General features: G+C 75.7%; 49 protein-coding genes (1 of these 49 running past the window's edge). 30 read left to right on the forward strand and 19 right to left on the reverse strand.

Annotated features, from left to right (window positions below):
* Positions 1-101: 101 nt before the first annotated feature.
* Positions 102-1,598: an adenylosuccinate lyase gene (purB, locus tag AC3WT4_RS18125; RefSeq protein WP_492316158.1), complete on the reverse strand. Its 1,497-nt coding sequence runs from the start codon at positions 1,596-1,598 to the stop codon at positions 102-104.
* A gap of 161 nt (positions 1,599-1,759) precedes the next feature.
* On the opposite strand from purB, the gene AC3WT4_RS18130 reads away from it, so the two are divergent.
* Positions 1,760-2,065, forward strand: a complete 306-nt coding sequence (locus AC3WT4_RS18130) for a hypothetical protein (RefSeq protein ID WP_074804894.1) — start codon at positions 1,760-1,762, stop codon at positions 2,063-2,065.
* 53 nt (positions 2,066-2,118) lie between these two features.
* Positions 2,119-3,786 carry a PGAP1-like alpha/beta domain-containing protein gene (locus tag AC3WT4_RS18135; protein WP_492316135.1) on the forward strand — a complete coding sequence of 556 codons (1,668 nt, stop codon included), beginning with the start codon at positions 2,119-2,121 and terminating at the stop codon, positions 3,784-3,786.
* 70 nt (positions 3,787-3,856) lie between these two features.
* Here AC3WT4_RS18135 and AC3WT4_RS18140 read toward each other — a convergent pair whose 3' ends face one another.
* On the reverse strand, positions 3,857-4,246 hold the full coding sequence (locus AC3WT4_RS18140) for a phage holin family protein (protein ID WP_074804898.1): 390 nt from the start codon (positions 4,244-4,246) through the stop codon (positions 3,857-3,859).
* 93 nt (positions 4,247-4,339) lie between these two features.
* Between AC3WT4_RS18140 and hisC the strand changes: the two genes are divergently transcribed.
* The 18 genes from hisC (at position 4,340) to AC3WT4_RS18230 (ending at position 26,705) form a co-directional block, all read left to right on the forward strand.
* Entirely contained in the window at positions 4,340-5,419 is a 1,080-nt protein-coding gene (gene hisC / locus AC3WT4_RS18145) for a histidinol-phosphate transaminase (RefSeq protein WP_108051628.1), read from the forward strand.
* A 119-nt stretch (positions 5,420-5,538) separates the two neighbouring features.
* A complete protein-coding gene (locus AC3WT4_RS18150) occupies positions 5,539-5,829 on the forward strand; it encodes a lactococcin 972 family bacteriocin (protein WP_108051626.1) in 291 nt (96 codons plus the stop codon).
* Between the two features lie 60 nt (positions 5,830-5,889).
* Positions 5,890-7,935 (forward strand): hypothetical protein, encoded by a 2,046-nt coding sequence (locus tag AC3WT4_RS18155; protein WP_146177796.1) that lies wholly within the window; start codon positions 5,890-5,892, stop codon positions 7,933-7,935.
* Positions 7,936-7,951: 16 nt separating this feature from the next.
* Positions 7,952-8,641: an ABC transporter ATP-binding protein gene (locus AC3WT4_RS18160; RefSeq protein ID WP_074805744.1), complete on the forward strand. Its 690-nt coding sequence runs from the start codon at positions 7,952-7,954 to the stop codon at positions 8,639-8,641.
* A gap of 57 nt (positions 8,642-8,698) precedes the next feature.
* Complete coding sequence (locus AC3WT4_RS18165; protein WP_021482356.1) at positions 8,699-8,965, forward strand: DUF805 domain-containing protein; 267 nt, start codon at positions 8,699-8,701, stop codon at positions 8,963-8,965.
* 249 nt (positions 8,966-9,214) lie between these two features.
* Complete coding sequence (gene pdhA / locus AC3WT4_RS18170; RefSeq protein ID WP_222592387.1) at positions 9,215-10,393, forward strand: pyruvate dehydrogenase (acetyl-transferring) E1 component subunit alpha; 1,179 nt, start codon at positions 9,215-9,217, stop codon at positions 10,391-10,393.
* On the forward strand, positions 10,390-11,382 hold the full coding sequence (locus AC3WT4_RS18175; protein WP_108051620.1) for an alpha-ketoacid dehydrogenase subunit beta: 993 nt from the start codon (positions 10,390-10,392) through the stop codon (positions 11,380-11,382). Before pdhA ends, AC3WT4_RS18175 begins: the two co-directional genes overlap by 4 nt.
* A 56-nt stretch (positions 11,383-11,438) precedes the next feature.
* The gene (locus tag AC3WT4_RS18180; protein WP_492316136.1) at positions 11,439-12,923 is read left to right on the forward strand and encodes a dihydrolipoamide acetyltransferase family protein; all 1,485 of its coding nucleotides are present in this window, start codon (positions 11,439-11,441) and stop codon (positions 12,921-12,923) included.
* Positions 12,924-13,175: 252 nt separating this feature from the next.
* A complete protein-coding gene (locus AC3WT4_RS18185) occupies positions 13,176-13,559 on the forward strand; it encodes a hypothetical protein (protein ID WP_108050637.1) in 384 nt (127 codons plus the stop codon).
* An 85-nt stretch (positions 13,560-13,644) separates the two neighbouring features.
* A complete protein-coding gene (locus tag AC3WT4_RS18190) occupies positions 13,645-14,346 on the forward strand; it encodes a DUF6766 family protein (RefSeq protein WP_108050635.1) in 702 nt (233 codons plus the stop codon).
* A 145-nt stretch (positions 14,347-14,491) separates the two neighbouring features.
* Positions 14,492-15,952 (forward strand): MFS transporter, encoded by a 1,461-nt coding sequence (locus tag AC3WT4_RS18195; protein WP_108050633.1) that lies wholly within the window; start codon positions 14,492-14,494, stop codon positions 15,950-15,952.
* Between the two features lie 2 nt (positions 15,953-15,954).
* A complete protein-coding gene (locus AC3WT4_RS18200; RefSeq protein WP_257417742.1) occupies positions 15,955-18,135 on the forward strand; it encodes a molybdopterin oxidoreductase family protein in 2,181 nt (726 codons plus the stop codon).
* Positions 18,132-19,865, forward strand: a complete 1,734-nt coding sequence (locus tag AC3WT4_RS18205) for an FAD-dependent oxidoreductase (protein ID WP_074804922.1) — start codon at positions 18,132-18,134, stop codon at positions 19,863-19,865. Before AC3WT4_RS18200 ends, AC3WT4_RS18205 begins: the two co-directional genes overlap by 4 nt.
* Before the next feature lie 349 nt (positions 19,866-20,214).
* Positions 20,215-22,878: a nitrite reductase large subunit NirB gene (gene nirB, locus AC3WT4_RS18210; protein WP_492316159.1), complete on the forward strand. Its 2,664-nt coding sequence runs from the start codon at positions 20,215-20,217 to the stop codon at positions 22,876-22,878.
* A 5-nt stretch (positions 22,879-22,883) separates the two neighbouring features.
* Positions 22,884-23,309, forward strand: a complete 426-nt coding sequence (gene nirD, locus AC3WT4_RS18215) for a nitrite reductase small subunit NirD (RefSeq protein ID WP_492316137.1) — start codon at positions 22,884-22,886, stop codon at positions 23,307-23,309.
* Positions 23,306-24,697: a uroporphyrinogen-III C-methyltransferase gene (cobA, locus tag AC3WT4_RS18220; RefSeq protein ID WP_492316138.1), complete on the forward strand. Its 1,392-nt coding sequence runs from the start codon at positions 23,306-23,308 to the stop codon at positions 24,695-24,697. Before nirD ends, cobA begins: the two co-directional genes overlap by 4 nt.
* 125 nt (positions 24,698-24,822) lie before the next feature.
* The gene (locus AC3WT4_RS18225) at positions 24,823-25,914 is read left to right on the forward strand and encodes a uroporphyrinogen-III synthase (protein ID WP_034653096.1); all 1,092 of its coding nucleotides are present in this window, start codon (positions 24,823-24,825) and stop codon (positions 25,912-25,914) included.
* Positions 25,911-26,705: a sirohydrochlorin chelatase gene (locus tag AC3WT4_RS18230; RefSeq protein ID WP_492316139.1), complete on the forward strand. Its 795-nt coding sequence runs from the start codon at positions 25,911-25,913 to the stop codon at positions 26,703-26,705. Before AC3WT4_RS18225 ends, AC3WT4_RS18230 begins: the two co-directional genes overlap by 4 nt.
* On the opposite strand, the gene AC3WT4_RS18235 is transcribed toward AC3WT4_RS18230, so the two are convergent.
* The gene (locus AC3WT4_RS18235; protein WP_492316140.1) at positions 26,695-28,215 is read right to left on the reverse strand and encodes an MFS transporter; all 1,521 of its coding nucleotides are present in this window, start codon (positions 28,213-28,215) and stop codon (positions 26,695-26,697) included. The genes AC3WT4_RS18230 and AC3WT4_RS18235 overlap by 11 nt on opposite strands.
* Positions 28,212-29,243 carry an alcohol dehydrogenase catalytic domain-containing protein gene (locus tag AC3WT4_RS18240; RefSeq protein WP_492316141.1) on the reverse strand — a complete coding sequence of 344 codons (1,032 nt, stop codon included), beginning with the start codon at positions 29,241-29,243 and terminating at the stop codon, positions 28,212-28,214. Before AC3WT4_RS18240 ends, AC3WT4_RS18235 begins: the two co-directional genes overlap by 4 nt.
* A gap of 262 nt (positions 29,244-29,505) precedes the next feature.
* Between AC3WT4_RS18240 and soxR the strand changes: the two genes are divergently transcribed.
* Complete coding sequence (gene soxR, locus AC3WT4_RS18245) at positions 29,506-29,976, forward strand: redox-sensitive transcriptional activator SoxR (RefSeq protein WP_074804932.1); 471 nt, start codon at positions 29,506-29,508, stop codon at positions 29,974-29,976.
* A 77-nt stretch (positions 29,977-30,053) separates the two neighbouring features.
* On the opposite strand, the gene AC3WT4_RS18250 is transcribed toward soxR, so the two are convergent.
* From AC3WT4_RS18250 to AC3WT4_RS18285, 8 genes are all read right to left on the reverse strand, one after another.
* A complete protein-coding gene (locus AC3WT4_RS18250) occupies positions 30,054-30,776 on the reverse strand; it encodes a GNAT family N-acetyltransferase (protein ID WP_108050619.1) in 723 nt (240 codons plus the stop codon).
* A 110-nt stretch (positions 30,777-30,886) separates the two neighbouring features.
* A complete protein-coding gene (locus AC3WT4_RS18255) occupies positions 30,887-31,522 on the reverse strand; it encodes a nitroreductase family protein (protein WP_074804941.1) in 636 nt (211 codons plus the stop codon).
* A 169-nt stretch (positions 31,523-31,691) separates the two neighbouring features.
* Positions 31,692-32,738 carry a hypothetical protein gene (locus AC3WT4_RS18260; RefSeq protein WP_492316142.1) on the reverse strand — a complete coding sequence of 349 codons (1,047 nt, stop codon included), beginning with the start codon at positions 32,736-32,738 and terminating at the stop codon, positions 31,692-31,694.
* Positions 32,735-33,820: a vWA domain-containing protein gene (locus tag AC3WT4_RS18265; RefSeq protein ID WP_074804947.1), complete on the reverse strand. Its 1,086-nt coding sequence runs from the start codon at positions 33,818-33,820 to the stop codon at positions 32,735-32,737. Before AC3WT4_RS18265 ends, AC3WT4_RS18260 begins: the two co-directional genes overlap by 4 nt.
* A 7-nt stretch (positions 33,821-33,827) precedes the next feature.
* Positions 33,828-34,922, reverse strand: a complete 1,095-nt coding sequence (locus AC3WT4_RS18270; RefSeq protein WP_400111392.1) for a vWA domain-containing protein — start codon at positions 34,920-34,922, stop codon at positions 33,828-33,830.
* Positions 34,916-35,419 (reverse strand): hypothetical protein, encoded by a 504-nt coding sequence (locus AC3WT4_RS18275; RefSeq protein ID WP_074804953.1) that lies wholly within the window; start codon positions 35,417-35,419, stop codon positions 34,916-34,918. The genes AC3WT4_RS18270 and AC3WT4_RS18275 overlap by 7 nt, the downstream gene beginning before the upstream one ends.
* Positions 35,406-36,293: a DUF58 domain-containing protein gene (locus AC3WT4_RS18280; RefSeq protein ID WP_074804955.1), complete on the reverse strand. Its 888-nt coding sequence runs from the start codon at positions 36,291-36,293 to the stop codon at positions 35,406-35,408. Before AC3WT4_RS18280 ends, AC3WT4_RS18275 begins: the two co-directional genes overlap by 14 nt.
* 32 nt (positions 36,294-36,325) lie before the next feature.
* A complete protein-coding gene (locus AC3WT4_RS18285; RefSeq protein ID WP_074804959.1) occupies positions 36,326-37,324 on the reverse strand; it encodes an AAA family ATPase in 999 nt (332 codons plus the stop codon).
* A gap of 204 nt (positions 37,325-37,528) precedes the next feature.
* On the opposite strand from AC3WT4_RS18285, the gene AC3WT4_RS18290 reads away from it, so the two are divergent.
* The 4 genes from AC3WT4_RS18290 (at position 37,529) to AC3WT4_RS18305 (ending at position 43,838) form a co-directional block, all read left to right on the forward strand.
* Complete coding sequence (locus AC3WT4_RS18290; RefSeq protein ID WP_108050611.1) at positions 37,529-38,038, forward strand: PPOX class F420-dependent oxidoreductase; 510 nt, start codon at positions 37,529-37,531, stop codon at positions 38,036-38,038.
* A gap of 41 nt (positions 38,039-38,079) precedes the next feature.
* Positions 38,080-40,188 carry a bifunctional copper resistance protein CopD/cytochrome c oxidase assembly protein gene (locus AC3WT4_RS18295; RefSeq protein ID WP_492316143.1) on the forward strand — a complete coding sequence of 703 codons (2,109 nt, stop codon included), beginning with the start codon at positions 38,080-38,082 and terminating at the stop codon, positions 40,186-40,188.
* A gap of 226 nt (positions 40,189-40,414) precedes the next feature.
* On the forward strand, positions 40,415-41,407 hold the full coding sequence (locus AC3WT4_RS18300; protein WP_492316144.1) for a type IV toxin-antitoxin system AbiEi family antitoxin domain-containing protein: 993 nt from the start codon (positions 40,415-40,417) through the stop codon (positions 41,405-41,407).
* A gap of 52 nt (positions 41,408-41,459) precedes the next feature.
* A complete protein-coding gene (locus AC3WT4_RS18305; protein WP_492316145.1) occupies positions 41,460-43,838 on the forward strand; it encodes a S9 family peptidase in 2,379 nt (792 codons plus the stop codon).
* Between the two features lie 94 nt (positions 43,839-43,932).
* Here the strand turns inward: AC3WT4_RS18305 and AC3WT4_RS18310 are convergent, their stop codons facing one another.
* Positions 43,933-44,139 (reverse strand): hypothetical protein, encoded by a 207-nt coding sequence (locus AC3WT4_RS18310; RefSeq protein WP_074804975.1) that lies wholly within the window; start codon positions 44,137-44,139, stop codon positions 43,933-43,935.
* A 130-nt stretch (positions 44,140-44,269) separates the two neighbouring features.
* The gene (locus AC3WT4_RS18315) at positions 44,270-45,007 is read right to left on the reverse strand and encodes an alpha/beta fold hydrolase (RefSeq protein ID WP_492316146.1); all 738 of its coding nucleotides are present in this window, start codon (positions 45,005-45,007) and stop codon (positions 44,270-44,272) included.
* 50 nt (positions 45,008-45,057) lie between these two features.
* On the opposite strand from AC3WT4_RS18315, the gene AC3WT4_RS18320 reads away from it, so the two are divergent.
* Entirely contained in the window at positions 45,058-45,906 is an 849-nt protein-coding gene (locus tag AC3WT4_RS18320; RefSeq protein ID WP_492316147.1) for a helix-turn-helix transcriptional regulator, read from the forward strand.
* A 10-nt stretch (positions 45,907-45,916) separates the two neighbouring features.
* On the opposite strand, the gene AC3WT4_RS18325 is transcribed toward AC3WT4_RS18320, so the two are convergent.
* A complete protein-coding gene (locus AC3WT4_RS18325; protein WP_492316148.1) occupies positions 45,917-46,282 on the reverse strand; it encodes a VOC family protein in 366 nt (121 codons plus the stop codon).
* A 43-nt stretch (positions 46,283-46,325) separates the two neighbouring features.
* Positions 46,326-47,027, reverse strand: coding sequence for a TetR family transcriptional regulator (locus AC3WT4_RS18330; RefSeq protein WP_114553725.1), 702 nt, complete (start codon positions 47,025-47,027; stop codon positions 46,326-46,328).
* A 129-nt stretch (positions 47,028-47,156) separates the two neighbouring features.
* Between AC3WT4_RS18330 and AC3WT4_RS18335 the strand changes: the two genes are divergently transcribed.
* The 4 genes from AC3WT4_RS18335 (at position 47,157) to AC3WT4_RS18350 (ending at position 54,147) form a co-directional block, all read left to right on the forward strand.
* The gene (locus tag AC3WT4_RS18335; RefSeq protein ID WP_492316149.1) at positions 47,157-50,168 is read left to right on the forward strand and encodes an MMPL family transporter; all 3,012 of its coding nucleotides are present in this window, start codon (positions 47,157-47,159) and stop codon (positions 50,166-50,168) included.
* Positions 50,165-52,606 (forward strand): YhgE/Pip family protein, encoded by a 2,442-nt coding sequence (locus AC3WT4_RS18340; RefSeq protein WP_492316150.1) that lies wholly within the window; start codon positions 50,165-50,167, stop codon positions 52,604-52,606. The genes AC3WT4_RS18335 and AC3WT4_RS18340 overlap by 4 nt, the downstream gene beginning before the upstream one ends.
* A gap of 104 nt (positions 52,607-52,710) precedes the next feature.
* Positions 52,711-53,781 (forward strand): chymotrypsin family serine protease, encoded by a 1,071-nt coding sequence (locus tag AC3WT4_RS18345; RefSeq protein WP_492316151.1) that lies wholly within the window; start codon positions 52,711-52,713, stop codon positions 53,779-53,781.
* 105 nt (positions 53,782-53,886) lie between these two features.
* Entirely contained in the window at positions 53,887-54,147 is a 261-nt protein-coding gene (locus AC3WT4_RS18350; protein ID WP_228485195.1) for a hypothetical protein, read from the forward strand.
* A gap of 202 nt (positions 54,148-54,349) precedes the next feature.
* Here the strand turns inward: AC3WT4_RS18350 and AC3WT4_RS18355 are convergent, their stop codons facing one another.
* The 3 genes in view from AC3WT4_RS18355 to AC3WT4_RS18365 are tightly spaced (at most 46 nt apart) and all read right to left on the reverse strand, a layout consistent with a single transcriptional unit that may run on beyond the window.
* Complete coding sequence (locus tag AC3WT4_RS18355; RefSeq protein ID WP_492316152.1) at positions 54,350-54,661, reverse strand: YHS domain-containing protein; 312 nt, start codon at positions 54,659-54,661, stop codon at positions 54,350-54,352.
* A gap of 32 nt (positions 54,662-54,693) precedes the next feature.
* Positions 54,694-57,012 (reverse strand): heavy metal translocating P-type ATPase, encoded by a 2,319-nt coding sequence (locus AC3WT4_RS18360; protein WP_492316153.1) that lies wholly within the window; start codon positions 57,010-57,012, stop codon positions 54,694-54,696.
* Positions 57,013-57,058: 46 nt separating this feature from the next.
* Positions 57,059-57,671, reverse strand: the 3' portion of a protein-coding gene (locus tag AC3WT4_RS18365) for a DUF8832 domain-containing protein (RefSeq protein WP_492316154.1). The gene runs 347 nt beyond the window's last position; only the last 613 of its 960 coding nucleotides appear in the window; the start codon falls outside the window, past its right edge — the gene reads right to left on this strand; the stop codon is at positions 57,059-57,061.

Raw genomic sequence — 57,671 nt, forward strand, 5'->3', positions numbered from 1 at the left:
CCCCCCCCCCCCCCCCCCCCCCCCCCCCCCCCCCCCCCCCCCCCCCCCCCCCCCCCCCCCCCCCCCCCCCCCCCCCCGACCCCGTGCTCGGCGTCGGTCTGTCAGTCCAGGTAAGTCGTCACCAGGCGGGAGGCCAGGCCCGTGTACGTCGCGGGGGTGAGGTCGGAGAGGCGCTGCGCGACGTCGGCGGGCAGGCCGAGGCCGGCGACGAACTCGCGCAGGCGCGCCGCGTCGACGCGCTGGCCGCGCGTGAGGTCCTTGAGGCGCTCGTACGGGTTCTCCATGCCGGGGACGCCCGCGACCGACGCCGCACGCATGGCCGACTGGATGGGCTCGCCGAGCACCTCCCAGTTCTCGTCGAGGTCCGCCGCCATGAGGTCGGCGTTCGCGGCGAGGGCCTTCAGGCCGCGGCGCACGTTGTCGATCGCGAGGAGCGAGTGGCCGAACGCGGGGCCGACGTTGCGCTGCGTCGTCGAGTCCGTGAGGTCGCGCTGGAGGCGCGACGTCACGAGCGTCGCGCCGAGCGTGTCGAGCAGCGCGGACGAGATCTCGAGGTTCGCCTCGGCGTTCTCGAACCGGATCGGGTTGACCTTGTGCGGCATCGTCGACGACCCGGTCGCGCCGGGCACGGGGATCTGCGTGAAGAACCCGAGCGAGATGTAGGTCCACACGTCGGTCGCGAGGTTGTGGAGGATCCGGTTGAACCGCGCGACGTCCGCGTACAGCTCGGCCTGCCAGTCGTGCGACTCGATCTGCGTCGTCAGCGGGTTCCACGTGAGCCCGAGGCCCTCGACGAAGTGCTTCGAGACCGACGGCCAGTCGACGCCCGGGACGGCGACGGTGTGCGCGCCGTAGGTGCCCGTCGCGCCGTTGAGCTTGCCCAGGTACTCGGCCGCGCCGACGCGGCGGAGCTGGCGGCGCAGCCGGTGCGCGAGGACGGCGAGCTCCTTGCCCAGCGTCGTCGGCGTCGCGGGCTGGCCGTGCGTGCGCGAGAGCATCGGCACGTCGGCGTGCTCGCGCGCCATGTCCGCGAGCTGGTCGGCGAGCGCCGTCGCGGCGGGCAGCCACACCTGCTCGACGGCGCCGCGCACCATGAGCGCGTACGACAGGTTGTTGACGTCCTCGCTCGTGCACGCGAAGTGCACGAGCTCGCCGACGCCGGGCAGCACCGTGTCGGGGCCCAGGGTGTCGGGGGCCGCGGCGAGGCGGCGCTTGACGAAGTACTCGACCGCCTTGACGTCGTGCACCGTCTCGCGCTCGATCTCCGCGAGCTCCGCGATCTCGTCGCCCCCGAACGTCGCGGGGATGCGGCGCAGGTAGGCGACCTCGGCCTCGGAGAGCGGGGGCGCACCGGGCACGACCGGGCGGACGGCGTTCTCGTCGACCGCCTGCACGCCGTTGCAGAGCGTGATGAGCCACTCGACCTCGACGTGGATGCGCTCGCGGTTGAGCGCGGCCTCGCTGAGGTGGTCGACGAGCGGGGCGACCGCGGCGCGGTAGCGGCCGTCGAGCGGGCCGAGCGCGATCGGCGGGGTCACCTCGGCGAGGCTCACGCGGGCAGGGGCGGCTGCGGCAGGGTTCTCGGGCACGCCCCTGATTCTCCCACGCGCGCCCGACGGCGGTCGGTGGCGCCCGCAGTCCGGGCAGCAGGGCCGTCGCGGGGACCGTGGCCGTCCCCAGCGTCCGGCCGCGAGGGTTCGGTCCACAGCGTGCGACCGGTCCCCGCCGCCGGTCGGCAGGGGTCCGTACGGTCGCCGCCATGCCGACCCCGCCTCCAGCCCCGTGCCTCGCCGCGCCCTTCGGGATCACCCGCGCCCGCGACCAGGTCCTCACGGCGACCGACGACGCCGCGCGCGCCCGCGCCGCCCTGGAGACCCCTGACCTCCCGTGGGCCGGGCAGGCACGGCACGCGTACGACGACGCGACGGCGGAGGGTCGGTCGGCCCTGCTCCGGCTCGACGAGACGCTCGCGAGCTGCCTCGCAGGGCTGGACGCCCTCACCGTGCTCGCAGAGACGGACGTCGCGAGCCTCCGGACGGAGCTCGCCGCGGTGGGCGGCGCGTGAGCGGGACGTGGCCCGCACCGTCCGTCGTGATCCGGGGCGGGACGGAGCCGACCGTGATCGAGACGGCGGCGGTCGTCGCGCAGGCCGTGGCGCTCACGGCGCGCGCGGACCTCCTGGCGGGAGCGGCGGTGGGGCTGCGGGACGCGCGGCACGGGGTGGAGGTCACGACGGCGACGCCCACGGCGTTCGCCGGTCGGCTCACCCCGCCCCACCTTCTCGGGACAGCCCCAGGCGGGAACCTGCCGCCGCCGCTCTGGTCGGCGGAGGTCCGTGCCGCGCGCGCGGCCGTCCTCGACGAGCTCGACGCGGCGGCCCTGCTCGCCGAGCAGCGGGAACAGGGCCTCCGCCGGCTCGCCGCGCGTCTGCACCAGGCGGTCCGGGTGTACGACGACGCGGACGCCGCGGCCGCCGCGGCGTGGTCCGACACCGCGCTGGTCGCGGCGGGACGGCACTACGGGCTGGCGGGGGCGGGCGCCGCCGGGCTGGGGATGATCGTCGCGCAGGGCCTCGCCGGGCTCGCGCAGTCCCTGCTGCACGGAGGGCCCTCTCTCGGTCGGCTCGTCACGACGGGCGAGGCGCTGCACCCCGCGACCGTCCGCGCGCTGGGCCGCACGATCGGCCTGCTCGACCCGGACCGCCCCTGGTACGCCGTGCCGACGGTCGGCAACGCGGCGGCCGTGCTGCGCGCGTCCGTCCAGCCGTTGCGCAAGCGGTTCCTGCCCGACCCGGAGGTGCGCAGGGTCGACGCGGCACCCTACGACCTGCCGACGCCCACGGACACGCGGTCCGCGCTCGGCGCCGTGGCGGCGCTCGGGAGCACGGACTCGGTGCTCAGCGTCCAGCGCATCGTCAAGGACGACGGCACCCCCACGTGGGTCGTCGCGATCCCGGGAACCCAGCCCGGCAACCTGCGGACGGTGTGGAACATGACGTCCAACTACGACCTCATGTCCGACGACGAGTCCCAGCGCGCGCGGGCGGACAGCGTGCGGGCGGTGCTCGACGCGATGGGCCGGTCGGGCATCGAGCCGAAGGACGACGTCGTGCTCGTCGGGCACAGCCAGGGCGGCATGGTCGCGGCGACGATCGCGGCGGCGACGGTCGGGACCTACCAGGTGCGCCACGTGGTGACCGCCGGGTCGCCGGTCGGCGGGCACGGCCTCCCGCCCGGCGTGCGCGCCACGCACCTCGAGACCAGCGGGGAAGGGGTCTCCGGCCTCGACGGGAAACCGAACCCGGCGACGCCCGAGCGTGTGACGGTGACCGGTACGGTCTTCGCGCCCGGCGGCGGGCCGCCGCTCGACGTGCCGCACTCCGTCGGGTACCACCAGGACGTGCTCGACGCCGCGGTCGAGGTGGGCGACCGCGGCCTGGAGGAGCACCTCGCCGACGTGGAGCACTGGCTCGACGGGGAGGCGGAGGACCCGCAGGTCTACGAGGCGCGCCTCGTCCCGGACCCGGAGAGCACGTTCTGCATCGGCGAGCTCGCGGTGCCGAGGCCGCCGTGGCCCCCGTGGCCGGCACCGGACGGCGTCGTGACGGCCCCAGGCCCGTCCCTCGGCACGCCGACCCCGTCCCTCGGCACGCCGGGTACGTCCGGGGCGGCCGGAGGTTCCGGCGGGACGGCGGGGTCCGCCACCACCGCCGGGTCCGGGACGACGGGCGGGCCGGGCACGCCCGGGGGCGCCGGTACGGGCGGTGGCGACGATGATGCGCGGTGACGGCCCGGCGCCGTCCTCGGGTGGACCGGTCGGGAGGGCGCGTGGCGGCGTGCGCCGTGGGGCGCTCGGGTCAGCGGTCCTTGGCCTTGGGCACGACGGCCGAGACGAGGAAGTTGATCACGGCGATGATCAGGGCCGCGAGCAGCGCCCACCAGAACCCGCCGATGATGCGGATGCCCCAGTCCGTCTGCTCGGTGATCCACGCGGTGAGCATGAGCATGAGCGCGTTGACGACGAGCGAGAACAGTCCCAGCGTGAGGATGTAGAGCGGGATCGAGAGGACCTGCACGATCGGCTTGATCACCGCGTTCACGAGCGAGTAGAGCAGCGCCACGACGAGGATGATCACGACCTTGCCGCCGGCCGTGTCGGAGCCGACGATCTGGAAGTGCTCGTCCATGAACAGGCTCGTGAGCCAGATCGCGAGACCGGTGATGAGGACGCGGACGACGAAGCTCATACCCGGCATCCTGCCATCCGGGCGGTCGTCCGGCACGGGCGGCGGCCCGTGGCGCACCACGGGTGCGGCGCACGAGTGGCATGATCGAGGACCGTGGCCCACGAACCCCGCGTCCCCCTGCGTCCTGCCGTCGCCGCCCTGCCGGCCTACGTCCCGGGGGCGCGCGTCGCCCCGGGTGCGGCGGCGTTCAAGCTCTCCTCGAACGAGAACCCGTACCCGCCGCTGCCGTCGGTCGTGGCGGCGATCGCCGACGCCGCGGCGGACGCGAACCGCTACCCGGACATGTACGCGACCGAGCTCACGGAGACGCTCGCGGCGGACCTCGGGGTGGGTGCCGACGAGGTCGTCGTGGGCAACGGCTCGGTCGCGGTGCTCGCGCACGTCCTCCAGGCGGTCGTCGAGCCGGGCGACGAGGTCGTGTACCCGTGGCGCTCGTTCGAGGCGTACCCGATCGCGGTCGCGGTCGCGGGCGGCACGTCGGTGCAGGTCCCGCTGCAGTCCGGGGAGCACCGCGGGCGCCTCGACCTGCCCGCGATGGCCGCGGCGGTCACCGAGCGCACGCGCGTGGTCATGGTGTGCACGCCCAACAACCCGACCGGTCCGGCGGTGCACCGCGACGAGCTCGAGACGTTCCTCGCGGCCGTGCCGTCCGACGTCCTCGTGGTGCTCGACGAGGCGTACCTCGAGTTCGTGCGCGACCCCGAGGCCCCCGACGGTCTGGCGGTGTACGCGCAGCACCCGAACGTCGTGCTGCTGCGCACGTTCTCCAAGGCGTACGGCCTCGCCGGTCTGCGCGTCGGGTACGCCGTCGCGCGTCCGCGCCTCGCCGCCGGCGTCCGTGCCGTGTCGACGCCGTTCGGCGTCTCGCACGTCGCGCAGCGGGCGGCCATCGCGTCGCTCGGGGCGCGGGACGAGCTCCTGCAGCGGGTCGAGCACCTCGTGGCGGACCGCACGCGGCTCGTGGAGGGTCTGCGGGACCAGGGCTGGTCCCTGCCGGAGTCGCAGGCGAACTTCGTGTGGTTCGACCTGGGGGAGCGCACGGCGCAGCGCGCCGAGGAGGCCCGTGCCGCCGGCGCGATCGTGCGCCCGTTCGTGGGCGAGGGTCTGCGCGTGAGCGTGGGGGAGCCGGAGGCGACCGACCTCTTCCTGCGCGTCAGCGCGACCTGGCTGTAGCCCTTCCCCGACAGCACCCTGCGTTCCGGCAACGGAACTTTCTCGGATCGACCGAAACCCTTGTTCTCACGCTTCCAGATTGCTACTTTTACGTAGCAATCACATCCGAAGGGGGAGATATGAGGTTGGGTCGAGTACTGACGACGGCGCTGGTCGCCGGGGTCCTGACTCTCACGCCGGCGGCGGCGTTCGCCGGCTCGCAGCTCGTGGGCGGCGGGATCTGGAACTACGGGACCAGTGCGGGGGCGATCTACTCGCACTACCTGCACAACACCCAGTGCCACGGCGCGTCCGTGCACAACGGGAAGCTCTACCGGGTGACCAACATCAAGCCCGGGGTCTGGGCGAAGGTCCACGCCAAGGACTGGCCCATGCGCGTGGACCACGCCTACTGGCACAAGTGCGCGTAGCACGGACGCAGGGCAGGGGCGGCGCCGTGCCGCCCCTGCCCGGTCCGGCGCGGAGCCTCCATGCCGAACAGAAGCCTCAGCCTGGCCTACGCCCTCGCGGTGGTCGTCAGCCTCTTCCTCGCCTTCTTCACGGTGCAGGCCTACAGCGAGTTCGCGGTCCGCGGCTTCGACGCCCAGCTCCGCGTCGACTCCCTCGGCACCACCGTGTCGAGCGCCGAGGCCTACGGGACGATCGCGACCTTCGCGACCTCCCGCGACTGCACCGTCGCGAAGGTGACCTTCGACCTCACCGACGTCTCGACGCGGCACCTCTTCGTCCTCGGTGACGGCTCGGCCGACCCGGGCGGGCGGTGGCTCGACCGCGGGGTCGCCGACTTCAGCCGGGGCGTCACGACGCAGGTGCACCCGGGGTCGGAGCTCGGGGCGACGAGCCCGGTGGGCTCCTACGGGCTCTCGTGCGGCACGGCCGAGGCCCAGTCGCTGGCCGCCGCGCTCCGGGAGGCCGGGGTGACGGCGTCGGCCGACTCGTACCCGACGCTGATCTCGTGGCACCGCTACCTCGCGGGCACGCCGATCCCGGCGGGCTACGCCATCGCGGCGGTCGCCGTCGTGCTGCTCGCGGGGTGCGGTGCGCTCCTCAACGCCCGGGCGTACGCGGTCCAGCGGCTCCAGGGCGCGCCGTTCTCCAGCATCCTGAGGCGCGACCTCGCGCCGATCGGCCGGCGCCTCGTCGTCCACCTGGGCGTGGCCACCGCCGTCTGCGTGGTGCTCCTCGGCGCCTACAACGGGTTCGCCCAGCTGACGACGTTCCTCGGACTGGCCCTCCCCGTCCTCGCCGGGCTGCTGCTCGTCACCGTGACGGCCCACGCCGTCTCGGCGGCCGCCGCGCAGCGCGTCCCGCTCGCGGCCGCGATCAAGGGCGAGTCCGTCGGGGCCTGGGTGGTCCCCGCGGCGTTCGGCGTGCGGCTCTGCGCCCTCCTCATCCTCGTCGCGTCGATCTTCTCCGCCGTGCACGCGGGGCAGCTCATCGCGGGCCAGCAGGCCGCCCGCTCCGCCTGGCAGAGCGCGGGCGACGCGACCTCCGTGGGCGTGGGCGGTGACGACCAGGCCCGCGCGGGCGAGTTCGCGCAGCGGCTGGGCGAGCTGGTCGTGCGGGCGCTCGACGACCGCGAGGCCGTGCTCGCCGCGCAGCAGCCCGTCTCGGCGTTCGGCACGGTGACGGTCGCGCCCGAGGACCAGCCGGTCCTCCTCGTGAGCCCGTCCTACCTCGCCGAGCAGGACGTCCGCGACGCGACCGGGTCACGGCTCGCCCCGTCGCCGGGGTCGTGCCTCACGATCCACCCGCCCGCCACGCTCCGGGCGGACCAGCAGGACGACGTCGCGGCCGCCGTCGGCTCGTGGGCGGAGTACTTCGGCGCGACCTGCGCCGTCGAGCGCGGCGCGCCGCTCGCCGAGGACAGCACGCTCTTCGACTACGGCAACGCCGCGGACCCGAGCGCGTCGCCGCTCGTGGACGACCCGGTCGTGCTCGTCGTCGACCCGTCCTCGGGGGTCGTCAGCGCCGACGGGTACGGCGCCTACACCTCGACGGGGGACGTGGTCTTCCTCGACCCGGCCTACGTGCTGGAGGAGAGCCGCGCGGCGGGCATCCGCGACTACGTGCTGTCGGTCACCCCGATCGCCGACGCCGCGGCCGAGGAGTACCAGAAGCTCGTCCGGAGCTTCCGGCTCGGGCTCGCGAACATCGCGGCGGCCGCCGGCGTCGTGCTGCTCACCGCGGTCGTGGTGTCGAGCGCGTACACGCGCCGGTACGCGCAGAGCGTGTTCGTCCGCTACATCGCGGGGTGGTCGTTCGCCGCGCGGTACCGCGCGGCGTTCCTCGCCGAAGCCGCCTCGGCGGTGCTGGTCGTCGCGTACGTGGCGGCGAACCCGCCGCGGACGCCACCGGCCCTCGGGGCCGTCGTCGCGGCGTCCGCGCCGCGGCTGCTCGGGGGAGCGGAGCCGCTCGTCGCGGTGGCGGTGTGCCTCGTGTCGTCCGCCCTGCTGGTGACCGCTCTCGCGGTGGCCCAGCGCAGGCTCCTGCGGACGCGATCCAGTGACAGCTGAACGAAGGGGGATGGCGATGATCGAGGTCGTGGGTGCGGCCAGGTTCTACGGGGCGCGGACGGTCTGGACGGGACTCACGCTGAGCGTGGAGGCAGGCTCGATGGCAGGGCTCGTGGGGTCGAGCGGCTCGGGGAAGACGACGCTGCTCAACTGCCTGGGCCTGCTCGACCGGCTGGACGCGGGGACGCTGTTCGTGGACGGCCGCGACGTCACCGCGCTGAGCCCGCACGGGCGACGTCTGTTCCGGCGCGACGAGCTCGGGTACCTGTTCCAGAACTACGCGCTCATCGACAACGCGACGGTCGCCACGAACCTCGACGTGGCCCTCGTGGGCCGGGGTGTCCGGCGGGCGGACCGGGCGCGTCGGCGCGAGGAGGTGCTCGAGCGCGTGGGCCTCGGCGGCTACGAGCGCGCTGCCGTCTACGAGCTCTCGGGCGGCGAGCAGCAGCGGGTCGCCGTGGCGCGGCTGCTCCTCAAGCGTCCGCGCGTCGTCCTGGCGGACGAGCCCACCGGGGCGCTCGACGAGGGGAACGCCGACGCGATCGTCGGGCTCCTGCGCGAGCTCGCGGACGAGGGTCGCGCCGTGGTGGTCGCGACGCACAACCCGCGCGTCGAGCAGGCGTGCGACACCGTCCTCGAGCTCGGCGCCTCGACCCAGCACGTCGCTCGCGCGCTCGTCGGCGCGGACGACGACGGCACGCCGTAGCGGCCGGGTGCCCGCGGCGCGGTTGCCGGGTGCGGGTCACGCGAGAAGACTCGCGGCATGGACAACCAGGAGTACGACCAGTTCGTCGACGACTACGGCTGGCTCTTCGGGGGCGCGGCCCTGGTCGTCTACATCGCGGTGGCGGTGATCTTCTTCATCGCCTACGTCCGGATCATCCAGAAGGCCGGCTACTCCGGCTGGTGGGTGCTCGTGGGCCTCGTGCCGATCCTCAACGTCGTCATGTTCCTCGTGTTCGCGTTCTCGCGCTGGCCGGTCCTGCGCGAGCGCGACGCGCTGCGCTCGGGCGGCGTCTACCCGCGGTAGGGACGTCCCCCTGCGGGACGGGGGTGCGCCGGTCGGGATTGGAGGTTCTCTACAGCCCGTCGTGACGGACGTTGGGCGACACGTCGGAGGCGCTACCTACGGGGTCGTAGCCTACGCTTGCGTAGGCTACGGAGACGTAGGTTCCGACGGCGCCCCGCACCGGGCGCCTCCTGCCCCCGAGCGGGCCGGCCGCACGGCCGGGCCGCACCGAAGGAGAGTCGCGTGACCGAGAACGACGCGAGAACCGGCGTGCGGGACGCTGCGAGCACGCACCCCGACCTCCCCGACGTCGCGGGCGGTCCCGACGACGCACCCCTGCTCCAGCTCGTGACCCCGGCCGGCGCCCGCGTCACGACCCCCGAGACCGACGCCTACCGCGAGCGCGTCGCCCACCTCGACGCCGCGGCGCTGCGCGGGCTCTACCGCGACATGGTGCTCACGCGCCGCTTCGACGACGAGGCGACGTCGCTCCAGCGCCAGGGCGAGCTCGGCCTGTTCGCGCAGGCGAAGGGCCAGGAGGCCGCGCAGATCGGCTCGGGCCGCGCGCTCGCCCCCCAGGACTACGTCTTCCCGTCGTACCGCGAGCACGGCGTCTCGCACGTGCGCGGCATCGACCCGACGGCGCGCCTGCGCCTCTTCCGCGGCGTGGACCACGGCGGGTGGGACCCGACGGCGCACAACGTGCACCTCTACACGCTCGTCATCGGGTCGCACGCGCTGCACGCGACGGGGTACGCCATGGGCGTCCAGCGCGACGGCCTCGTCGGGTCGGGCGACCCGGAGCGCGACGCGGCCGTCGTCACGTACTTCGGCGACGGCGCGACCTCGCAGGGCGACGTCAACGAGGCGCTCGTCTTCGCGGCCGTGAACAACGCGCCGGTCGTCTTCTTCTGCCAGAACAACCAGTGGGCGATCTCGGAGCCGACGTCCCGGCAGACCCGCGTGCCGCTCTACCGCCGCGGCGGCGGGTTCGGCATCCCCAGCGTCCGGGTCGACGGCAACGACGTGCTCGCGTGCTACGCCGTCACAGCGGAGGCGCTCGAGCGCGCGCGCTCCGGCGGCGGCCCGACGTTCGTCGAGGCGTTCACGTACCGCATGGGCGCGCACACGACGTCCGACGACCCGACGAAGTACCGGTCGCGCGCCCAGGAGGACTACTGGCGCCGTCGGGACCCGATCGACCGGCTCGAGAACCTGCTCCGCGCCGAGGACGCGTGGGACGACGCGTTCGCCGCCGACCTGGCCGCCGAGGCCGACGCGCTGGGCGAGCGGCTCCGCGACGAGGTCCGCGCGCTCGCCGCGCCCGACCCGTCGAGCATGTTCGACCACGTCTACGCGACCCCGAACGCCGTGGTCGAGCGCGAGAAGGCGTGGTTCGCCGACTACCAGCAGTCCTTCGAGGAGCCGACCGCGGAGGTGGCGCGATGAGCGACAGCAAGACCCTGACCCTGGCCCGCGCCATCAACGAGGGGCTGCGCCGGTCGCTGGAGAGCGACCCCAAGGTCCTGCTCATGGGCGAGGACATCGGCGCGCTCGGCGGCGTCTTCCGCGTGACCGACGGCCTGCAGAAGGACTTCGGCGAGGACCGCGTCGTGGACACGCCGCTCGCGGAGTCCGGCATCCTCGGCACCGCGATCGGTCTCGCGCTGCGCGGCTACCGGCCGGTGTGCGAGATCCAGTTCGACGGGTTCATCTTCCCGGCGTACGACCAGATCACGACGCAGCTCGCGAAGATGGGCTACCGCTCGGGCGGGAAGCTCCAGGTGCCCGTCGTGATCCGCGTGCCGTACGGCGGCGGGATCGGTGCGGTCGAGCACCACAGCGAGAGCCCCGAGGCGCTGTTCGCGCACACGGCCGGCCTGCGCGTCGTGTCGCCGTCCACGCCGCAGGACGCGTACACGATGATCCAGGAGGCCGTCGCCTCGCCGGACCCGGTGCTCTTCTTCGAGCCCAAGGGCCGCTACTGGGAGAAGGGGCCGGTCGACGTCGCGGGACGCGGCGAGGGCGCGACCGTGCTCGACCGGGCGCGCGTCGTCCGCCCCGGCACGGACCTCACGCTCGTCGCCTACGGGCCGACCGTCGCGACCGCGCTCCGCGTCGCCGCGGCGGCCGAGCAGGAGGGCCGCAGCATCGAGGTCGTGGACCTGCGCAGCATCTCGCCGCTCGACACCACGACGGTCGTCGAGTCCGTCCGCCGGACGGGACGCTGCGTCGTCGTGCACGAGGCCCCGACCTACCTCGGCTCGGGCGCCGAGGTCGCGGCCCGCGTGACCGAGGAGTGCTTCTACTCGCTCGAGGCGCCGGTGCTGCGCGTCGGCGGTTTCCACACGCCGTACCCCGTCGCGAAGATCGAGCACGACTACCTGCCGAGCCTCGACCGCGTGCTCGACGCCGTCGACCGCGCGTTCGCGTTCTGACGCGCGTCCGCCGCGACCTCGACAGCGCCGACCGGGACCACCAGGAGGACCACGCAGTGCCCACCTTCGAGAAGTTCAACCTCCCCGACGCGGGCGAGGGCCTCACCGAGGCCGAGATCGTGCACTGGCACGTCGCCGTCGGTGACACCGTGACGGTCAACCAGACGATCGTCGAGATCGAGACGGCGAAGTCGCTCGTCGAGCTGCCGTCGCCGTACACGGGCGTCGTCACCGAGATCCTCACGCCCGAGGGCACGACGGTCGAGGTCGGCGTGCCGATCATCGTCGTGGACACGGACCCGGGCGGCACCGCCCCGGCGCCGACCGCACCGGCCGGCGTCGTGCCCGACGGCGCGGACACGCCCGCCGCGGCCGCCGCGCCGCAGCCGGCCGCAGGCTCCGGCGACGCCACGACGTCCGCCGCGAGCGAGGGCTCCGGTTCGGTGCTCGTCGGGTACGGCACGGTGGAGCCGGGCACGGCCCGCCGCCGCCGCCGCACGGCCGAGCCCACCGCCGCCGAGCCCGCCCCGACCACCCCGGACCGCGCGACCCCGGCGGCGAGCCCTGCACCCCCGGCCCCGGCACCGACCCCGGCCCCGCGGGCGAGCGCGCCGACCGCCGTCGGGCACGCGGCCCTGCCGGTGCTGGCCAAGCCGCCCGTGCGCAAGCTCGCGAAGGACCTGGGTGTCGACCTCGCGAGCGTCGCGGGCACCGGACCGGGCGGGATCGTCACGCGCGAGGACGTGCAGGCCTACCACGAGCAGGCGAAGGCGCAGCCGCTCGCGACGTACGCGGACGACGACCAGCCGTGGCTCGCGTCGGGCGCCGTCACGTCCGACGGCCGTCAGACGCGCGTGCCCGTGAAGTCGGTGCGCAAGCGCACGGCCGAGGCGATGGTCACGAGCGCGTTCACCGCCCCGCACGTCACGGTGTTCCACACGGTCGACGTCACGCGCACCATGAAGCTCGTCCGCACGCTGCGGGAGGACCGCGAGTTCGCGGACGTGCGCGTCACGCCCCTGCTCGTCACCGCCAAGGCGCTGCTCCTCGCGGTGCGTCGTCACCCGGAGATCAACGCGAGCTGGGACGACGCCGCGCAGGAGATCGTCTACAAGCACTACGTGAACCTGGGGATCGCGGCGGCGACGCCGCGCGGGCTCGTCGTGCCGAACATCAAGGACGCGCACCGCCTCGACCTGCACGGGCTCGCCGGGGAGATCGCGGATCTCACCGCGACGGCGCGGGCCGGGCGCACCTCGCCGTCCGCGATGTCCGACGGCACGATCACCATCACGAACGTCGGGGTGTTCGGCATCGACACGGGGACGCCCATCCTCAACCCCGGGGAGGCCGCGATCCTCGCGTTCGGCGCGATCCGAGAGCAGCCGTGGGTCCACAAGGGCAAGATCCGCAAGCGCTGGGTCACGCAGCTCGCGCTGAGCTTCGACCACCGCCTCGTCGACGGCGAGCTCGGCGCGCGCGTCCTGGCGGACGTCGCGCGCATCCTGGAGGACCCGGCGCGCGGTCTCGTCTGGGGCTGAGCCCACCCGTCGGCACGCAGGACGCGCATCGGCACATGCTGCGCCGTTCGGCACCTCGAGGTGCCGAACGGCCGCGCTCCGTGCCGAACCGTGCCCGGGCCACTGCTTGCGAGCGCACGGAGAACCGCGAGCATGAGGCACAGTGTCGGCGATCCGGTCGGCGCGGCGTCGCCACAGGAGGGTCGTGTGCTCGGGAGTGCTGGTCGGGGTTCACGGACGGGTCCGGGCGCCGGGCTCGCGGCCCTCGCACTCGTGACCGCCACGCTCGCGGGATGCGCGGGACCCGGCGCGGCGGAGGCGCAGGACGTCGTCGAGGACCTCGCGGCCGCGCTCGCCGCGGGCGACGGCGACGCCGCGTGCGCCCTGATCCTGCCCGACGCCGCGGACGCGCTCGCGGCCGACGAGGGCGAGCCCTGCGCGGACGCGGTCACCGCGCCCGACGGGCCGCTCTCCTGGCTGACGGCGGCCGGACCGGACGTCGTCGTCGAGGACGTGCACGTCGCGGGGCGCCAGGCGCAGGTCGTCACGGCGACCGACACCGTCTTCCTCGCGCTCTCCGGCGACGCATGGGTGGTCACCGCGGCGGGCTGCACGCCCCGCGACGACCGCCCCTACGACTGCGAGGTGGAGGCATGAGGGTCCCGCGGCTGATGTTCTGGGCCACGCTCGTGCTCGTCGCCGCGGGCCTCGCGGTGACGTTCGTGCTCGCGGCGGTGCACCGATGAGCGCCGGCCGCAGGAGGGGCGGCGTCCTCGGCGGCCTGCGCGCGAGCTCGCTGAGCCTGTTCTTCGCGCTCGCGTTCCTCGCGTCGCTCGTCGCGCAGGCCGTGAGCGGCGTCGCCGTCTTCAACGCCGACCAGCGGGCGGCGGGCCTCGACCCCGTGACGTTCGGCCAGTACGTGCTGTCGTCGGCGTTCTGGGTCGACGTCACGGAGAACTGGCAGTCCGAGTACCTGCAGTTCCTCCTCTTCATCACCGCGACGGTGTGGTTCGTGCAGCGGGGCTCGCCCGAGTCGAAGAAGCTCGACCAGGCGGGCCGCGAGTCCGACGAGGACCAGAAGGTCGGCGAGCACGCGTCCGCGAACTCCCCGGCGTGGGCCCGCGCCCGCGGCTGGCGTCTCGCCGTCTACTCGCGCTCCCTGTCGCTCGTCATGGGCGCGATCTTCCTCGGGTCGTGGGCCGCGCAGTCGGCGGCGGGCGCGGTCGCGTTCAGCGAGGAGCAGATGCGCGACCTCCAGGACCCCGTGCCGTGGACGGAGTACCTGTCCCTGCCGGACTTCTGGAGCCGCACGTTCCAGAACTGGCAGTCCGAGATGCTGGCCGTCCTCAGCATGGTCGTGCTCGCGATCTACCTGCGCGAGCGCGGGTCGCCCGAGTCCAAGCCGGTGGGCTCGCCCCACGAGGCGACCGGCGTCGAAGGCTGACGACGACCGCGCGGGCAGCCGCTCACAGCGGCCCCCGAGCGGGTGTGCGGAAGACCTCACACGGGCTTAACGGGGCTCGCGCGCGGGGGAAACACGGCGTTCCTAGCGTCCTGGTCACTGACCGGGACCTGCTGAAGGAGCCGCCATGTCCGCGCCCACGAGCCCCACCACCCACGAGGGTGAGCAGTCCGCAGCACGCCCGTCCGTCGTCGCGCCCGCGACGCCGCTCGCCCCAGGACGCGCCCCGGCGTCGCCCGGGACGCCGCACCGCCGCTCCGGGCGCTGGATCGACCGCTGGGACCCGGAGGACCCGACGTTCTGGCGCGACGGCGGCCGCCGGGTCGCGAGCCGCAACCTCGGGATCTCGGTGCTCGCGGAGTTCCTCGGCTTCGCGGTCTGGGCGCTGTGGTCGATCGTCGTCCCGCAGCTCCCCGCCGCGGGGTTCGCCTTCACCGTGGACCAGCAGTTCTGGCTCATCGCCGTCCCCAGCCTCGTCGGCGCGACCCTGCGCATCCCCTACACGTTCGCCGTGCCCCTGTTCGGCGGGCGCAACTGGACGGTCGTGTCGGCGCTCCTCCTGCTGCTCCCGACGGCGGCGCTCGCGGTCGTCGTGCAGGACCCGGGGACGTCGTTCGGCGTGATGCTGGCGGTCGCCGCGCTCGCAGGCTTCGGCGGCGGCAACTTCGCGTCCTCGATGGCGAACATCTCGTTCTTCTACCCGGAGCGGGAGAAGGGCAAGGCGCTGGGTCTCAACGCCGCGGGCGGCAACCTGGGGACGGCGGTCGTGCAGCTCGCGGTGCCGCTCGTCATCGTCGCCGGGGCGGGCGTCGCGCTCGAGCGCGCGGGCCTCATGATGATCCCCTTCATCCTGCTCGCGGCGTTCCTCGCCTGGCGGTTCATGGACAACCTCGCCACCGCGAAGGCGGACCCGCGGTCGTTCGCCGTCGCGACGCGGAACCGGCACACGTGGATCATCTCGTTCCTCTACATCGGGACGTTCGGGTCGTTCATCGGCTACGCGGGCGCGTTCCCGACGCTCCTCGCGGGCCAGTTCCCGGAGGTCACGCTCTCGATCGCGTTCCTCGGCGCGCTGGTCGGCTCGGTGTCCCGGCCGCTGGGCGGCATCGTCGCGGACCGGCTGGGCGGCGCGCGCGTGACGATCGCGTCGTACGGGGTCATGGCGCTGGGTGCGGTCGGCGCGATCCGGGCGCTGGAGACGCACAGCTTCGGCCTCTTCTTCGCGTCGTTCCTCGTCCTGTTCGTCGCGACGGGCGTCGGGAACGGCTCGACCTACCGGATGATCCCGGCCGTCTTCCAGGCGAGCGCGGCCCGGGCCCTCGCCGGCACGACGGCGAGCGACCCCGCAGCCCTCGCCGCGGCCCGGGTCCGCGCCCGCCAGGCGGCGGCCGGGTGCATCGGGATCGCGGGCGCCGTCGGCGCCTTCGGAGGGTTCCTCATCCCGCGCGGGTTCGCCGCGTCGACGAGCCTCTCGGGATCGCTCGTCCCCGCCCTGTGGACGTTCGTGGGGATGTACGCGGTGATGGCGGTCGTCGCGTGGGCGGTCTACCTGCGCAAGGGCTCGGCTCTCGCGGCGGCCGGGATCTGAGCGTGGACACCCACTGCCCCTACTGCGCGCTCCAGTGCGGCATGACGCTCACGCCCGCGCGCGGCCCGCTGCCGGTCACGGTCGCCCCGCGCGACTTCCCGACCAACCGCGGCGGGCTGTGCCAGAAGGGCTGGACGAGCGCGACGGTGCTGCGCGCGCCCGACCGGCTCACGAGCCCGCTCCTGCGCGGGCCCGACGGCGAGCTCCGGCCCGCCTCGTGGGACGAGGCCCTCGACGCGGTCGCGGCCGGGATCGGTCGGGTCCAGGCCGCGCACGGCCGCGACGCGGTCGCGGTGTTCGGCGGCGGCGGCCTGACGAACGAGAAGGCGTACGCGCTCGGGAAGTTCGCGCGCACGGTGCTGCGGACCGCGAACATCGACTACAACGGGCGGTTCTGCATGGCGTCCGCGGCGGCGGGGGCGAACCGCGCGTTCGGCGCCGACCGCGGGCTCCCGTTCCCGCTCGCGGACCTCGGCGGCGCGGACGCCGTGCTGCTGCTCGGGTCGAACGTCGCCGAGACGATGCCGCCGTCCGTCCAGCACCTCGCGGGCGTGCGCGCGCGGGGCGGGCTCGTCGTCGTCGACCCGCGCCGCAGCGCGACGGCGGCGCTCACGGGGGAGGCGGGGGACGCCGTCGGGCAGGGGGTGCACCTGCAGCCGGTCCCCGGGACCGACCTGGTGGTGCTGCTCGCGCTGCTGCACGTCGTCGTCGCCGAGGGGCTCGCGGACACGGCCTACCTCGACGCGCGCACGACCGGGTTCGACGACGTCCGCCGCTCCGTCGCCGGGTGGTGGCCCGAGCGCGCGGAGACGGTGTGCGGGGTGCCGGCGGGACGGCTGCGGCACGTCGCCCGGCTGCTCGCGGCGGCGTCGCCCGCCCACGGGGGCGCGGGCGCGTACGTGCTCACCGGCCGCGGCGTCGAGCAGTCCTCGCAGGGCACGGCGACCGTGACCGCGGCGATCGACCTCGCCCTCGCGCTCGGCCTGCCCGGCCGGGTGGGGTCGGGGTACGGCGCGATCACGGGCCAGGGGAACGGTCAGGGCGGGCGCGAGCACGGGCAGAAGGCGGACCAGCTCCCCGGGTACCGCAGGATCGACGACCCGGCGGCCCGCGCGCACGTCGCCGCGGTGTGGGGTGTCGACCCGGCGACGCTCCCCGGCCCCGGGATGCCCGCCGTCGAGCTCCTGCGGTCGCTCGGGGCGCGGCCCGGACCGGGCGGTGCGACCACGACCTACGCCGAGGACGGGCGCCCGCGCGCGCTGCTCGTGCACGGGTCGAACGTCGTGGTCAGCGCGCCGGACGCGGACCGGGTAGCGGCCAACCTGCGCGCGCTCGACCTGCTCGTGGTGTGCGACCTCGTGCCGTCGGAGACGGCGCTGCTCGCGGACGTCGTGCTGCCCGTGACGCAGTGGGCCGAGGAGGAGGGCACCATGACGTCGCTCGAGGGACGCGTGATCCGACGTCGCCGTGCGGTCGACGCGCCGGGCGGGGCGCGGTCGGAGCTGTGGATCCTCGCGGAGCTCGCACGCCGGCTGGGGTCGCCGGTCGCCTTCCCGACCGACCCGGCCGTCGTCTTCGACGAGCTCGCGCGCGCGTCCGCGGGCGGCGTCGCGGACTACGCGGGGCTCAGCCACGCGCGCCTCGACGCGGACGAGGCGGACGGCGGCCCGGGCCTGCACTGGCCGGTCCCGTCCGCCGACCACCCGGGCACCCCGCGGATGTTCCTCGACCGGTTCGCGACGCCGGACGGACGTGCCCGCCTGGTCGCGGTCGACCACACGGGCCCGAGCGACGACGTCCGGCCCGACGCGCCGCTCTACCTCGTCACGGGCCGCGTGCTCCAGCACTACCAGTCGGGCGCGCAGACACGGCGCGTGCCGGAGCTCGACCGCCTCGTCCCGGAGCCGTTCGTCGAGGTCCACCCGGTCCTGGGCACGCGCCTCGGCATCGACGACGGGGACCGGGCGCGCCTCACGACCGCGCGCGGCGCCGTCGAGGCGGTCGTGCGGTGGACGGACCGCGTCCGGCCGGACACCGTCTTCATGCCGTTCCACTGGGGCGGCGAGAGCAGCGTCAACCGGGTGACGACCGACGCGACCGACCCCGTCTCCGGGATGCCCGAGTTCAAGGTCTGCGCCGTGGACGTGCGGCGCGCCCCCGCGCTCCAGGAGGTCGCAGGATGACGCGCGTCGTCGTGGTCGGTCACGGCATGGTCGGGTCGCGGTTCGCGAGCGACCTCGCGGCGCGGTGCGGGATCCCCGGGGGGTCCGCCGACGTCGAGGTCACCGTGCTCGGCGCGGAGGAGCACGAGCCGTACAACCGCGTGCTGCTCAGCGAGGTCGTCGCGGGCCGGGCCGACCTCGCGGCGATCGCGTTGCCCGCCACGGACGACCCGCGCGTGACGGTCCGGCGCGGTACCGAGGCCCTCGCGATCGACCGGGCGGCCCGCCGCGTCGTCACGGGCGAGGGCGCCTACCCGTACGACGTCGTCGTGCTCGCGACGGGCGCCGCCGCGCGCGTCCCGGACGTGCCCGGCCTCACCGGCCTGCCCGGCGGCCTGCCCCGCGGCGCGCACGTCCTGCGCACGCTCGACGACGCGCGCGCGATCGTCGCGGGGTCGCTCGACGCGCGGCACGCCGTCGTCGTGGGGGCGGGCGTCCTCGGCCTCGAGGTCGCGTGCGGGCTCGCGCGTCGCGGCGTCGCCGTGAGCCTCGTGCACGGCGGCGCGAGCGTCATGGACCGTCAGCTCGACCGCGCGGCAGGCGGCGTCGTCGCGCGCGGTCTCGCCGGCCTCGGGGTGCGCACCTGGACACGGGCCCGGACCGAGCGCGTGGTCGTGGACGGCGGCACCGTGCGGGGCGTGACGCTCCGGGTGGCCGACGGCGCCCCGCGCGACCTCGCGGCGGACTGCTCGGGCGCGGCCGGGGGAGCGTCGGACGGCGTGCGTCGCCTCGACCTCGACGCCGACCTCGTCGTGCTCGCGTGCGGCACGGTGCCCGAGGCCGGGCTCGCGCGGGCGGCAGGGCTCACGGTCGACCGGGGGGTCGTCGTCGGCCCGGACCTCGCCAGCCCGGACGACCCGCGCGTGTTCGCGGTCGGCGACTGCGCCCAGCCGCCCGAGGGCGGCACCGGGCTGATCGCCCAGGGGTGGGACCAGGCGCGCCGGCTCGCGCAGCACCTCGCGGAGCGGCTCACCGCCGGGGCCGACGGCGCGGGGAGCCCGGGCGCCGCACGAGGGGCCCCGCCGGACCGGCAGCGCGCGCGCCGGGGACCGGCCCCCGACCGGCCGAGCGTCGCGCTGCGGCTCGCGACCGACGTCGTCGCGCGCTCGCTCGCGCCGACGTCCGACGCCGGGGTCGGCACGCGCGCGACCGCCGGGACCGACGTCGTGCGGGTCAAGGCGGCGGGGCTCGAGATCGTGACGATGGGCGTGTGCGGCGAGCGTCGCGCGCCCGACGCGACGCACCGGTCCGTGACGCTGAGCGACCCGGCGTCGGGGCGGCACGTCGAGGTCGTCGTCGCGGACGGGCTGCTCGTCGGCGCGACGTGCGTCGGTGCGCCCGAGGTGGGCGCCGACCTCACCGCCACGTACACGCGCCGCGTCCCCGTGCCCGCCGACCCGGCCCACCTGCTGCTGCGCCCGGTCGCACAGGCGCCCGCTCCGGCGTCGTCCCCGACGCTCATGCCCGACCGCACGACCGTGTGCACGTGCAACGGCGTGACCAAGGGCGACGTCGTGGGCTGCTGGCACGACGGCGCCCGGAGCGTCGACGACGTCGCGCGGGCGACGCGCGCGACGACGGGCTGCGGTGGGTGCAAGGACGTCGTGTGCGGCCTGGTCGACTGGCTCGCGCAGACCGACCCGGGCCGGCCCGTCGACGGAGCAGCGGCGCGTTCGGGGGCAGCGCGATAGGTCGGCACCACCGGCGGAGACCGGTACCCCGTGCGCCGATCGGCAGCCCGAGGTGCCGACCGGTGGTGCGGGCTGTCGAACCGTGGGCGGCCCCTTCTCACACGCTGAGCCCGTGCCGGGTGAGAAGACCGTTACGGACGGGCAACGGGCGGTGCACGGTCGCGAAACCGCCCGCCCGTAGCGTCGTCAGCACCGTCCCGGGACCTCTCCTCGCTCTCGTCGGACCTCGCGGACGGTGACCGTTCCGCCCCGCCGCCCCCAGGAGCCCGCCGTGACCGGACCTCAGACCGATCCCGCCCCCGCCCCGGCCCCGGGTGCGCCCCGGCACCTCGTCGTCGTCGGCGGCGGCATGGTCGCGCAGCGGCTCGTCGAGGCGTTGCGCGCGCGCGACGCCGACGGCGCGTGGCGCGTCTCGCTCTTCGCCGAGGAGCCGCGCGCGCCGTACGACCGCGTCGCCCTGACGAGCTACTTCGCGGCGCGCGACGCCGAGGAGCTCACGCTCGGCGACCCTGCCCTGTGGGACGACCCGCTGGTCACGCTGCACCGCGACTGCGCGGTGACGTCGATCGACCGCGAGGCGCAGACCGTCACCGACCGCCTCGGGCGCGTGCACGCCTACGACGAGCTCGTCCTCGCGACCGGTTCGAACGCCGCGCGCCCCCCGATCCCCGGCAACGAGCTGCCCGGCGTGTTCGTCTACCGCACGATCGACGACGTCGCGGCCCTGCGCGGCTGGGTCGAGGAGAAGCGGCGCGACGCCACGACCGAGGGTGGCTGGGAGCGCCCGGTGCGCGGCGCCGTCATCGGCGGCGGGCTCCTGGGCCTCGAGGCCGCGGGTGCGCTCAAGGCCCTCGGCGCGCAGGCCACGGTCGTCCAGTTCGGTACGCACCTGATGGACGCGCAGATCGACCTGGGCGGCGGCGAGGCCCTCAAGCGCCTCATCAACGGCATGGGCATCGCGGTCCGGTGCGACACCGGGACCAAGGAGATGAGGGTCTCCCGCAAGACCGGGCACGTGGGCCGGCTGGACTTCGCCGACGGCGGCCGGCTCGACGTCGACGTCGTGGTCCTCGCGACGGGCGTGCGGCCGCGCGACGAGCTCGCGCGCGCGGCGGGGCTCGCGGTCGGGGAACGCGGGGGCGCGGTCGTCGACCTGGCGTGCCGCACGGAGGACGAGCACGTGTGGGCCGTGGGCGAGGTCGCGTGCATCGAGGGTCGCTGCCTCGGCCTGGTCGCGCCGGGCTACGCCATGGCGGAGGTCGTCGTGGACCGCCTGCTCGGCGGCGAGGCGACGTTCCCCGGCGCGGACACCGCGACGAAGCTCAAGCTCCAGGGGGTCGACGTCGCGAGCTTCGGCGACGCGCACGGCCGCACCGAGGGCGCGATGGAGCTCGTCTGGGCCGACCCGGTCGCGGGCGTCTACAAGAAGCTCGTCCTGTCCGACGACGCACGCACGCTCCTGGGCGGCGTGTTCGTCGGGGACGCCGCGCCGTACGCGTCGCTGCGGCCGATGCTCGGCACGGAGCTCCCGGGCGACCCGGGGCTGTTCCTCCTCCCCGAGGGGTCCGGCGGCGGGTTGCCGAGCCTCGAGCTGCCCGACGACGCCACGGTCTGCTCGTGCAACAACGTCGGCGCGGGCACGATCCGCGGCGCGGTCACCGAGCACGGGTGCACCGACCTCGCGGGCGTCAAGGCGTGCACGCGCGCGGGGACGAGCTGCGGGTCGTGCCTGCCGCTCGTCAAGAAGATCACGACGACGGAGCTCGCCCGCGCCGGGGTCGAGGTCTCGAACGCGCTGTGCGAGCACTTCGACCTCTCGCGCGCCCAGCTCTTCGACGCGGTGCGCGTCGCGGACCTGCACACGTTCAGCGAGATCGTCGGGCGGTTCGGTCGGGGTGTCGCTGCGCCGGTGGACGAGAGCGCAGCCACGCAGGGTGCCGTGCTGGTGCGCGACGCCGGGCGCGGCTGCGACATCTGCAAGCCCACGATCGCGTCGATCCTCGCGTCGCTCGGCAACGGTCACGTCCTCGACGGCGAGCAGGCGACGCTGCAGGACACGAACGACCACGTCCTGGCGAACATGCAGAAGGACGGCACGTACTCGGTGGTCCCGCGCATCCCCGGCGGCGAGATCACGCCCGACGGGCTGCTCGTCATCGGGCAGGTCGCCAAGGACTTCGGGCTCTACACGAAGATCACGGGCGGCCAGCGCATCGACCTGTTCGGCGCGCGCATCGAGCAGCTCCCGCACATCTGGCGCCGGCTCGTCGAGCACGGTTTCGAGTCGGGTCACGCGTACGGCAAGTCGCTGCGCACGGTGAAGTCGTGCGTCGGGTCCACGTGGTGCCGGTTCGGGGTGCAGGACTCCGTCGGCATGGCCGTCGAGCTCGAGCTCCGGTACCGCGGCCTGCGCTCGCCGCACAAGATCAAGCTCGGCGTGTCCGGGTGCGCGCGCGAGTGCGCCGAGGCGCGCGGCAAGGACGTCGGCGTCATCGCGACGGACAAGGGCTGGAACGTCTACGTCGGCGGCAACGGGGGGTTCACGCCCCGGCACGCGCAGCTCCTCGCCGAGGACCTGGACGACGAGGCGCTCGTCCGGACCATCGACCGCTTCCTCATGTACTACGTCCGCACGGCCGACCGCCTCCAGCGCACGGCCGCGTGGGTCGAGGACCACGAGGGCGGCCTCGACGCGATCCGTGAGGTGGTCGTCGAGGACTCGCTCGGCATCGGCGCCGACCTCGACGCCGCGATGGCCCGCCACGTCGGCGACTACGAGGACGAGTGGCGCGCGGTCCTCGAGGACCCGGAGAAGCTGCGCCGCTTCGGCTCGTTCGTCAACGCGCCCGCCGAGCCCGACCCCGACCTTGCGTACGTCACCGAGCGCGGCCAGATCCGGCCCGCGACGGCCGACGAGCGCGCCGCCCTCGAGGAGGCCCGTGCCGCGGGTCTCGCCACCGTCCCCGCCGGCCCCGTGGTGATCGCCGGCACGACCCTGGAGGTCCGTCGATGATCGTCGTGCCAGCAGAGCAGGCCGCGTACCCCGTGGAGACGCCGACGTCGGACGCGGCGGGGTGGGAGCGCGTGTGCCTCCTGCGCGACCTCCTCGTCGAGCGCGGCGCCGCCGCCCTCGTCGGCGGGGTGCAGGTCGCGCTGTTCCGCCTCCCCGACGACACGGTGCGCGTCGTGCAGCAGCGCGACCCGTACTCGGGCGCGAACGTCATGTCGCGCGGGATCGTGGGGACGCGCGGCGGCGTTCCCACCGTCGCGGGCCCCATGTACAAGCAGGTCTTCGACCTCACGACCGGTCGCTGCCTCGAGACCGCCGGGTACGCGCCCGCCGAGGGCCTCGCGCCGGACCTGGCGACGTGGTCCGCCGAGGTGCGCGACGGCGTCGTGCACGTGGGCGTGCACGCCGCCGCGCCCGCGGACGGTGCGCCGTGACGACGCTCCTGGGCCTCGACCTCGCCGGGCGCACGGTGCTCGTCGCCGGCGGCGGTCCCGTCGCGGCCCGCCGCGCGCGGGCCATGGCCGACGACGGCGCCCACGTCCGCGTCGTCGCGCCCCAGGTGTGCGAGGACGTGCGCGACCTCGTCGCGGCCTCGCTGCGCGCCCCGCTCCTCGCCCCGTCGCCCGCCGGGCTGCGGGCCGACGGCGAGGCCGCGCCGGGCGGCCGCGTCACCTGGGCGCCGCGCGAGGTCCGCGAGTCCGACGTCGAGGACGCCTGGCTCGTGCTCGCGGCGACGGACGACTCGGGGACCGACCGCGACGTCGCCGCGTGGGCGGCGGCGCGCCGCACCTGGTGCGTCCACGCCGGGGCCGCGCACGAGGGCACCGCCCGCACGCCCGCGACGACCCGCAGCGGCGACGTGCTCGTCGGGGTCGTCACGGACGTCCCCGCGGCCGGCGTCCCCGCGGCCGGCGTCCCCGCGGTCGGCGTTCCGACGGACGGGCGCGCTCGGGAGCGACGAGAGGCCGACAGCCCGGGGGAGCGGCGAGGCGCCGACCCGCGGCGGGCGCGCGCGGTGCGCGACGCGATCGCCGAGCACCTGCGCTCCGGCGGCGCCGACCAGCGCCACCACCGCCCCGCGCCGGGTGGTCTGGGGCGCGTGACGCTCGTCGGGGGAGGGCCTGGCGCGGTCGACCTGCTCACGGTCCGGGGCCGTCGGGCGCTCGCGGAGGCCGACGTCGTCGTCGCGGACCGGCTCGGGCCGGTCGACGTGCTCGACGAGCTCGCCCCCGGTGTCGAGGTGATCGACGTCGGCAAGACCCCCGGGAACCACCCCGTGCCGCAGCACGAGATCAACGCGATCCTCGTCGAGCAGGCGCAGCGCGGGCGGCGCGTCGTACGGCTCAAGGGCGGCGACCCGTTCGTCTACGGGCGCGGCGGCGAGGAGGTGCTCGCGTGCCGCGCGGCGGGTGTGCCGGTCGACGTCGTGCCGGGCGTCTCGAGCGCGCTCAGCGTCCCCGCGCTCGCGGGCATCCCGCTCACGCACCGGGGCACGGTCGCCGCGTTCCACGTGGTCAGCGGCCACGACGGGCTCGACGCCGCCGCGCTCGCCGGGGTCCGCGACCGCACGGCTACGCTGGTGGTCCTCATGGGTGTCTCGCAGCTCGCACGCATCACGGCCCAGGCGCTCGGCGCCGGGGCCGACCCTGCGCTGCCCGTCGCGATCGTGGAGAACGGGTCGACGCCGCGCCAGCGCGTCACGCGGGCCCCGCTCGGGGAGATCGTGGAGCGCGCCGCCCAGTCTGGGGTCCGACCCCCGGCGATCATCGTGGTGGGCGACGTCGCCGCCGCGGGACGGCTCGACCCGGCGACGGTCGCGTGACCGGCACCGGCAGCACCGAGGTCGACCCGCCCGTCGCGACGTCGACCCGCGGAGGGTCGATCTCGGACGCTCGGGTCGATCTCGCGTCCGGCCCCGACGCCGATCGCCCCACCCTCGGCCAGGTCATGGCCGGCTGCACCGTGCTCGTCACGGCCGACCGCCGCAAGAGCGAGCTCGCCGCCGCCCTCCAGCGCCGGGGCGCCGAGGTCCGCCACGCGCCGGCGCTGAGCATGATCCCGCACGCCGACGACGAGCAGCTCCTCGCCGGGACGCGCGACCTCGTCGAGCGGCCGCCGGACGTCGTCGTCGTCACGACCGGGATCGGCTTCCGGTCCTGGGTCGAGGCCGCCGACGCGCACGGCCTCGCCGACCGCCTGCTCGAGGTGCTGGCCGACGCGCGGATCGTCGCGCGCGGGCCCAAGGCGCGCGGCGCGATCCAGGCCGCAGGCCTCACCGCCGACTGGGTCGCCGAGTCCGAGACGTCGGCGGAGATCGCCGACGTGCTGCTCGGCGAGGGCGTCGCCGGGCTGCGCATCGCCGTCCAGCACCACGGTGCCGGGGCCGACGGCCTCGACGTCGTGTTCGCGGAGGCCGGCGCCGAGGTCGCGAGCCTCGTCGTCTACCGGTGGGGTCCGCCGCCCGACCCGGAAGCGTTGCGCGCGTCCGTCGAGGCCGCGGCCGTCGGGGAGATCGACGCGGTCGTCTTCACCTCCGCGCCCGGCGCCGAGGCGTGGCTGAGCGCCGCCGAGGAGCACGGCGTCGGGCGGCTCGTCGTGTCCCGGTTCCAGGACGGGTCGATGGTCGCGGCCGCCGTCGGGCCCGTCACCGCGCGACCGCTCGAGCACCGCGGCGTCACGCCGCTGCAGCCCGAGCGCGGACGGCTCGGCGCGCTCGTGCGGACGCTCGTCGCGCATTACGAGCAGGCCGAGACCGTCGCCCTCGCGACCGTCGCCGGGACGCTGCAGATCCGCTCGCGCGTCGCCGTCCTCGACGGCGAGGTGCTGCCCCTGTCGCCCAGCAGCCTCGAGGTGCTGCGCCTCCTCGCCGCGCGCCGCGGCGAGGTCGTCACCCGCGACGACGTGCTCGACGTCCTGCCCGGCGACTCGCGCGACCCCCACGCGGCCGAGGTCGCGGTCGCGCGCCTGCGCGAGGCCACCGGTCGCCGGGACCTGGTCAGGACCGTCGTCAAGCGCGGATACCGATTGGAGCTCGCATGAGCGCGGACAGCCCCACCTCCCTCGACGCCGCCGCCGGCGCCACAGCCGGGCCGCGTGCCGCCGCGCCGGTGCTCGTCGGCTGCTCCCACGGCACGAACGACCTCGCGGGGCGTGCGGTGATCCGCGCCCTCCTGGACGACGTGCGCGCCGCCCGTCCCGACCTCGACGTGCGCGAGGCGTTCGTCGACGTGCAGCAGCCCGAGGTGGCGGACGTCGTGGCGGCGGTCGTCGCGCCGTCCGACGGCGGGGCCCCGGGCGCCGCGGTGGTGGTGCCGCTCCTGCTCTCCGCCGGGTTCCACGTGAGCGTGGACGTCGCCGCGGCCGTCGAGGACCGTGGCCCCGGCACCGGGGCCGCCGCCGCGTCGGGTCCGCTCGGCCCCGACCCGCGCCTCGTGGACCTGCTCGCCGAGCGGCTCGCGGAGGCCGGCCTGCGCGACGGCGACGCCGTCGTGATCGCCGCCGCAGGGTCGAGCCGGCCGGGCGCCGCGCGCGACGTCGAGGAGCTTGCGGTGGGGCTGCGCGAGCGCGTCCCCGGCCCGGTCTCCGTCGGCTACGGCGCCATGGCGACGCCCACGGTGCCCGACGCCGTCGCCGCCGCCCGCGCGGGCCTCGCCCCGGGCGGGCGCGTCGTCGTCGCGGCCTACCTCCTCGCGCCCGGCTTCTTCTACGACCGGGTGCTGGAGGCGGGCGCCGACGTCGTGACCGGCCCGCTCGCGCCCGACGCGCGGCTCACCGCGATCGTGCTCGACCGCTACGCGGACGCCGCGGCGGGGCTGCGCCCTACGCCCTGAGGACCGGGCGGGTGCGCGGCGCGAGGAGGGCGACGCCCGCCGCGAGCAGCACCGTGACGCCGAAGCACACGACGTACGACGCCAGGCCGAGCGTGGGGTGCAGGGCCCACAGGAGCGACCCCGTGACGGCGAGCGCGGTCGCCGCGGCGACGGCGTCGGACACCTGGAGCGCGGACGAGTTCGCGCCCTGCTCGGCGACGGGCGAGAGCTCGAGCGTGAGCACGGAGAGCGTCGGGTGCGTCATGCCCATGCCGAGCCCCGCGAGGGTCCACGCGACCATCCCGACGACGGGCGGCACCGCCGTCCACGCGAGCAGCGCGGCGCCACCGATCCCGAGCGCGACGAGCGTCCCGCCGAGACGCACGTAGCCCGCGTGCTGGAGGCCCCACGTCGCCCGGCCGCGGAGCCACGACCCCGTCGACCAGCCGACGGCGCCGAACGTGAGCACGGCGCCCGCGAGCGACGGCGAGAGGCCGCGCTCGTGCGACAGCAGGAGCGGGAGCAGCACCTCGGCGCCGGTGAACGCGGCCGCGACGAGGCCCCGGATCGCGATGACGCTCGGCAGGCCGCGGGCTGCGCGGGTCGTGCCGCGGGGGAGCAGGCGCGGGACGGCGAGCGCGACGGCGGCGAGCGAGGCGACGAGCAGGGCCGCGAGCCCGACCCCGCGCAGCTGGCCCGCGTAGTTGAGCGCCCCGATCCCGACGGCGGCGACGACCGCCCAGGTGAGCGACGCCTGGCGCGCGGTCCGGTCGAGCGGCGGCTCGGCGTCGTCGGGCCGGTCCGCGGTCGCCGAGGCGGGCTCGGGGGCCGAGCCGCGGGCGGCGCGCATGCCCGGGCGCATGAGGAACAGCGCGGGCACCGCGAGGACCGGGACGGCGAGGAACACCCAGCGCCACCCGACGTGCTCGACCACGAGCCCGGCGATGGCGGGCCCGACGATCGACGGGATCACCCAGGCCGCCGCGAACGCGGCGAAGACCTTCGGGCGCCGGTCGGTGGGGAAGACGCGCGCGACGAGCACGTACAGCGCGACGATGTACAGGCCGGTCCCGACGCCCTGGAGCACGCGGCCCGCGACGAGCACGAGCATGTCCTGCGCGAGGCCGGCGACGAGCAGCCCGGCGAGGAAGAGCCCGATGCCCGTCCACAGCGGGGTGGTCGGCCCCGCGCGGTCGCTCCAGCGCCCGGACGCCACCATGCCGACGACGCTCGACGCGAGCGACGCGGCGAACGCGAGCGTGTACAGCGTGAGCCCGTCGAGCTCGACGGCGACCGTCGGCATGGCGGTCGCGACGGCGAGCGCCTCGAACGCGCCGAGGAACACGAACGCGACCATGCCGAACAGCACCGTGCGCTGCGTCCCGGGCGAGAGCGCGCCCGCCTCGGCGGGGTCGGTCGCGGGCGCGCCGACGTCTCCCGTGCCGGCTTCGACCGTGCCGGCCTCGCCCGCGCCGGGCGCGGGGGAGCCGTACGCCGGTGCGTCGGCGTCGGTGCGGGGGTCCGCCGTCATACGAGAACGACCTTTCCGGTGGTGGCGCGCGCTTCGAGCTCGCGGTGGGCGCGCGCGGCCTCCGCGAGGGGGATCTGGTGCGTGACGACCCGCCACGTCCCGTCCGCCGCGAGCGCGAGCGCGCGCTCCTGCAGCGTGGACAGGTCTCCCCAGGGTCGGGCCCGGGGTCCCACCGCCCACCGTACGTCCGGCGTGCCGCCGGCGGCCCCCGAATTCCCGTCCGGGTGGTCGACGTCACCGGCCCGGTTCGGCGCCCCCGACGCCCAGCCGTAGAGCACGAGGCGACCGGTCGGTGCGACGAGGCTCGCGGCGTCGGTGCCCGCGTCGCCGCCGACGCCGTCGAGGAGCACGGTCGCGCCCTCCGGGGCGTGCTGCCCGACGGCGGCCCGCGCCTCGTCGAGCCAGGCGTCCGCCCGGTAGTCGACGGCGGCGAGGCGGTCCTCCTGCGCCTCCCCGGCGAGCGACCGGACGAGCGCGACCTTCTCCGGCCCGCCGGCGAGCGCGACGACGCGCGCCCCCGCCGCGAGCGCGCTCTGGACGAGCAGCGTGCCGAGCCCGCCGGCCGCGGCCGTGACGACGACGGTGTCCGTCGCGGTGAGCTCCGCCAGGTCGAGGATGCCGACGGCGGTGCGCCCGGTGCCGATCATGGCGAGCGCGTCGGGCGCGGTGACGTGGTCGGGGATGCGGTGCAGCGCCTCGACGGGCACGACGGCGAGGCGCGCGTACCCGCCGCCGTCGGGCGTGGCGCCGAGGTGGGCCGCGACCCGTCGCCCGCGCCACGCGGCGTCGACGCCCGGCCCGACGACGTCCACCACCCCCGCGACCTCGCGCCCGGGGATCGTCGGGAGGGCGGGGAGCGGAAGGGGGCCGCCCGTGGCCTCGCCCCGGCGCAGGGTCGTGTCGAGCAGGTGGACGCCGTGCGCGCGCACGGCGACGCGCACCTGGCCGGGGCCGGGGACCGGGTCGGGGACCTGGTCCAGCACGAGGTTCTCGGGTGGTCCGAACGCGTGCAGGCGGATGGCGTCCACGGGTGCTCCTTCGGGGTCGGGGTCGTGCGGGGCGGTCGTGCTGGCCGGTCGTGCCCGGCGACGCGGTCGGTCTCCGGGCGAACGGCTTCGCTGGTGCGGTCGCGCGGCGTCGCGGTTGCGCGGCGTCGCGGTCACGCGGCCCGAAGGTCGCGCCCTGCTAGTCTCGAACCTCAACATTTGTTCAGGTCAAGCGCCCGTGCCGACGGACGGACTGCCGTGTCCGCCGCGTCGCGGCGAGACCCGTCCGCGTGGAGGAACCGCCGTGCCCGACGCCGCCCCGTCCCCGAGCGACGAGCTCACCGTCGGCCAGCTCGCGGCGCGCAGCGGCGTCGCCGTGTCCGCGCTGCACTTCTACGAGCGCGAGGGGCTCATCACGAGCCGCCGGACGCCCGGCAACCAGCGGCGCTTCACGCGCGAGACGCTGCGGCGGGTCGCGTTCGTGCGCGCGTCGCAGCGCGTGGGCATCCCGCTCGCCCGGATCCGCGCCGCGCTCGCGACGCTCCCCGGGGACCGCACGCCGACGGCGAAGGACTGGCACCGGCTCTCGGCCGGGTGGCACGCCGACCTCGACGCGCGCATCGAGCAGCTCACGCGCCTGCGCGACCACCTCACGGACTGCATCGGCTGCGGGTGCCTGTCGCTGCGCCGGTGCGTCCTCGTCAACCCGCACGACGCGCTCGCCGACGAGGGCCCCGGCCCCCGCACGCTGCTCGTCGAGGGGATCGAGGACTGAGCGACGCGGCGCCGAGCGTCCGGCCCGCTGCCAGGCCGTGCGGCAGGACCTCTGGGGCGGGCCCGCCGCCGCGGCCGTCAGTCCGGTGCGCGCAGCGACCCGAACGTCGGGCGGTGGCGCAGGGCGAACCCGAGCCGCTCGTAGACCCCGATCGCGCCGACGTTCTGCGCCGCGGCGTGGAGGAACGCGCGGTCGCCCCGCTCCTGCACGTGGAACGCGACGTCGCGCACGAGGCGTGAGGCGAGGCCGCGCCCGCGGTGGTCGGGGTCGGTCGTCACGGCGCTGATCTCGGTCCACCCCGCGGGCCGCAGGCGCTCGCCCGCCATCGCGACGAGGCGGCCGTCGCCGTCGCGGAACCCGACGTACCGGCCGAGCAGGTAGGTCCGGGCCTCGAAAGGACCCGGTCGGCTGCGCTCGACGAGCGCGAGCATCTCCGGGACGTCGTCCGCACCGAGCACGACCGCCTCCGGGTCGGGACGGGTGACGAGGCGCTCGGTCTCGACGAGCTGGACGCCCTCGACGCGGGCCTCGACCGTCCAGCCGTGCGGCGGCTCGACCCCGACCGGCGGCGCCGAGAAGTGCCCGCCGGGGCCGACGAGCGCGGCGACCGCGTCCCACACGCCCGGGTCGGTCCACGAGCGCACGCCCGTGATCGGCGAGACGTCGGCCGGGTAGCGTCGCGCCAGGTCGTCGCCCTCGGCGAGGTGCGCGTGCGCGCCGGTGAGCGCGCTCCACGACGGGTTGTCCAGGGCCGGGTCGTCGACGCCGGTGGTGCCGAGCCCCGTGCTCGTCGCGGTCATGCTGCTCCTCCTCGCCCCGTCGCCCGGGTGCCGTGCCGTCGTCGCGGCCGTCCGGCCGTGCGTCTCCTCCCGGGCGAACGCGCGGGGGCGCGCGCCTCTTCCCGGTGCGCTCAGCCCTGCCACCGGTCCCGGTGCACGACCTCCGCGAGCGGGCGCCGCCGCGGCTCGGACCAGCGGCCGCGCGTCGGGTACCCGAGGGGAAGCAGACCCATCGTCAGCGCGTCGTCGGGCAGGCCGAGCAGCGCGGCGACGTCGCCCTCCCGGACGGTGTGGAAGGTCGTGAGCGTCGTCCCGATCCCGTAGGCCCGGGCCGCGAGGACGAGATTCTGCACCGCGCCGTAGATCGAGGCGCCGAGCCGGGGGTCGGTCGAGCGCGCCGCGTCCCGCAGCACGGGCACGACCCACACCGGAGCCTCCTCCAGGTGCAGCGCCAGGTGCTCGACGGCGCGGAAGCCCGCCTCGCTCACGCCGGCGTGCGTGGTCGCGGCACCGAGGACGGCGTCGCGGCGGTCCCCGTACGCCGCTCGCCACCCCTCGCGGTACCAGGCGGCGATCTGCGCCTTCGTCGCGGGGTCCCGCACGACGACCCACGCCCACCGCTGACGGTTGCCCCCGCTGGGCCCGCGGACCGCGGCGTCGAGGATCGCGTCGAGGACGTCGTCGGGCACCGGGTCGGGCGAGAGATAGCGGCGCGACGGCGTCGAGTGGAGCGCGCGCAGGACGGGCAGGTCCTCGGGTGTGGTCACGGTCGCCGAGGGTACGGGCGAGCGTCCGGCGCGTCCTCGGGTCGTGGCCGTCGTCTCGCAGGCTGGGCACCCCTGCGACACGTCCTGCTCCACCGGCCGGCGTGGAGAGCGGGCCGTCCCCGGAGCGGTCACGGGGCCGACGGCGGCTCCGCCGCGACGCAGCCGGGGATCACCAGTTCTTGGTGCTGCCCCCGCTGCTGTCACCCGGGTCGGTGCCTGTGCCCGGCTCGTCCCCGTAGAGGTCGCGGTACTCCTGCTCCAGGCGCTCCTGCTCGTCGCGCGCCTCGGAGCCCTGCTGCTCGAGCTGCTCCTGACGCTGCTGCTCCTCGCGCTCGGCCTGGCTCTGCTGGTCCTCGCCCTCGGAGCCCTCGCCGCCCGAGGCGTCCGACTGCTCGTCGCCCTCGGACCCCTCGCCCTCGCCCTCCTGCGTGTCGCCGCCGCCCTGGTTCTCGGGCTGCGAGTCCTGCGCCTGCTGCTGCTTGTCCTGGAGACGCTGCCGGGCGGCAGCGTCCTGCTCCTCCTGCTCGGGGGTCTGCTCGGACTCGCCGCAGTCGGGCCAGCCGCGGATCTGCTCGGCCGTCGCGTACTCCTGCTCGGCGTACTCGTACCAGTCCTGGACGTCCTGCCGGAGCTCGTCCGGGTCGGGCTCGGTGCCGTCCCCGTACGGGTCGAGGACGTCCTCGTCGTACGAGCGGCCGGCGTCGCGCGCGGCGATCGCCTCCTCGACGAGGGCGAGCTCCGCCGCCTTGCGGTCGGCGTAGGCCATGTCGCCGTCGCCCTGGATCTCGTACGTCAGCGACAGGTTGGTCTGGATCATGCACCGTTCCTCGGGAGTCTCGTTCTCCGCGAGGTCGTAGGCGCGGTCGAGGGACCGGATCGCGTCGTACAGCGACCACGAGTCCTCGGTGCGCGCGAGCGCCGTCCCGTGGTTGTAGTGCGCCTTCCAGGGCTCGACGAGGTTGAGCGTCCGCTGGAAGCCGTACGCGCTCGCCGCGCCCTCGGTGTCGCCGGCGTCGTAGCGGTCCTTCGCGAGCGACGCGACCGGGGCGCGCAGGGCGAGCGTGACCCCCAGCACGAGGAGCACGAGCACGACGGGCAGCGTCCCGAGCAGCCACCACCGGCGCCGCCGCAGCCGTGCCGCGCGCAGCGCGGCCGCGCCCATGGGCCGGGGCGCGCGGGCGCCGGGCGGGGGTGCCGGGGGAGGGGTCCAGGTCATCGCCGCACCTCCGCGCGGTCGGGTGCCGTGGGGCGGACGAGCGAGCGGCTCGCCGAGCGCGACCAGAACCACGCCTCGACGCCGAGCAGCGCCACGAGCGCGAGGGCGAACGGCCACACGACCGGCCGGTACGCCGTGACGTCGCGGCGGCCGTCCGCCGCGACCTGCTGCGGGTCCACGCCCGCGACGAGCGACGCCGTCTCCGACGGCTCCTGCCGGTGCACGTACGGCACGCCGAGCTGGTCGGCGAGCGCGGTGAGCGTCGCCTCGTCCAGCACGGACAGCGCCTCGACGGGCTCGCCGCCGTCGCTCGGCTGCGACCAGTCGACGAGGTACTCCGCGTCCTCGGGGTCCACGTCCGGGTCGTACTCCTTCATGCGGCCTCCCTCGGCCGTCCCGTAGCCGAGCACCGCGCCGCCGTCGACGAGCGGCGCGAGGTCGGCGAACGACCGGGGCTCGCCCTCCGCCGTCTGCTCGCCGTCGGTGAGGAAGAAGACGAGCCGCACGTTGGCAGGGTGCTGCTCCGCGGAGCCCTCGAGCGCCGACCGCAGCTCGTCGAGCGGCCGGTCCGTGAGGGACCCCTGCGAGTACCGCGTGATCTCGCGGTGGAACGTGTCGGCCCAGGACGTGATCGCGCGCGCGTCCGTCGTCAGCGGGAGCTGCCGCGACGCCTGCGAGTCGAACGAGATGATCGAGTACCGCGCCCCGGGGATCGCCTCGGTGAGGCTCGTGATGTCGTGCCGCACGCCGTCGAGGCGCTCCTGGCCGCCCTCGGGCCCGTAGTCCTCGGCCGCCATCGACCCCGTGCGGTCGACGACGAAGAACATGTCGACGTTCGCGACCGACGTGTCGCGGTCCGTCGACGCGACCGACGGCGCGATCCCGATGATCCCGAGCAGCGCGACCGCTCCGGCCCGTCGCACCCAGGCCGCTCGCGGGGCGCCGGGGCGGGGGGCGCCGTCGGGCCCCGGGCGCCCGGCCACGACCGCCTGCCACCCGGCGAGGCCGAGCAGCGGCAGCACGAGCAGCGCGAGCGCCCACAGGGGCACGAGCGGCTGGAAGGTGAGTCCGGCGAGGTTCATCGGTGCGTCACTCCTTCACCCGCCACGCGACGACGAGCAGCAGCGCGACGCCGAGGACCGCGACGAGGAACCAGCCCGCGGGACGGTCCGTGACGACCACCTCGGGGGACGCGTCGAGCTCGACGGCCTGCTGCGCGACGACGTCGTCGACCATGCCCTGCACCGCGGCCGGGTCGTCCGCGAGGAAGTACAGGCCGCCACCGGACTCGACGGTCTCGCGGTACTCGGTCTCCTCGGGCGTGCCCTCGTAGCGCTGGGAGCCGCCGAAGATGCCGTGCAGCGTGATGTCGCGCGACGCGACGAGGTCCGCCGCCTGCGGGAGCGTGTAGATCGGCTCGCCGGAGACGTAGTTGTCCGTCGCGAGGATGATCGAGCGCGAGCGCTCGGTGTCCTCCGCGTCGAACTGGAGCGCGCAGCTCGCGAGCCCGTCGCCGATGAGGCTCGCGCCGGAGAGGTTCGCCGTCGTGCCCGCCGTGAACTGCGCGTACTCGAGGATCTCGGCGTCGTCGGTGCCGCCGGTGTAGTCGAACGTCGCCGGGTCCTGGTCGAGCGCGGCGATCCCGGCCTGGAGCTCCTCCTGGACGAGCGTGTAGTCGTCCGTCAGCGGGAAGACGGTGCGGGACGACGAGTTGAAGATCGACAGCGCGATCCGCTCGCCCTCGAAGTTGTCCACGAGCTCCTGGAAGACCTTGAGCACCGCGCCGTCGTACTCGATCATCGAGCCCGACACGTCGAGGCACAGCACGATGTCGCGCGTGCCCAGGCGGTCGACGACGACGTCCGTCTCCACCGGGCGGGCGGCGACCGCTCCCGCGCCGACGACCGCCACGAGCAGCCCCGCCGCGGTGAGACCCTGCAGCACGCGGTAGCGGCGCACCCACGCGGCGAACGCCGGGACGCGTGCGAGGTAGTCGGAGTTCGCGACCCAGAGCACGGCGTCGTCCGCGTCGCGCGACCGGCGGCGCCGCGCGAGCCACCACGCGACCGCCGCCGCCGCGAGCACCGTGACGACGAGCACGGCCCACAGCCACGGCCACAGGATCGACGGCCCCTGCGGCCCGGGGACGACGGCGGTGCTCGCCGCGACGGAGCGATTCACCATCCGCGCACCACCGCCCGGGCGCGGTCGATCGAGTCCTCGCCGTCCGTCGAGCGGGCCGCCGGGTCGTTGTCGTGGTCCGCGAACGACGGCCGGTAGTACCGCGCGATGAGCTGCGTGAGCCGCCCGGCCTCGGCGAGCTGCTGGATCTCCGAGAGCGTCATCGACGACGCGTCCTGGCCGAGCCGGCCGGTCGCGAAGCCGCGCATCTCCGCCGAGAGGGCGAGGTGCAGGGTGCGCTCGTCGAGCTCGCCCGCGCGGAACCGCTCGGCGACGGCGTCGAGACGCCGCTCGTACTCCGCGCGCAGCGACGCGTACGGGTCGTGCGGCCCCGTGGGGAGCAGCGGGGCGGGCCGTGGGGCGTTCTTCTCCTCCGCGCTCGCGCGCGTCAGCCAGATCACCAGGAACACGACCGCGGCGGCCGCGAGGACCAGGACGATCCCCAGGACCGTCCACCACCCCGAGTAGCCGACGGGGTCGACGAGCTCATCGACGGGCACGCTTCTGCCTCCCCAGGAGCTCGACGAACCGCTGCAGCACGTCGTCGGACCCCTCGACGAGCACGCCCTCGACCTGCAGGGCGCGCAGCCTGTCGGCCACCTCGGCACGCCGCGCGGCCAGCGCCTCGGCGGCAGGCGCCGCGAGCGCGGCCCGGCCCCGCAGGAACGGCGGCAGGCGCAGCGTGCCGTCGACGTCGGCCACCTCCCCGACCCCGGCGCCCACCGGCGAGAGGTCCGCGACCTGCACGACCATCACCTCGTGGCGCACGCGCAGCGAGCGCAGGAGCTGCTCGTGCTCGGCGGCGGGGCGGGCCTCGTCGGTCACGACGACCACGAGCGAGCGGCGCCGGAACGCCGTCTGCGCGCGGTCGAGCGGCCGGGACAGGTCGCTCCCGGGGGCGTCCGGGCGCCACAGCCCCTCCACGGTGCGCAGCAGCACCTCGAGGTCGCGCGTGCTCGCGCGCGGCGGGAGCTGCACGAGGCGCTCGGCGTCTCCCGCGACGAGCGCGACGCGGTCGCCCCGGTCGCGCGCGAGGTACGCGACGAGCGCGCAGCAGAAGCTGGCGATCTCGGCCTTCGTCTCCCCGCTCGGGGCCGTCGCGCCCATCGTGCGACCCGTGTCCACGACGAGCACGAGGTTGAGGTTCGACTCGCGCACGAACCGACGGATGATCGGCAGCCCGGCGCGGGCCGACGACTTCCAGTCGATGTCGCCGACGTCCTCGCCCGGCGCGTACAGGTGCAGGTCGTCGAAGTCCTGCCCGTGCCCCTTGAACACCGAGCGGTGCCGGCCCTCGAGCAGGCCGGACGCCCGGCGCGCGACCGGCAGGTCGAGCCGGGCCCGGACCTGGGCGAGACGGGAGACGTCGGGCACGTGGTGCTCTCTCGGGACGGTGGGCGGGCCGGTCAGGGCGTGGGGACGGCGTCGAACACCGCGTCCACGAGCTGCTCCGGCGGCACGTTGTTGGCGAGCGCGTCGAACGTGCGCACGAGGCGGTGGCGCAGCACCGAGTACCGCACCGCCTTGATGTCGTCCGGGATGACGTACGCCCGGCCCGCGAGGATCGCGAGCGCCTGGCCCACGCGCATGAGCGCGATGCCGCCGCGCGGCGACGCGCCCACGCGCACGTGGCGGTCCAGGCCCGGCACCGGGCGCGGGCCCGAGAACCGCGTCGTGTTGATGAGGTCGACGACGTAGCGCTTGATCGAGTCGTCCACGTACACGTCGTCGACGAGGCCGCGCAGGAAGCGCACGTCGTCGAGCGAGATCGGCTGCGCCGTGAGGGGGCGCGTCATCTGACCGGTCGCGATGCGCTGGAGGATCTCGAGCTCCTGCGGCGGCGTCGGGTACGTGAGCACCTCCTTCATGAGGAAGCGGTCCATCTGCGCCTCGGGGAGCACGTACGTGCCCTCCTCCTCGATGGGGTTCTGCGTCGCGAGCACCATGAACGGGTCCGGGAGCGCGTAGTTCTCGCCGCCGATCGACGTCTGCTTCTCCTGCATCGCCTCGAGCATCGCCGACTGCGTCTTGGCCGACGAGCGGTTGATCTCGTCGAGCAGGACGACGTTCGCGTGCACCGGGCCGAGCTGGGTCGTGAACTGGCCGGTCGCGTAGTTGAAGATCTGCGTGCCGACGATGTCGTTCGGCATGAGGTCCGGCGTGCACTGGATGCGGTGGAACGAGCCGTCGACCGCCGCGGCGAGCGTCTGCGCCGCGGTCGTCTTGGCGAGGCCCGGGACCGACTCGAGCAGGATGTGCCCGCCCGCGAGCAGCGAGCTCACGAGCGCGGTGCGCAGGGCCTCCTGCCCGACGACGCGCTGGTCGAAGACCTGCCCGACGCGCTTGAGCAGGTGGCTGGCGCGGTCGAGGTCCTGCGTCGAGATGCTGCCGTGCCCTGCGGCCATCGGTCGTCCTCCGGGTGGTGCGGGTGGTGTGGTCCCGTGCGCGGCCGGAGGGCGGACGGAGCCTCGCGAGCCCCCGGCGAACCCGGCCCAGTATGCCAGCGCGGACCCCGCCGGACCGGGCGTCGTCCACAGGTTCGGGTGGGGAGAGGTCCCCACCCGCGGTGCGCCGGGAATGCCCCGGAGGGCCACGACGGTTGGCCCGGCATGAGCACCGACGCCCTCGACGCCTCCCGTGACACCGACCGCGACGTCCCCGACCGCGCGCCCCGCGCCGCGCTCGGCGAGCCCGCGCTCCTCGACCTCGTCGCCGCGCGCCACCAGGGCGTCCTCGCGACCGTGAAGAAGGACGGCCGACCCCAGCTCTCCAACGTGCTCTACGCGTGGGACCCGGAGGCGGGCGTCGCGCGCGTCTCCGTCACCGCCGACCGCGCGAAGACCCGCAACGCCGCGCGCGACCCGCGCGTCTCGCTCCACGTGAGCGCCGAGGACTTCGCGGGCTACGCCGTCGTCGAGGGCGACGCCGGGCTGAGCGCCGTCGCGCTCGACCCCCACGACGCCGCCGCCGACGAGCTGGTCGAGACCTATCGCGCGGCGACCGGGGGCGAGCACCCGGACTGGGAGGAGTTCCGGCGCGCCATGGTCGCGGACCGCCGCCAGGTGCTGCGCGTGCGCGCCACGAAGGTCTACGGGATGGCCCGCCTGTCCCGGCCCTGAGCCGTGACCGGAGGGGCTCGCGCGGTCGATACCCTGGTGGGGTGACCACCACTGCCCTGCGCCGCGCGCCCTCGGACGCCCGACCCGCGAACCCGTGGTGGCTCGTCGTCGCCGGGCCGTTCGCCGTCGTCGTCGCGGTCGTCGCCGTGCTCGCCGCCGGCGCGTTCTCGGCCGCCTTCACCGTCCCCGCCGGCTTCCCGGACCCGGGCGCGCTCGCGCGCCTCGGCACCCCCGTCGTCACGGTGCTCACCGAGCTCGCCGTCGCGCTCGCGCTCGGCTCGCTCGTCCTCGCGGCGTGCGTGCTGCCTGCCGGGACGCCCGTACGCAAGGCGCTCGGCGTGGCGGGGGCGGCGTCGGCCACGTGGGCGGTGCTCACCGTCCTGCAGGTCGTGCTGCGGTACTCCTCCATCTCGAGCACGCCGATCACGAACCCGACGTTCGGCGACCAGCTCGGCCTCTTCGTCTCGCAGGTCAGCCTCGGCCGGAACTACCTCGCGATCGTCGTCGTCGCCGCCCTGACGTCCGCCGTCGCGCTCGCCGTGCGCAGCGCGACCGGGGCGATGTGGACCGCGGCCCTCGCGCTGGTCGCCCTCGGGATGCAGGCCAACACCGGCCACGCGGCCGGCGCGGTGAGCCACGAGCTCGCCGTCTCCTCGATGTTCCTCCACCTGGCGGGCGCCGCGCTGTGGGTCGGCGGGCTCGGGACGCTCGCCGTCGTGCGCGTGCGCGGCGGGCTGGGTCGCGCGGACTTCGCGTCGTCCGTCGCGCGGTACTCCGCGATCGCGCTGTGGTGCTACGTCGCCGTCGCCGTCTCGGGCGTCGCGAACGCGAGCATCCGGGTCGACTCCCTCGCCGGGCTGACCACCGACTACGGCATCCTCCTGCTCACCAAGCTCGCGCTCCTGCTCGTCCTCGGCGCGGTCGGCTTCGCGCACCGCGAGCTCGTCGTCCGCCGCCTCGCGGGCCCGACGGCGGCCGCTCGCCCGGCCGGGGACCGTGCCTCGGCGAGCGGCGCCGGGACGGGCGGGACGTCGTCGTCCACGAGCGCACGGGGCGCGGCCGCGGAGGGCACGCGCTGGCTGTTCTGGCGGCTCGTCGCGGTCGAGCTCGCGATCATGGGCGCCGTGTCCGGCGTCGCGGTCGCGCTCGGGTCCACGGCCCCGCCGGTGCCGCAGGAGGAGCCGCTCGACACCTCCGCCGCGTACCAGGTGACGGGGCACGCGCTCCCGCCCGAGCCGACGCTCGCGCGCTGGTTCACCGAGTGGCGCTGGGACCTGCTGCCCGCGTTCGCGTGCGTCGCGGCGATCGTCGTGTACCTGCGGTGGGCGCGCCGTCTCGCGCGGCGCGGCGACTCGTGGTCGGTGGGACGCACCGTCTCCTGGTGCCTGGGGATCCTCGTCCTGTTCTGGGTCACGTCCGGCGGCCCGGCGATGTACGGCCACGTGCTGTTCAGCGCGCACATGGTCCAGCACATGATCCTCGCGATGGTCGTGCCGATCTTCCTCGTGCTCGCCGCCCCCGTGACGCTCCTGGTGCGGGCGGTGCCGCCGCGCAAGGACGGGTCGCGGGGACCGCGCGAGTGGGTGCTCGCCCTCGTCACGTCGCGCGTGGGCCAGTTCTTCGCGAACCCGATCGTCGCGGCGGTGAACTTCGCCGGCTCGATGATCGTCTTCTACTACACGCCCGCGTTCGAGTACGCGCTCACGACCTACGTCGGTCACCTCGTCATGCTGGTGCACTTCACGCTCGCGGGGTACCTGTTCGCGAACGCGCTCGTCGGGATCGACCCCGGTCCGCACCGCCCGCCGTACCCGCAGCGTCTGCTCCTGCTGTTCGCGACCATGGCGTTCCACGCGTTCTTCGGCGTCGCGCTCACGTCGGGCGAGGAGCTGCTCGTCCCGGAGTGGTTCGGCCTCCTCGGCCGTGAGTGGGGCCCGAGCGCCATCGCCGACCAGCAGCGCGGTGGTGCCGTCGCGTGGGGCATCGGCGAGCTGCCGACGCTCATCCTCGCCATCGTCGTCGCCGTCATGTGGACGCGCTCCGACGAGCGCGAGGCCAAGCGCCGCGACCGCCAGGCCGACCGCGACGGCGACGCCGAGCTCCAGGAGTACAACGACATGCTCGCCCAGATGTCGAAGCGAGACGACTGACCGACGTACCCCCACCCCCTCCCGCCCCCGCCCCCCACCCGCCCCCCGTCTCCGCCGAACACGGGGTTGGAGACCGAGAATCCGGGATTTCGGTCGCTGATCGCGTGCTCGCGGGTGGTGATGGTGGTCAGGGCTGGTTGTGCACAGGGTCGGGTTTGGGCGGGGTGTTCACAGGGGCGGAGTCTGCGTGCCGCAGTGGACCGGGCGTCGTGCTGCCATGCCGCTCATGGGGTTCTCACCGGAGCTGGACCGGCTCGTCGCCGCGCAGGCCGGGCTCGTGTCGATCGACCAGCTGCTCGCCGCAGGTGTCTCCTCGCGCGTCGCTCGTCGTCGCGTCGACTCGGGTACCTGGGCGCGCGTCACGCGGGGTGTCTACGACCTCCGGCCGCAGGCCGGCCGGCGCCGGGACTGGGACGACCGACGGCGGAGATCGGCGTGGGCGGGCCTGCTCGCGTTCGGACCGGAGGCCATCGGCGTCGGGACGACGGCGCTCGTGCTGCACGGCGTCCAGGGCGTCCCCGCCGGGGTCGCCCCGGAGGTCGCCCTGCCCCGTGCGAGCGACCGCACCACCCGCGACGGCATCCGCCTGCGGCAGTTCGACGACGGGATGACCACCGTCCAGATCGGTGGGCGGGCGGTCGCGACCGTCGAACGCGCCCTCGCCCAGGCGGTGCCCGAGCTGCCCCGCGCCCGCGCGCTCGCCGTCCTGGACTCCGCGCTGCACCGGCGGTCGACCGACCCCGACGGGCTCGCGAGGGCGCACGACCTGGCACGGGGGCGCCGTGGTGTCGCCGCCACGCACGCGCTCTGGGGGATGGCGGACGGCCGCGCGGAGTCGCCGCTGGAGTCCTTCGGGCGGCTCGACTGCGTGGACGCGGGCGTGCCGCCCGACGTCATCCAGCTGCCGGTGCTCGACGCGGACGGTCGCGTCGTCGCGCGGGGAGACATGGGTTGGCGCCTCGGTGGCGGGCGGTGGCTGGTGGCCGAGATGGACGGAGCGGACGTGCACTCCGACCCCGAGGCGGTGTACGCCGACCGCACGCGCCAGAACCGCCTGGCCGTCTCGGGCACCATCGAGCTCCTCCGGTTCACGGGTCGCGACGTGCCGGGCGGCGTCGGCCCCGCGATACGGGCTTTCCTCGATCGCCGCGTCGAACACGGGAAAAGCGACCGTCGAACACGGGGTGGGCGACCCGAATCGGCGGATTCCGGTCCCTGACCCCGTGTTCGGCGGGGGCGTTTTCCGGGGAGGGGCGTGATAGGACGTGTGGGTGAGCAATCTCGCTGGCGCGCCCGGTATCCCTGACCCGACCACGAACCCGTTCCACGAGCTCGACCGATATCTCGCGATCCCGCGCGTCGGGGGCCTCGCGCTCTCGCCCGACGGGACGCGCCTCGTCACGACCGTCCAGACGCTCGACCCGCAGCGCACCGGGTACCGCGCGGCGCTGTGGGAGGTCGACCCGGCGGGCCAGGCGCCCGCGCGTCGGCTCACGCGCAGCACGAAGGGCGAGTCGAGCGCGACGTTCAGCGGCGCGGGCGACGTGCTGTTCACGTCGGCGCGGCCCGACCCGGACGGCGGGTCCGACGACGACCCGACGTCGGCGCTGTGGCTGCTGCCGGCGTCGGGCGGGGAGGCGCGCGTGGTCGCCACGGCGCCCGCGGGCGTGAGCGGGCCGCTCGCGGCGACGCACGCGCCGGTCGTGTCGGTCGCGGCGTCGGTGCTGCCGAGCGCGCGCGATCTCGCGCACGACGCCGAGCTCCGGTCGGCGCGCAAGGACGCGAAGGTCGCGGCGATCCTGCACAGCGCCTACCCGGTGCGGCAGTGGGACCACGACCGCGGACCCGACGAGGCGCACCGGTTCGTCGGCGACCTCACGACGCTCGTCGACGCGCCGGCACAGCCCCTCCCGGCCCCGAGCACCCCGGCGGCCCCGACCGACGCGCCGGCGACCTCGGGCAGCACCGCGCCGCTCGCCGCAGCGCCGCTCGCCGCAGGCGCGCAGGACACCGCCGGGGAGCACGCCGCCGACGAGCACGACGCGCGGCTGCTCGACCTGCGTGACGTGAGCCGCGGCGTCGGGCACGACGGGACGCCGGGGCGCGCGCTGCACGAGCACTCGGCGGACCTGTCCGCCGACGGCACGACGCTCGTCACGACGTGGCAGGTCGCGGGCCCCGGCCCGCAGGTGCGCAGCACGCTCGTCGCGATCGACACGGCGACGGGCGCGCGCCGCACGCTCGTCGACGAGCCGCGCGCGGAGGCGCACTCGCCCCGCATCTCGCCCGACGGCGCGTGGGTCGCGTTCGTGCGCGAGACGATCTCGACGCCGCACCAGGCGCCGGAGGAGAGCCTCGCCGTCGTGCCGCTGCACGCGCCGGACGGGCCCGCCGGGACCACGGAGGGCCACGACGACTCGGCGACGACGCGCGCCGAGAACCACGCGACGCCGCGCACGCTCGTACCGCACTGGGACCGCTGGCCGACGTCGCTGCGCTGGCTGCCCGACGGCTCGGGCCTGCTCGTCACCGCGGACGACGACGGCCGCGGCCCGGTGTTCCTCGTCCCCTTCGACCCCGCGGGCAACGGCGTCGCCGAGCACGGCACGGCCGAGCGCGTGACGAGCGACGACGCGACGTTCACGGACGTGCAGGTCGCGCCCGACGGCAGGACGCTCTACGCGCTGCGGACGAGCTACCTGGAGCCGGCGCACCCGGTGCGCGTCGACCTCGGGGCGTTCCTCGACTCCGGCACGGCGGGCGGCCGTGCGCCGGTGCCCGCGACGCCGCTGCGCGGCCCGGTCGCGACGCCCGACCTGCCGGGCACGCTCGTCGACGTCGAGACGGCGGCGGCGGACGACGTGCGCGTGCGAGGCTGGCTCGCGCTGCCGCACGGTGCGTCCGCGGAGGACCCGGCACCGCTCCTGCTGTGGATCCACGGCGGCCCGCTCGGGTCGTGGAACGCGTGGAGCTGGCGCTGGAACCCGTGGCTGATGGTCGCGCGGGGCTACGCGGTGCTGCTGCCGGACCCGGCGCTGTCGACCGGGTACGGGCAGGACTTCGTGCAGCGCGGCTGGGGCGCGTGGGGCAAGGCCCCGTACACGGACCTGCTCGCGATCACGGATGCCGTGGAGGCGCGCCCGGAGGTCGACGCGACCCGGACGGCCGCGATGGGCGGGTCCTTCGGCGGGTACATGGCGAACTGGGTCGCGGGGCACACGGACCGCTTCCGCGCGATCGTCACGCACGCGAGCCTGTGGGCTCTCGACCAGTTCGGCCCGACGACGGACCACGCGTACTACTGGGCGCGCGAGATGACGGACGAGATGGCGCTGGAGAACAGCCCGCACCGGTTCGTCCAGGACATCGTGACGCCGATGCTCGTCATCCACGGCGACAAGGACTACCGCGTGCCGATCGGCGAGGGTCTGCGGCTCTGGTACGAGCTGCTCGCGTCGTCCGGGCTGCCCGCGGGCCCGGACGGGGACACGGTGCACCGCTTCCTCTTCTACCCGGACGAGAACCACTGGATCCTCCAGCCCCAGCACGCGAAGGTCTGGTACCAGGTGGTCCTGGCCTTCCTCGCGGAGCACGTGCTGGGGGCCGCCCCGGGCGAGGGCGACGCCGCGCTGCCGACGACGCTCGGCTGACCGGGCCGCCACCCGCGGGCGGCGGCCCGCAGGGCTCGTCCGTCGACCGCCGTCCGACGGCCGCCGTCCGACGGCCGCCGTCAGGCGACCGCCGTCAGGCGACGGTCGACGGGAGCCCTGCGGCCGCCGCGCGCCAGCGCCGCACGAGGCGCCGGTCGGCGGCGCCGCGCGCGGCCGTCCACAAGCAGTGCTGGGTCGTCTCGCGGTGCTCGAGGAGCGCGTCGCGGTCGTTCTCGAGCGCCCAGAGCAGGGCGGTGCGCACCTCGGTGCGCGAGGGGGCGGAGGGCAGGGTGTCGTGCATGGTCCGTCTCGTCGTCCGTCGTTCTGCGGCGGCCGGTCGGCCGTCCACACGAGGAGACGGCAGAAGTCTCCGTCTGTGACGCGACTTCGGAGACTTTTTTCCGGAACGTGCACGATGTCTCACCCGGGGGTCAGGAGACGGCGTCGACGATCACGGCCGCGAGGTCCCGGGGACGCGAGAACATCGGCCAGTGACCGGTCGGGAGGTCGACGTACGTGACGTCCCCGACCTCGCCCAGCTCGGTGTGCAGGGGCGGCCCCGGGTGCGCCATCTCGGCGAGGACGGCGGACGGGATGGACGAGCAGACGGCGGTCGCCGGCACCTCCAGGCGGCGGGGGTCGGACACGTGCACGACGCCCCGCGCGACGGGCCCCGGGGTGGGCACCGCCCGCTCGCGGAACCGCGCCAGCGCGGCCTCGTCCAGCCCGTCGAGGCTCGACCCGCCCTCCGCGAGCTCCTCCCACGTCGGGAGCGGGACCTCCGCGACGTCGGCCGGGAGGTCCGGCGACAGCGCCGCACCGTCGACGAGCGGGCCGGTGTCGACGTAGACGACACGCTCGATGCGCGTGGGGTCCCGGTCGAGGGCCTCCTGCACGACCGGCCCGCCGCCGCTGTGCCCCACGAGCACGACGCGGCCGTCGAGCCCGTCGACGAGGCGGGTGACCGCGGCGACGTGGTCCGCGCGCGTGACGTGCGCGCGGTCCGCGGCGGTCGCGCCGGGCTCCAGGCCCGGCAGGGTCACCGGGTGGGGGACGAGGCCGGCGGCCTCGAGGTGGGGGACGACGTCGTCCCAGGCCCATGCGCCCAGCCAGAAACCGGGGACGAGGACGACGTGGACGGGCTGCGCGGACGTTCCGTGGGTGCTCATGCAGCCACCCTCGCAGGGTGTCGGTGACACCTGTCTGTCACCATTCTGGGGTGAACAGGACGGAGCGCCTCTACGCGCTCGCGGAAGAGCTGCGCCGCGCGGGCCGGACCGGCACGACGGGCCCGCGCCTCGCCGCGGCGCTCGAGGTGAGCGAGCGGACGATCAAGCGCGACGTCGCCGCGCTCCAGCAGGCCGGGCTCACGATCTGGGCGCAGGCGGGACCCGGGGGCGGGTACGTGCTGGACCCGAGCGCGTCGCTCCCGCCCGTGAACTTCACGCCCGGCCAGGCCGTCGCCGTGGCCGTCGCGCTCGCGACGCTCCCGCCCGGCAGCCCGTTCGCGGTGGACGCCCTCGCCGCCCGCGGCAAGGTGTGGGACGCGCTCGGCGCGGGCGACCGCGCGCGGGCCGAGGCGCTCGCCGCGCGCGTGTGGGTCCGCCACGCCGCGCCGGACCCGGACCTGACCGACGCCGTCCCGCCTGCGAGCCCGCCCGACGGCGCCCCGCCCGCCAGCCCGCCCGACGGCGCACCCTCAGGAGAACCGCACGACGGCACGGCCGCGCCGGGCCGGGGCGACGTCGTCGGGCGGGCGCGGACGCACCTCGGCGTGCTGCGCGCGGTCGAGCAGTCGATCGCGGGCTCGCGCGTGCTGGCGATCCGGTACCGGGACGGCCGTGGCGCGACGTCGACGCGTCGGGTGGAGCCCGTGCTCCTCGCGCACACCGACGGCCGCTGGTACCTCGTCGCGTGGTGCCGCACGCGCGAGGCGGTCCGGTGGTTCCGGCTCTCGCGCGTCGAGCGGGCAGACCTCACGGCGGAGGCGTACGACCCGCGCCCCGTCGCGGACGTGGGGGAGCCGCCCCCGGGCTCTGCCGCGGTGTACCGCCCCGACCCCGCCTGACGCGGAGAGGTCAGTCGCCGCGCAGGACGCAGAACTCGTTGCCCTCGACGTCCGCCAGGACGACGAACGTCTCGTGCTCGCCCTGCCCGACGTCGACGCGGCGCGCGCCGAGCCCTTCGAGCCGCGCGACGTCGGCGGCCTGGGTCGACGACGAGAAGTCGAGGTGCAGGCGGTTCTTCACCGTCTTGCCCTCGGGGACGCGCTGGAAGACGAGGCTCGGCGGTCCGAGGATCGTCTCGCCTTCGCGCGGGAAGAGCACGGCCTCGCCGTGCGGCCCGGTCTCGCGCCCCGTCCACCCGAGCGCGGCCTGCCAGAAGTCCGCCACGACGGCGGGGTCGGCGCAGTCGACCACGGCGCCGCTGAAGGTGAGTGTCATGACCCCAGTGTGACGCGCGCCACCCACAGCGCGAAGGGGGGCCTCAGGCCGGAGCGGGCACCGGCTCGACGAGCCGGCCCACGAGCGCCGGGAGCCAGTCGGCGGTCTGCGCGCGCTGCACGGCGTCGTCGCCCGCGGGGCTGAGGAACGCGTCGCGCGCCGCGCACGTGTACGCGCTGATCAGCACGCGCGTCGCCGCGGCCGGGTCGATCGCGAACCGCATGCCGACCTCCGTGAGGACGCGCGTGAGGATGTCCGCGAGCTCGGTGCGGAACGACTCCTCCTGGTCGGCGAACCGCGCCGCGACCTGCGGGTCGCGCAGGGCGAGCAGCTCGAGCTCCGCGCTCATGAGGCACCAGCGGCGCTCGTCGCGCGGGTCGGCCATGACGGCCGCGACGATCGCCGCGATGGTGTCCGGCGCGATGACGCCGTCCCGGACCGGGTCGTCGGGCAGGTGCTCGACGGCGGCCTCGAGGCTCCGCATGCGCGTCCGGATCTCGCGCTCCGTGAGGGCGAGGAAGAGGGACTCCTTCGACTCGAAGTTCGAGTAGAAGGCGCCGCGGGTGAAGCCCGCGGCCTCGCACACCGCCTCGATCGAGGTGCCGTTGATGCCGTGCTCGGCGAACAGGCCGTAGGCGGCGTCGAGCAGGCGCTCGCGCGTGCGCTCGCGGCGCCGCGAGAGCGGTGCGTCGCTCTCCGCGCGGTCGACTCGGGTCGGGTCGAGGTCCGTCGTCACGCCGGACATGCTCCCACTGTCGGACGGTGCCGCCCGAACCGGGCGGCCTTGCGATGCACGAGTGTATCCGATACGTTCACGCATCGGATACAGCGGCGTATCCTCGAATCCGTCTGCACTCTCCCCGGGAGGCCGCTCGTGTCCTCAGCGCTGTACTCGCTCGGCCGTTGGGCGGTCGGGGCGCGCCGGCTGGTCCTCGTGGCCTGGATCGGCGTCCTCGTGCTGGCCGGAGGCCTCGCCGGGCTCGTCGGCCAGGGCCTCGACGACGAGGTGACCATCCCCGGCACCGAGTCGCAGGCCGCGCTCGACCGTCTCGCCGCGACGTTCCCGCAGGTCAGCGGCGCGTCGGCGCAGGTCGTGGTCGTCGCTCCCGACGGCTCGACCGTCGAGGACGACGCCGTCCGCGGCCCCGTGGAGGACGCCGTCACCGCGCTCGGCGACGTCGACGGCGTCGCCGCCGTCACCTCCCCCTACGACGACACCATGCCCGCGTCGGTCAGCGACGACGACGTCGCGACCCTCATGACCGTCCAGCTCGACGAGGGCCAGAGCGAGGTCACCGACGCCACGAAGGACGCGCTCGGCGACGTCGTCGACGACCTCGCCGCGGCCCTGCCCGACGGCGCGCAGGCCGCGCTCGGCGGGCAGCTCTTCAGCACCGAGTTCCCGACGCTCACCGTCACCGAGGCGCTCGGCCTCCTCGTCGCGCTCGTCGTGCTCGTGCTCACGTTCGGCTCGTTCGTCGCGGCCGGGCTGCCGCTACTCAACGCCGTCGTCGGGGTCGGCGTCAGCATGGGGCTGCTGTTCGCCGCGACCGCCGTCGCCCAGATCAACTCCACGACCCCGATGCTCGCCGTCATGCTCGGCCTCGCCGTCGGCATCGACTACGCGCTGTTCATCGTGTCCCGGCAGCGCGACGAGCTCGCGACCGGCCTCAGCGTCGAGGAGGCGACGGCGCGCGCCGTCGCGACCGCCGGCTCGGCCGTCATCTTCGCGGGCCTCACCGTCATGATCGCGCTCGTCGGCCTCGGCGTCGCCGGCATCCCGTTCCTCACCGTCATGGGCGTCGCCGCCGCCGTGGGCGTCGGCCTCGCCGTCCTCGTCTCGATCACGCTGCTGCCCGCCATGCTGGGCTTCGCGGGAGAGCGCCTCCGCCCGAAGGCACCGCGCCGTCGTGGGCGTGGGCGACGCCGTGCGGCCGCGGGAGCGGACGGCGGAAGGTCGACCGGGGCGACCGGGGCGCCCGGGCGACGGACCGGACGAGCGGCGGCTGCGCCCGAGGATGCGAAGGGCGTGGCGGGCCTGGCGGGAGCATCGCGAGGAACGAGCGACGCGGATGGTAGCCCGAGCACCTCGGGCGCAGCCGCCGCGGACCCGACCACGGACGCCGTGAGCTCGACGACGACCACAGAGCACCGCAACCGGTTCTTCGCGGGGTGGGTGCGCGCCGTCACGCGGATCCCGCTGCTGACCATCGGGCTCGTCGTCGCCGCGATCGTGCTGCTCACGCTGCCGGCGCGGGACCTGCAGCTCGCGCTTCCCGACGCGGGGACGCTGCCCGAGGACAACCAGGCGCGCGTCACGTACGACCTCGTGTCGGAGCACTTCGGCCCGGGCTTCAACGGACCGCTCATCGTCACGGGCACGATCGTCACGTCGACGGACCCCGTGGGGCTCATGAACGACCTGGGCGACGAGATCGCCGACCTCCCGGGCGTGGCGGACGTGCCGCTCGCGACGCCGAACCTCACCGCGGACACGGGCATCGTGCAGGTCGTCCCGACCGGTGCGCCGGACTCGGAGGAGACGAAGGACCTCGTCACGGAGATCCGCGCGCAGCACGACCACTTCCTCGACGAGTACGGCGTCGACCTCGCGGTCACGGGCTTCACGGCGGTGGGGATCGACGTCTCGGCGAAGCTCGGGGCGGCGCTGCTGCCGTTCGCGTTCGTCGTCGTCGGCCTGTCGCTCGTGCTGCTGACCATGGTGTTCCGGTCCGTCGCGGTGCCGATCAAGGCGACGCTCGGCTACCTGTTCTCGGTCGGCGCGGCCTTCGGCGTCGTGACCCTCGTGTTCGAGCACGGGTTCCTCGCGGACGCGCTGCACGTGACACGGCTCGGGCCGGTCATCTCGTTCATGCCGATCGTCCTCATGGGCGTGCTGTTCGGCCTCGCGATGGACTACGAGGTGTTCCTCGTGGCGCGCATCCGTGAGGACTACGTCCACTCGGGCCAGGCGCGGCGGTCGATCTTCACGGGGTTCCAGGCGTCCGCGAAGGTCGTCACCGCGGCCGCGGTCATCATGTTCGCCGTGTTCGTGGCGTTCGTGCCCGAGGGCGACATGAGCCTCAAACCCATCGCGCTCGGTCTCGCGGTCGGCGTGCTCGTCGACGCGTTCGTCGTGCGCATGACCCTCGTCCCGGCCGTGCTCGCCCTGCTGGGCGACAAGGCGTGGTGGATGCCGCGCTGGCTCGACCGCGTGCTGCCGTCGTTCGACGTCGAGGGTGAGGGCCTGTCGAAGGAGCTCGCGCTCGCGGACTGGCCGGAGCCGGGCAGCACGGACGCGGTCGTCGCGCACGACCTCGTCGTCGCGGGCGCGCGCGGCCCGCTGGCCGAGCCGGTCACGGTCCGGGTGCCCGACGGCGGGTCGCTCGTCGTGCACGGGGAGTCGCCCGCGGCGGTGTCCGGGGTCGTCCTGGCGCTCGCGGGGCGCCTGCGCCCGACGAGCGGGGCGCTCAAGGTCACGGGTCTGGTGCTGCCGGAGCGTGCGCTGACCGTGCGGCGCCGGGTGGCGCTCGTGGACCTCGCGGCGGACGTCGCCGCGCTCCCGGGCGACGCCCCGGCGCCCGCCGCGCACCGTGTGCCGGCCGCGGCGAGCGTCGCCGAGGCCCTGCGCGAGCGGCCCCGGCTCCTGGCCGTCGTCGGGACCGACGCCGTCACGTCACCCGCCGAGCGGGCCGCGCTGGCCGAGGTGCTCGCCGACGCGGCGGGTCGCGGCACGGCGGTGGTGCTGGGCGCCGTCGGGCCCGCACCGACGGACCTCGCCCCGCCCGGGACGCCCGTGCTCGACCTGCACGACCCGCACCAGCCCGACCGCACCGTCCCCGCCGCGCCCGTCGTCGGCCCGCGCACCGAGGAGGTGCCCGCATGAGCGTCTTCCCGCCCGAGCCGGTCCCGACCGACCCGACCGCCCACCCGACCGCCGACCCGACGGCCCTGGCGGCACCGACCGGCGGGGCGCGCCCCCGTCGCGTCGACGCCCGGCGCGCGTGGACCGTGGCCGCCGCCGTCGCGCTGCCCCTCGCCGTCCTCGGCCTGCTCCTGTGGGCGCTGTGGAACCCGCAGGAACGCCTCGACACGGTCAAGGCCGCGGTCGTGAACCTCGACGAGCCCGTCGAGGTGGACGGCCAGACCGTCCCGCTCGGCCGACAGCTCACCGCCGGGCTCGTGAGCGGCGGTGCCGCCTCGACCGACACCGGCGCGGTCGCCGTGCAGCCCGACCCGGGGACGACGAACTACGACTGGGTCATCACCGACGCGGACGACGCCGCGGCCGGGCTCGCCGACGGCACGTACGCGGCCGTCGTGACGATCCCGGAGAACTTCTCCGCGGCGGCCACGTCGTTCGGCGGCGACCCGTCGGACGCGACGCAGGCCACGCTGTCCGTCGAGACGACGCCCGGCGGGCGGGTCGTCGACGAGGCGCTCGCGCGCATCGTCACCACGACCGCGACGTCGGTGCTCGGCACGACGCTCACCGAGAACTACGTGGACGGCGTCCTCACCGGCTTCACGACGCTCCACGACCAGCTCGGCGAGGCCGCCGACGGCGCGGACCAGCTCGCCGACGGCGCCGCCCAGGCGAGCGACGGGGCGACGCAGCTCGCGTCGGGCGCGGGCGAGATCGCCACCGGGGCGGGCGCGCTCGCGTCCGGCGTGGGGGAGCTCGGCACGGGCGCGGACGGCCTCGCCGCCGGGGTCGGGGAGCTCGGCAGCGGTGCGGACCAGCTCGCGTCGGGCGCGCAGGGCGTCGCGAGCGGCGCCCAGGGCCTCGCCGCGGGGTCGCGGCAGGTGGCCGACGGCGTCGACCAGAGCGCCGCGGGCGCGGGGCAGCTGGCCTCCGGGGCGCAGAGCCTCGCGGGCGGCGTGGGTGCGCTGTCCACCGGGGCGTCGGACCTCGCGAGCGGGCTCGGCGCGCTCGACGCCTCGATCGCGGACGTGCGGCTGCCCGACGGCACGTCGACCGGCCGGTCGCTCCCGGAGACCGCGACCGCGCTCGCGACGGGCTCGCGCGACGTGGCCGACGGCCTCGCCCAGGTCGTCGCCGGTCTCGAGCAGCAGAAGGTCGCCGCCGGGTGCGCGCAGGACCCGACGAGCCCGACGTGCCAGGCGCTCGACCAGCAGCTCGCCGCGCTGCGCCCGCTCGCCGCGGGCGCGACGGGCGTCGCCGCGGGGAACGCGGCCCTGGCGGGCTCGCCGTCGGGCCAGGGTGGCGCCCCGACCGGCCTGTACGCGCTCGCGGCGGGCGTCGACCAGCTCGCCGCGGGAGCCGACGACCTCGCCACGGGCGCGGCGCAGGCGTCGACCGGTGCCGCCGGCGTGGCCCAGGGCGCGGCGGCGCTCTCCGCCGGGCTCGGGCAGCTCGCGCCCGGAGCGGACCAGGTCGCGGGCGGCGCCGCGCAGCTCTCCGGTGGTGCGGGCCGGCTGTCCACCGGGGCCGACGGCCTCGCCGCCGGGGTCGGGACGCTCGGCACCGGCGCGGACCAGCTCGCCGACGGCGTCGGCGCGCTCGGGACCGGCGCGGACCAGCTCGCGACCGGCACCCAGGAGCTGGCGACGGGCGCGGGCGACCTCGCGGGCGGCGTCGGGCAGCTCGCGGGCGGCACGTCGGACCTCGCCGACGGCCTGGGCGAGGCGACCGGGCAGATCCCCTCGTACACCGACGCGGAGCGCGAGAACCTCGCGACCGTCGTCGCGGACCCCGTGGCCGCGCCCGGCGTCGACGACCTCGGGACCGGCTCGACCGGCCCGCTGTTCGCGGTGCTAACGCTGTGGCTGGGCGCGCTCGCGATCTTCGTCGCGTTCCCGCCGGTCCCGGCGCGGCTCCTCGGGTCGACGCGCGGCCCCGGCCGGCTCGCGCTGGCCGCGCTCGCGCTCCCGGCGGGGATCGCCGCGGCGACCGGGCTCGTGGTCGGCGGCGTCCTCGCCGCGGTCGAGGGGGCGAGCGTGGGCGGCTGGGTCGGCCTGCTCGCGACCGGGGCGCTCGCGTCGGTCGTGTTCGTCGCGCTCAACCAGGCGCTCGCGGCGCTCCTCGGGAACGTCGGGCGCGCGATCGGTCTGCTCGTCGCGGTGCTGCTCGTCGCGACCGGCATCGTCGCGACCGTCCCGGCCGCCCTCACCAGCCTGCGCGACGCGCTGCCCGTGGGCTCGGCGCTGCGGCTGCTCACGTCGATCGTCGACCCCGGTGCGGCCGGGGGAGCCGGCGACGCCGTCGCGCTGGTCCTGTGGGGTCTCGTGTCCGTCGCGGTGACGACGCTCGTCGTCGCGCGCCGCCGGTCCGTCCGGGTGGAGCAGCTGCTCCGCGCCTGACGGGTGCGGCGTGCCGCGGTGCGCGTGTGGGCGGCTGCCGCCAGACTCTCTCGGCAGGACGCGGGCGGCGGGAGCCGTCCGTCGGGCGAGGGGACGGTGCACCGATGGACCAGCAGAAGGCACGGGAGATCAAGTCGCAGCTCGCGGACTACGCGCGCGAGCTCGCCGAGCGGTCCGGCGCGGTGATCGAGGCGCGGGACGTGCCCGACGCCGCGGAGGCCGTGCGCGCCCCCACGCTCGCGATCGGGCTCGCCCCGCACGACGACGGTGGGTACGCGATCGCGGTCCGGTACCGCCTCGGCGTGCCCACCGCGCGCAGCATCGCGCGCAAGGTCGCCTCGGAGGCGGGCGACACGGTGGACGTGCGGCGCACGGGACGCATCCGTCCGCTCGCCGCCGCGCCGGGCGCCGGGCGTGCCCGGGACGACGGCCCGGGCGTGCGCCCGCCCGTCGTCACCGCGTACGCGACCGGCGAGACGGGCCGCGTCCGGCCGCTGCGGCCCGGGGTCTCCGTCGCGCACGTGGACGTCACCGCGGGGACGCTCGGGGCGTTCGTGCGCATCGCGCCGCCGGCGGTCGACGGCGCCGACGAGGCCTCGGTCTACGCGCTGTCCAACTGGCACGTGCTCGTCGGCTCGCCGTCCGCGCGGGTGGGGGACGTCGTCGTGCAGCCCGGCCCGGCCGACGGCGGGCGCGCGCCCGACGACCGCGTGGGCACCCTCGCCGGGCTGGTCCCGCTGGAGGCCGGGGTCACGCAGACCGTGGACGCCGCGGTGGCCCTGCTCGACGACCCGGAGGTCGACCCCGCGTACCCGGTCGGGCGCATCACGACGACGGCGGTCGCGCTGGGCGGCGAGGTCGTGGGCAAGTCCGGCCGGACCACGGGCGTCACCGCGGGCCGGGTCACGGCGATCGAGCTCGACGACGTCGTGGTCGGGTACGGCGACGGGCTCGGCGCGCTGCGGTTCGACGACCAGATCGAGGTCGAGTCCACGGGCGACGGGCCCTTCTCGCGCGGCGGCGACTCCGGGTCGCTCGTCTACCGCGAGGACGGCGTGGCGCTGGGGCTGCTGTTCGCGGGGTCGGAGACCGGCGGCGCGAACGGCACGGGGCTCACGTACTGCAACCCGATCGGGACGGTCCTCGAGCGGCTGGGGGCGACGCTGCTCGCCTGACCCGGCGCGACGCCGTCCGGCTGAACCGCCGCGACGTTGCTCGGGACGCTCGGCCCTGCCCTCCGGCCGTCGTCGGGCGCACAATGGGTGCGGGAGGTGGTTGCCGTGGCGACCCTCGAACGAGCCCGGGAGGCGAAGGCCGCGCTGCGCGACGAGCTCGCGGGCCTCGACGGCGTGACCGGCGTCGGCATCGCGCGCGCCGACCTGACCGGTGCGCCGGTGCGCGGCGCCGGGACGTCCGGCGTGGGCGACGACTGGCTGCTGCGCGTCAACGTGACGTCCGACGACGTCGCGGTCCCCGAGACCGTGGACGGCGTGGACGTGGAGGTGCGCGTCGTCGGCGACGTGACGGCGTCGCGCGCCTGAGCCTCCGCCGCTCGACGCGCCCGTCGCACGACGTGCCCACCGCTCGACGCGCCCGTCGCACGACGCGCCCACCGCTCGACGTGCCCACCGCTCGACGCGCCCGTCGCACGACGTGTGCCCGGCACCGCACCGGGAGGGTGCGGCACCGGGCACGAGGGGCCGGTCCGGCGGTCAGCCCGCCGGGCGGGCAAAGGCGGAGCGGTCAGGCGGTGCGGGCGTACCGGGCCGGGTCGGCGTCGAACAGCGGTCCGCGCGACGAGCAGCACAGCCAGTAGCGCACCCCCTCGTGGTCGCGCACGAGCCCGGCCGCCTCGGCGTGGGCCTTCGCGACCATGCTCCCGCGCATCACGGGGCACTCGGCGAGGTCGTCGTCCGCCGCCTCACCCGTGGCAGCCGCGACCCCCGCGGCCGTCGCGGGCGCGTGGTGGTGCGCCGCGTCGTGCGCACCGTGGTGCCCGCCGTGGTGCGGGTGGTCGTCGTGGCCGGGGTGCGTGTCGTCGTGGTGCTGGCACATGCAGGGTCCTCCTGGGGTGTCGTCGGTCGGGGTCAGACGCCGGCGAGCCGGGCCGTCGGCGCGGTCGGGGCGGGCGTGCCGGGGTGCGCGCCGGTCGCGCGGCTGGAGAACGACCGCAGCCGCAGGCTGTTGCCCACCACGAAGACGCTCGAGAACGCCATGGCGGCACCGGCGAGCATCGGGTTGAGCAGGCCGAGGGCCGCCAGGGGGATCGCGGCGACGTTGTAGGCGAAGGCCCAGAAGAGGTTCACCTTGATCGTCCCGAGCGTCCGCCGCGCGAGGCGGATCGCGTCGGCCGCGGAGCGGAGGTCGCCGCGCACGAGCGTGATGTCGGCGGCCTCGATCGCGACGTCCGTGCCCGTCCCCATCGCGAGGCCCAGGTCCGCCTGGGCCAGGGCGGCGGCGTCGTTCACGCCGTCGCCGACCATCGCGACGACCTTGCCCTCGCCCTGGAGGCGGCTGACGACGTCGACCTTGTCGCTCGGCATGACCTCCGCGATGACCTCGTCGATGCCGACCTCGGCCGCGATCCGCCGCGCGACGGTCGCGTTGTCCCCGGTGAGGAGCACCGGCGTGAGGCCGAGCGCGCGGAGCTGGCGGATCGCCTCGGCGCTCGTGGGCTTGACCGCGTCGGCCACCACGAGGATGCCGCGGGCCTCCCCGTCCCAGCCGACGACGACGGCCGTGCCGCCCTGCGCCTCGGCGCGCGCCTTGGCGTCGGCGAGCTCGCGCGGGAGGTGCTGCGCCCACTCGGCGAGGAGCGACTCGCGGCCGACGAGCACGGCTCGCCCGTCCACGACGCCCTGCACGCCCTTGCCCTCGACGTTGGTGAACTCCGTGGGCACGGGGAGCGGGCCCACCTCCTGCGCCGCACCGCGGGCGATCGCCCGGGCGACGGGGTGCTCGGAGGCGTCCTCCAGCGCGCCCGCGAGGCGCAGGAGCTCCGCGCGGTCCGTGCCCGTCCCGGTGACGACGTCGGTGAGCGTCATGACGCCCGTCGTCACGGTGCCGGTCTTGTCGAGCACCACGGTGTCCACGGAGCGCGTCGACTCCAGGACCTCCGGTCCCTTGATGAGCACGCCCATCTGCGCGCCGCGTCCCGTCCCGACGAGCAGCGCCGTCGGGGTGGCCAGGCCGAGCGCGCACGGGCACGCGATGATGAGGACCGCGACGGCGGCCGTGAACGCCGCCGAGGCAGGGGCGCCCGCCCCGAGCCACGCGCCCAGGGCGCCGACGGCGATGGCGATGGCGATCGGGACGAAGATCGCGGACACCCGGTCGGCGAGGCGCTGGACCTGTGCCTTGCCGGACTGCGCGTCCTCGACGAGGCGCGCCATCTGCGCGAGCTGGGTGTCGCCGCCGACGCGCGTCGCGCGCACGACGAGCCGCCCGCCGGCGTTGACGGTCGCCCCGGTGACGGCGTCGCCCTCTCCGACCTCGACGGGCACGGACTCGCCCGTGAGCATCGAGGCGTCGACGGCGGAGGTGCCGGCGACGACGGTGCCGTCCGTCGCGATCTTCTCCCCGGGCCGCACGACGAACTCGTCGCCCACCGTGAGCCCGGTGATCGGGATGCGGGTCTCCGCGCCGTCGCGCAGCACCGCGACGTCCTTCGCGCCGAGCTCGAGCAGGGCCCGCAGCGCGGCGCCCGCCTGCCGCTTGGACCGCTTCTCGAAGTACCGGCCCGCGAGGATGAACGTCGTGACGCCGGCGGCGACCTCGAGGTAGATGTTCGCCGCGCCGTCGGTCCGGGCGACCGACAGCGTGAACGGGTGCGTCATGCCCGGCTGCCCGGCCGTGCCGAGGAAGAGCGCGTACAGCGACCAGAGGAACGCGGCGGTCGTCCCGACGGAGATCAGCGTGTCCATGGTGGCCGCGCCGTGGCGCAGGTTGGTCCACGCGGCGCGGTGGAACGGCCACGCGGCCCACACCACGACGGGCGCGGCGAGCACGAGGCTGGCCCACTGCCAGTACGTGAACTGCAGCGCGGGGACCATCGCCATCGCGATGACCGGGACCGACAGCACGACGGCGCCGACCAGCCGGTGCCGCAGCGCGGTGAGCTCGGGGTCGTCCGCGTCCGTGTCCGTGTCCGCCTCGGACGCGGGGGCGTCGGCGCGCGGGACCTGCGCCGTGTACCCGGTCTTCTCGACCTCCGCGATGAGCGTGGCCGCGTCGACGCCGTCCGGGACGGTGACCTTCGCCTTCTCCGTCGCGTAGTTCACGGTCGCGGTGACGCCCTCGAGCTTGTTGAGCTTCTTCTCGATCCGCATCGCGCACGAGGCGCAGGTCATCCCTCCGATCTCGAGCTCGACGAACGTCCCCGGCGACGGGGCGGCCGATGCCGTCATGAGGTGCTCCTTCCGGCCGGGCAGCGTGCTGCCCGGTGCAGGGTGGTCAGTGGTCGTCGTGCGGGGCGAGATCGTCGCCCGCCGGGGCGTCGTCGGGGGTCGACGTGGTGCCGGTGGCCTCGACGGTGAACGCCGCGGTGCGCACCTGGCCCTCGACCTGGAAGTCGAGGTACAGGAGGTACCGGCCCGCGGTGGGTGCCTCGACGGCGAACGCCACGGTCGGGCCCGAGAGCTCGCCCGGCGCGGCCTCGGCGCCCTCGGGGTGGGCGTGCAGGTAGGCGAGGTCGCCGTCGCGGAGGGTGACGAGGTGGCCGAACGCGCCGAGGTAGGGCTCGAGCGTCGTCACCGGCTCGCCGTCCCGCGTGACCTCGAGCGTCAGCCGCGAGGCCGTACCGGCCTCGAGGCTCCCCTCGAGCGCGACGTCGTACCCGTCCACCGAGGCGGTGGTCGTGGGGGCGTCGGCCCGGACGGGGACGACCTCGCCCGCGACCTCGACGGTGCGGCTCAGGGTGAGCGGGTCGCCCCCGGTGGGGACGGCGTCGGCGTACACGCGGTAGGTGCCCGCGGCGTCCCACGTCCAGGGCACGGACCAGCGGCCGGCCTGGTCCAGCTCGGGGTGGGCGTGGCGGTAGTGCGCCCCGTCGGAGCGCACGACGACG

Source organism: Cellulosimicrobium sp. EB106-03-01-XG111, from assembly GCF_058792115.1.

What these genes read in the sequence shown, in the direction of transcription:
- AC3WT4_RS18130 (WP_074804894.1), top strand. Translation starts at nt 1,760, where the DNA reads ATGCCGACCCCGCCTCCAGCCCCGTGCCTCGCCGCGCCCTTCGGGATC.
- AC3WT4_RS18140 (WP_074804898.1), bottom strand. Translation starts at nt 4,246, where the DNA reads ATGAGCTTCGTCGTCCGCGTCCTCATCACCGGTCTCGCGATCTGGCTC.
- AC3WT4_RS18150 (WP_108051626.1), top strand. Translation starts at nt 5,539, where the DNA reads ATGAGGTTGGGTCGAGTACTGACGACGGCGCTGGTCGCCGGGGTCCTG.
- AC3WT4_RS18155 (WP_146177796.1), top strand. Translation starts at nt 5,890, where the DNA reads ATGCCGAACAGAAGCCTCAGCCTGGCCTACGCCCTCGCGGTGGTCGTC.
- AC3WT4_RS18160 (WP_074805744.1), top strand. Translation starts at nt 7,952, where the DNA reads ATGATCGAGGTCGTGGGTGCGGCCAGGTTCTACGGGGCGCGGACGGTC.
- AC3WT4_RS18165 (WP_021482356.1), top strand. Translation starts at nt 8,699, where the DNA reads ATGGACAACCAGGAGTACGACCAGTTCGTCGACGACTACGGCTGGCTC.
- AC3WT4_RS18175 (WP_108051620.1), top strand. Translation starts at nt 10,390, where the DNA reads ATGAGCGACAGCAAGACCCTGACCCTGGCCCGCGCCATCAACGAGGGG.
- AC3WT4_RS18190 (WP_108050635.1), top strand. Translation starts at nt 13,645, where the DNA reads ATGAGCGCCGGCCGCAGGAGGGGCGGCGTCCTCGGCGGCCTGCGCGCG.
- AC3WT4_RS18195 (WP_108050633.1), top strand. Translation starts at nt 14,492, where the DNA reads ATGTCCGCGCCCACGAGCCCCACCACCCACGAGGGTGAGCAGTCCGCA.
- AC3WT4_RS18205 (WP_074804922.1), top strand. Translation starts at nt 18,132, where the DNA reads ATGACGCGCGTCGTCGTGGTCGGTCACGGCATGGTCGGGTCGCGGTTC.
- nirB (WP_492316159.1), top strand. Translation starts at nt 20,215, where the DNA reads ATGGTCGCGCAGCGGCTCGTCGAGGCGTTGCGCGCGCGCGACGCCGAC.
- AC3WT4_RS18225 (WP_034653096.1), top strand. Translation starts at nt 24,823, where the DNA reads ATGGCCGGCTGCACCGTGCTCGTCACGGCCGACCGCCGCAAGAGCGAG.
- AC3WT4_RS18230 (WP_492316139.1), top strand. Translation starts at nt 25,911, where the DNA reads ATGAGCGCGGACAGCCCCACCTCCCTCGACGCCGCCGCCGGCGCCACA.
- AC3WT4_RS18235 (WP_492316140.1), bottom strand. Translation starts at nt 28,215, where the DNA reads ATGACGGCGGACCCCCGCACCGACGCCGACGCACCGGCGTACGGCTCC.
- AC3WT4_RS18250 (WP_108050619.1), bottom strand. Translation starts at nt 30,776, where the DNA reads ATGACCGCGACGAGCACGGGGCTCGGCACCACCGGCGTCGACGACCCG.
- AC3WT4_RS18260 (WP_492316142.1), bottom strand. Translation starts at nt 32,738, where the DNA reads ATGACCTGGACCCCTCCCCCGGCACCCCCGCCCGGCGCCCGCGCGCCC.
- AC3WT4_RS18265 (WP_074804947.1), bottom strand. Translation starts at nt 33,820, where the DNA reads ATGAACCTCGCCGGACTCACCTTCCAGCCGCTCGTGCCCCTGTGGGCG.
- AC3WT4_RS18270 (WP_400111392.1), bottom strand. Translation starts at nt 34,922, where the DNA reads ATGGTGAATCGCTCCGTCGCGGCGAGCACCGCCGTCGTCCCCGGGCCG.
- AC3WT4_RS18285 (WP_074804959.1), bottom strand. Translation starts at nt 37,324, where the DNA reads ATGGCCGCAGGGCACGGCAGCATCTCGACGCAGGACCTCGACCGCGCC.
- AC3WT4_RS18290 (WP_108050611.1), top strand. Translation starts at nt 37,529, where the DNA reads ATGAGCACCGACGCCCTCGACGCCTCCCGTGACACCGACCGCGACGTC.
- AC3WT4_RS18300 (WP_492316144.1), top strand. Translation starts at nt 40,415, where the DNA reads ATGGGGTTCTCACCGGAGCTGGACCGGCTCGTCGCCGCGCAGGCCGGG.
- AC3WT4_RS18310 (WP_074804975.1), bottom strand. Translation starts at nt 44,139, where the DNA reads ATGCACGACACCCTGCCCTCCGCCCCCTCGCGCACCGAGGTGCGCACC.
- AC3WT4_RS18315 (WP_492316146.1), bottom strand. Translation starts at nt 45,007, where the DNA reads ATGAGCACCCACGGAACGTCCGCGCAGCCCGTCCACGTCGTCCTCGTC.
- AC3WT4_RS18325 (WP_492316148.1), bottom strand. Translation starts at nt 46,282, where the DNA reads ATGACACTCACCTTCAGCGGCGCCGTGGTCGACTGCGCCGACCCCGCC.
- AC3WT4_RS18330 (WP_114553725.1), bottom strand. Translation starts at nt 47,027, where the DNA reads ATGTCCGGCGTGACGACGGACCTCGACCCGACCCGAGTCGACCGCGCG.
- AC3WT4_RS18340 (WP_492316150.1), top strand. Translation starts at nt 50,165, where the DNA reads ATGAGCGTCTTCCCGCCCGAGCCGGTCCCGACCGACCCGACCGCCCAC.
- AC3WT4_RS18345 (WP_492316151.1), top strand. Translation starts at nt 52,711, where the DNA reads ATGGACCAGCAGAAGGCACGGGAGATCAAGTCGCAGCTCGCGGACTAC.
- AC3WT4_RS18355 (WP_492316152.1), bottom strand. Translation starts at nt 54,661, where the DNA reads ATGTGCCAGCACCACGACGACACGCACCCCGGCCACGACGACCACCCG.
- AC3WT4_RS18360 (WP_492316153.1), bottom strand. Translation starts at nt 57,012, where the DNA reads ATGACGGCATCGGCCGCCCCGTCGCCGGGGACGTTCGTCGAGCTCGAG.